61 protein-coding genes, 1 tRNA gene, 1 other RNA gene and 1 riboswitch (1 of these 64 only partly in view) are annotated in these 52,302 nt (G+C 70.8%); of the genes, 28 read left to right on the forward strand and 35 right to left on the reverse strand.

Going from position 1 to position 52,302, the window contains the following annotated elements; genetic code table 11:
• Positions 1–107: 107 nt before the first annotated feature.
• Positions 108–686: a nucleotide exchange factor GrpE gene (locus NRP21_RS24505; RefSeq protein ID WP_257718869.1), complete on the reverse strand. Its 579-nt coding sequence runs from the start codon at positions 684–686 to the stop codon at positions 108–110.
• A 174-nt stretch (positions 687–860) separates the two neighbouring features.
• Here NRP21_RS24505 and NRP21_RS24510 point away from each other — a divergent pair, with 174 nt between their 5' ends.
• Positions 861–1,286, forward strand: a complete 426-nt coding sequence (locus NRP21_RS24510) for a MarR family winged helix-turn-helix transcriptional regulator (protein ID WP_257718870.1) — start codon at positions 861–863, stop codon at positions 1,284–1,286.
• Positions 1,283–2,479, forward strand: coding sequence for a multidrug effflux MFS transporter (locus NRP21_RS24515; RefSeq protein WP_257718871.1), 1,197 nt, complete (start codon positions 1,283–1,285; stop codon positions 2,477–2,479). The genes NRP21_RS24510 and NRP21_RS24515 overlap by 4 nt, the downstream gene beginning before the upstream one ends.
• A 36-nt stretch (positions 2,480–2,515) precedes the next feature.
• Here NRP21_RS24515 and NRP21_RS24520 read toward each other — a convergent pair whose 3' ends face one another.
• The 3 genes from NRP21_RS24520 to NRP21_RS24530 all read right to left on the reverse strand — a co-directional run bounded on the left by NRP21_RS24520 (position 2,516) and on the right by NRP21_RS24530 (position 5,651).
• The gene (locus NRP21_RS24520) at positions 2,516–3,628 is read right to left on the reverse strand and encodes a 2-aminoethylphosphonate--pyruvate transaminase (RefSeq protein ID WP_257718872.1); all 1,113 of its coding nucleotides are present in this window, start codon (positions 3,626–3,628) and stop codon (positions 2,516–2,518) included.
• Positions 3,629–3,691: 63 nt separating this feature from the next.
• Positions 3,692–4,924 (reverse strand): YeeE/YedE family protein, encoded by a 1,233-nt coding sequence (locus tag NRP21_RS24525; protein ID WP_257718873.1) that lies wholly within the window; start codon positions 4,922–4,924, stop codon positions 3,692–3,694.
• 106 nt (positions 4,925–5,030) lie between these two features.
• On the reverse strand, positions 5,031–5,651 hold the full coding sequence (locus NRP21_RS24530) for a DUF1194 domain-containing protein (RefSeq protein ID WP_257718874.1): 621 nt from the start codon (positions 5,649–5,651) through the stop codon (positions 5,031–5,033).
• 187 nt (positions 5,652–5,838) lie between these two features.
• Between NRP21_RS24530 and NRP21_RS24535 the strand changes: the two genes are divergently transcribed.
• Complete coding sequence (locus tag NRP21_RS24535) at positions 5,839–6,486, forward strand: exopolysaccharide biosynthesis protein (RefSeq protein ID WP_257718875.1); 648 nt, start codon at positions 5,839–5,841, stop codon at positions 6,484–6,486.
• Here the strand turns inward: NRP21_RS24535 and NRP21_RS24540 are convergent.
• Positions 6,483–6,983, reverse strand: a complete 501-nt coding sequence (locus NRP21_RS24540; RefSeq protein WP_257718876.1) for a DUF3016 domain-containing protein — start codon at positions 6,981–6,983, stop codon at positions 6,483–6,485. The genes NRP21_RS24535 and NRP21_RS24540 overlap by 4 nt on opposite strands.
• 126 nt (positions 6,984–7,109) lie before the next feature.
• A riboswitch (cobalamin riboswitch) is annotated at positions 7,110–7,316 on the forward strand.
• A gap of 151 nt (positions 7,317–7,467) precedes the next feature.
• Between NRP21_RS24540 and NRP21_RS24545 the strand changes: the two genes are divergently transcribed.
• Positions 7,468–9,444 carry a TonB-dependent receptor plug domain-containing protein gene (locus NRP21_RS24545; protein WP_257718877.1) on the forward strand — a complete coding sequence of 659 codons (1,977 nt, stop codon included), beginning with the start codon at positions 7,468–7,470 and terminating at the stop codon, positions 9,442–9,444.
• A gap of 42 nt (positions 9,445–9,486) precedes the next feature.
• Here the strand turns inward: NRP21_RS24545 and NRP21_RS24550 are convergent, their stop codons facing one another.
• Together NRP21_RS24550 and NRP21_RS24555 are read right to left on the reverse strand one after the other, a co-directional pair.
• A complete protein-coding gene (locus NRP21_RS24550) occupies positions 9,487–10,077 on the reverse strand; it encodes an SH3 domain-containing protein (RefSeq protein ID WP_257718878.1) in 591 nt (196 codons plus the stop codon).
• 5 nt (positions 10,078–10,082) lie between these two features.
• Positions 10,083–10,607: a hypothetical protein gene (locus tag NRP21_RS24555; RefSeq protein ID WP_257718879.1), complete on the reverse strand. Its 525-nt coding sequence runs from the start codon at positions 10,605–10,607 to the stop codon at positions 10,083–10,085.
• 188 nt (positions 10,608–10,795) lie between these two features.
• On the opposite strand from NRP21_RS24555, the gene NRP21_RS24560 reads away from it, so the two are divergent.
• A complete protein-coding gene (locus tag NRP21_RS24560; protein ID WP_257718880.1) occupies positions 10,796–11,230 on the forward strand; it encodes a pyridoxamine 5'-phosphate oxidase family protein in 435 nt (144 codons plus the stop codon).
• A 53-nt stretch (positions 11,231–11,283) separates the two neighbouring features.
• Here NRP21_RS24560 and NRP21_RS24565 read toward each other — a convergent pair whose 3' ends face one another.
• Positions 11,284–12,426: a M20 family metallopeptidase gene (locus NRP21_RS24565; RefSeq protein ID WP_257718881.1), complete on the reverse strand. Its 1,143-nt coding sequence runs from the start codon at positions 12,424–12,426 to the stop codon at positions 11,284–11,286.
• A gap of 101 nt (positions 12,427–12,527) precedes the next feature.
• On the opposite strand from NRP21_RS24565, the gene NRP21_RS24570 reads away from it, so the two are divergent.
• The 3 genes from NRP21_RS24570 to ribF are packed head-to-tail and all read left to right on the forward strand — an operon-like array spanning position 12,528 to position 15,128.
• A complete protein-coding gene (locus NRP21_RS24570; protein ID WP_257718882.1) occupies positions 12,528–13,547 on the forward strand; it encodes a class I SAM-dependent methyltransferase in 1,020 nt (339 codons plus the stop codon).
• Positions 13,548–13,587: 40 nt separating this feature from the next.
• The gene (locus NRP21_RS24575; protein ID WP_257718883.1) at positions 13,588–14,172 is read left to right on the forward strand and encodes an LOG family protein; all 585 of its coding nucleotides are present in this window, start codon (positions 13,588–13,590) and stop codon (positions 14,170–14,172) included.
• A gap of 23 nt (positions 14,173–14,195) precedes the next feature.
• Complete coding sequence (gene ribF / locus NRP21_RS24580) at positions 14,196–15,128, forward strand: riboflavin biosynthesis protein RibF (RefSeq protein WP_257718884.1); 933 nt, start codon at positions 14,196–14,198, stop codon at positions 15,126–15,128.
• 67 nt (positions 15,129–15,195) lie between these two features.
• Here the strand turns inward: ribF and NRP21_RS24585 are convergent, their stop codons facing one another.
• Complete coding sequence (locus tag NRP21_RS24585) at positions 15,196–15,519, reverse strand: hypothetical protein (protein WP_257718885.1); 324 nt, start codon at positions 15,517–15,519, stop codon at positions 15,196–15,198.
• Between the two features lie 9 nt (positions 15,520–15,528).
• Positions 15,529–16,038 (reverse strand): hypothetical protein, encoded by a 510-nt coding sequence (locus NRP21_RS24590; RefSeq protein ID WP_257718886.1) that lies wholly within the window; start codon positions 16,036–16,038, stop codon positions 15,529–15,531.
• A 347-nt stretch (positions 16,039–16,385) separates the two neighbouring features.
• Here NRP21_RS24590 and NRP21_RS24595 point away from each other — a divergent pair, with 347 nt between their 5' ends.
• On the forward strand, positions 16,386–16,799 hold the full coding sequence (locus tag NRP21_RS24595; protein ID WP_257718887.1) for a hypothetical protein: 414 nt from the start codon (positions 16,386–16,388) through the stop codon (positions 16,797–16,799).
• A gap of 79 nt (positions 16,800–16,878) precedes the next feature.
• Here the strand turns inward: NRP21_RS24595 and rsmD are convergent, their stop codons facing one another.
• From rsmD to NRP21_RS24610, 3 genes are read right to left on the reverse strand one after another with little or no spacing between them, the layout of a single operon-like run.
• Positions 16,879–17,436, reverse strand: a complete 558-nt coding sequence (gene rsmD, locus NRP21_RS24600; RefSeq protein ID WP_257718888.1) for a 16S rRNA (guanine(966)-N(2))-methyltransferase RsmD — start codon at positions 17,434–17,436, stop codon at positions 16,879–16,881.
• A gap of 49 nt (positions 17,437–17,485) precedes the next feature.
• A complete protein-coding gene (locus tag NRP21_RS24605; RefSeq protein ID WP_257718889.1) occupies positions 17,486–18,385 on the reverse strand; it encodes a pseudouridine synthase in 900 nt (299 codons plus the stop codon).
• Positions 18,382–19,122: a gamma-glutamyl-gamma-aminobutyrate hydrolase family protein gene (locus NRP21_RS24610; protein ID WP_257718890.1), complete on the reverse strand. Its 741-nt coding sequence runs from the start codon at positions 19,120–19,122 to the stop codon at positions 18,382–18,384. Before NRP21_RS24610 ends, NRP21_RS24605 begins: the two co-directional genes overlap by 4 nt.
• Positions 19,123–19,180: 58 nt before the next feature.
• Between NRP21_RS24610 and NRP21_RS24615 the strand changes: the two genes are divergently transcribed.
• Positions 19,181–19,630 carry a nucleoside deaminase gene (locus tag NRP21_RS24615; protein WP_257718891.1) on the forward strand — a complete coding sequence of 150 codons (450 nt, stop codon included), beginning with the start codon at positions 19,181–19,183 and terminating at the stop codon, positions 19,628–19,630.
• Positions 19,631–19,664: 34 nt separating this feature from the next.
• Here NRP21_RS24615 and NRP21_RS24620 read toward each other — a convergent pair whose 3' ends face one another.
• The 5 genes from NRP21_RS24620 to nudC all read right to left on the reverse strand — a co-directional run bounded on the left by NRP21_RS24620 (position 19,665) and on the right by nudC (position 24,453).
• Positions 19,665–21,260: an ABC transporter substrate-binding protein gene (locus NRP21_RS24620; protein ID WP_257718892.1), complete on the reverse strand. Its 1,596-nt coding sequence runs from the start codon at positions 21,258–21,260 to the stop codon at positions 19,665–19,667.
• A complete protein-coding gene (locus tag NRP21_RS24625) occupies positions 21,257–22,606 on the reverse strand; it encodes a CapA family protein (protein ID WP_257718893.1) in 1,350 nt (449 codons plus the stop codon). The genes NRP21_RS24620 and NRP21_RS24625 overlap by 4 nt, the downstream gene beginning before the upstream one ends.
• 76 nt (positions 22,607–22,682) lie before the next feature.
• Complete coding sequence (locus tag NRP21_RS24630) at positions 22,683–23,231, reverse strand: hypothetical protein (protein WP_257718894.1); 549 nt, start codon at positions 23,229–23,231, stop codon at positions 22,683–22,685.
• A complete protein-coding gene (locus tag NRP21_RS24635; protein ID WP_257718895.1) occupies positions 23,231–23,527 on the reverse strand; it encodes a phosphoribosylamine--glycine ligase in 297 nt (98 codons plus the stop codon). The genes NRP21_RS24630 and NRP21_RS24635 overlap by 1 nt, the downstream gene beginning before the upstream one ends.
• Positions 23,524–24,453: an NAD(+) diphosphatase gene (gene nudC / locus NRP21_RS24640; protein ID WP_257718896.1), complete on the reverse strand. Its 930-nt coding sequence runs from the start codon at positions 24,451–24,453 to the stop codon at positions 23,524–23,526. Before nudC ends, NRP21_RS24635 begins: the two co-directional genes overlap by 4 nt.
• A 155-nt stretch (positions 24,454–24,608) precedes the next feature.
• Here nudC and NRP21_RS24645 point away from each other — a divergent pair, with 155 nt between their 5' ends.
• Positions 24,609–25,580 (forward strand): Bug family tripartite tricarboxylate transporter substrate binding protein, encoded by a 972-nt coding sequence (locus NRP21_RS24645; protein WP_257718897.1) that lies wholly within the window; start codon positions 24,609–24,611, stop codon positions 25,578–25,580.
• Positions 25,581–25,584: 4 nt separating this feature from the next.
• Here the strand turns inward: NRP21_RS24645 and NRP21_RS24650 are convergent, their stop codons facing one another.
• A complete protein-coding gene (locus NRP21_RS24650; protein ID WP_257718898.1) occupies positions 25,585–25,791 on the reverse strand; it encodes a hypothetical protein in 207 nt (68 codons plus the stop codon).
• A 118-nt stretch (positions 25,792–25,909) separates the two neighbouring features.
• Here NRP21_RS24650 and ffs point away from each other — a divergent pair.
• The 8 genes from ffs to NRP21_RS24690 all read left to right on the forward strand — a co-directional run bounded on the left by ffs (position 25,910) and on the right by NRP21_RS24690 (position 34,237).
• An RNA gene (ffs, locus tag NRP21_RS24655) (signal recognition particle sRNA small type) lies at positions 25,910–26,006 on the forward strand.
• 52 nt (positions 26,007–26,058) lie between these two features.
• Entirely contained in the window at positions 26,059–28,086 is a 2,028-nt protein-coding gene (locus NRP21_RS24660) for a DNA polymerase III subunit gamma/tau (RefSeq protein ID WP_257718899.1), read from the forward strand.
• 61 nt (positions 28,087–28,147) lie between these two features.
• Entirely contained in the window at positions 28,148–28,489 is a 342-nt protein-coding gene (locus NRP21_RS24665; RefSeq protein WP_257718900.1) for a YbaB/EbfC family nucleoid-associated protein, read from the forward strand.
• Between the two features lie 264 nt (positions 28,490–28,753).
• Positions 28,754–29,386, forward strand: a complete 633-nt coding sequence (gene recR, locus NRP21_RS24670; RefSeq protein WP_257718942.1) for a recombination mediator RecR — start codon at positions 28,754–28,756, stop codon at positions 29,384–29,386.
• A 142-nt stretch (positions 29,387–29,528) separates the two neighbouring features.
• On the forward strand, positions 29,529–30,809 hold the full coding sequence (locus NRP21_RS24675) for an FkbM family methyltransferase (protein WP_257718901.1): 1,281 nt from the start codon (positions 29,529–29,531) through the stop codon (positions 30,807–30,809).
• Positions 30,810–30,825: 16 nt separating this feature from the next.
• Entirely contained in the window at positions 30,826–31,863 is a 1,038-nt protein-coding gene (locus NRP21_RS24680) for a glycosyltransferase family 4 protein (protein WP_257718902.1), read from the forward strand.
• Positions 31,860–32,894, forward strand: a complete 1,035-nt coding sequence (locus NRP21_RS24685; RefSeq protein WP_257718903.1) for a glycosyltransferase family 4 protein — start codon at positions 31,860–31,862, stop codon at positions 32,892–32,894. Before NRP21_RS24680 ends, NRP21_RS24685 begins: the two co-directional genes overlap by 4 nt.
• A complete protein-coding gene (locus tag NRP21_RS24690; protein WP_257718904.1) occupies positions 32,891–34,237 on the forward strand; it encodes a glycosyltransferase in 1,347 nt (448 codons plus the stop codon). The genes NRP21_RS24685 and NRP21_RS24690 overlap by 4 nt, the downstream gene beginning before the upstream one ends.
• A gap of 79 nt (positions 34,238–34,316) precedes the next feature.
• Here NRP21_RS24690 and NRP21_RS24695 read toward each other — a convergent pair whose 3' ends face one another.
• The 7 genes from NRP21_RS24695 to NRP21_RS24725 all read right to left on the reverse strand — a co-directional run bounded on the left by NRP21_RS24695 (position 34,317) and on the right by NRP21_RS24725 (position 40,700).
• Positions 34,317–35,552, reverse strand: coding sequence for a NupC/NupG family nucleoside CNT transporter (locus NRP21_RS24695; protein ID WP_257718905.1), 1,236 nt, complete (start codon positions 35,550–35,552; stop codon positions 34,317–34,319).
• Entirely contained in the window at positions 35,552–35,947 is a 396-nt protein-coding gene (locus NRP21_RS24700; protein WP_257718906.1) for a DUF971 domain-containing protein, read from the reverse strand. Before NRP21_RS24700 ends, NRP21_RS24695 begins: the two co-directional genes overlap by 1 nt.
• A 20-nt stretch (positions 35,948–35,967) precedes the next feature.
• Positions 35,968–36,183: a Trm112 family protein gene (locus NRP21_RS24705; protein WP_257718907.1), complete on the reverse strand. Its 216-nt coding sequence runs from the start codon at positions 36,181–36,183 to the stop codon at positions 35,968–35,970.
• A gap of 38 nt (positions 36,184–36,221) precedes the next feature.
• Positions 36,222–36,884: an LON peptidase substrate-binding domain-containing protein gene (locus NRP21_RS24710; RefSeq protein WP_257718908.1), complete on the reverse strand. Its 663-nt coding sequence runs from the start codon at positions 36,882–36,884 to the stop codon at positions 36,222–36,224.
• Positions 36,885–36,949: 65 nt separating this feature from the next.
• Entirely contained in the window at positions 36,950–37,882 is a 933-nt protein-coding gene (locus NRP21_RS24715) for a thioredoxin family protein (RefSeq protein ID WP_257718909.1), read from the reverse strand.
• A gap of 240 nt (positions 37,883–38,122) precedes the next feature.
• Positions 38,123–39,514 carry a cytochrome P450 gene (locus NRP21_RS24720; protein ID WP_257718910.1) on the reverse strand — a complete coding sequence of 464 codons (1,392 nt, stop codon included), beginning with the start codon at positions 39,512–39,514 and terminating at the stop codon, positions 38,123–38,125.
• The gene (locus NRP21_RS24725) at positions 39,501–40,700 is read right to left on the reverse strand and encodes a hypothetical protein (RefSeq protein WP_257718911.1); all 1,200 of its coding nucleotides are present in this window, start codon (positions 40,698–40,700) and stop codon (positions 39,501–39,503) included. The genes NRP21_RS24720 and NRP21_RS24725 overlap by 14 nt, the downstream gene beginning before the upstream one ends.
• A 130-nt stretch (positions 40,701–40,830) precedes the next feature.
• On the opposite strand from NRP21_RS24725, the gene NRP21_RS24730 reads away from it, so the two are divergent.
• The 4 genes from NRP21_RS24730 to NRP21_RS24745 all read left to right on the forward strand — a co-directional run bounded on the left by NRP21_RS24730 (position 40,831) and on the right by NRP21_RS24745 (position 43,135).
• Positions 40,831–40,905, forward strand: a tRNA-Gly gene (locus tag NRP21_RS24730).
• A gap of 369 nt (positions 40,906–41,274) precedes the next feature.
• Positions 41,275–41,448 (forward strand): hypothetical protein, encoded by a 174-nt coding sequence (locus NRP21_RS24735; RefSeq protein ID WP_257718912.1) that lies wholly within the window; start codon positions 41,275–41,277, stop codon positions 41,446–41,448.
• A gap of 487 nt (positions 41,449–41,935) precedes the next feature.
• Positions 41,936–42,196, forward strand: coding sequence for a hypothetical protein (locus NRP21_RS24740; protein WP_257718913.1), 261 nt, complete (start codon positions 41,936–41,938; stop codon positions 42,194–42,196).
• 717 nt (positions 42,197–42,913) lie between these two features.
• Positions 42,914–43,135 (forward strand): hypothetical protein, encoded by a 222-nt coding sequence (locus NRP21_RS24745; protein ID WP_257718914.1) that lies wholly within the window; start codon positions 42,914–42,916, stop codon positions 43,133–43,135.
• A 341-nt stretch (positions 43,136–43,476) separates the two neighbouring features.
• On the opposite strand, the gene NRP21_RS24750 is transcribed toward NRP21_RS24745, so the two are convergent.
• Positions 43,477–43,677, reverse strand: a complete 201-nt coding sequence (locus NRP21_RS24750) for a hypothetical protein (protein ID WP_257718915.1) — start codon at positions 43,675–43,677, stop codon at positions 43,477–43,479.
• Between the two features lie 154 nt (positions 43,678–43,831).
• Complete coding sequence (locus NRP21_RS24755; protein ID WP_257718916.1) at positions 43,832–44,038, reverse strand: hypothetical protein; 207 nt, start codon at positions 44,036–44,038, stop codon at positions 43,832–43,834.
• A gap of 376 nt (positions 44,039–44,414) precedes the next feature.
• Here NRP21_RS24755 and NRP21_RS24760 point away from each other — a divergent pair, with 376 nt between their 5' ends.
• From NRP21_RS24760 to NRP21_RS24770, 3 genes are all read left to right on the forward strand, one after another.
• Positions 44,415–44,789 carry a hypothetical protein gene (locus NRP21_RS24760; RefSeq protein ID WP_257718917.1) on the forward strand — a complete coding sequence of 125 codons (375 nt, stop codon included), beginning with the start codon at positions 44,415–44,417 and terminating at the stop codon, positions 44,787–44,789.
• Entirely contained in the window at positions 44,786–45,346 is a 561-nt protein-coding gene (locus NRP21_RS24765; protein WP_257718918.1) for a glycoside hydrolase family 108 protein, read from the forward strand. Before NRP21_RS24760 ends, NRP21_RS24765 begins: the two co-directional genes overlap by 4 nt.
• Before the next feature lie 507 nt (positions 45,347–45,853).
• Entirely contained in the window at positions 45,854–46,285 is a 432-nt protein-coding gene (locus tag NRP21_RS24770; RefSeq protein ID WP_257718919.1) for an HD domain-containing protein, read from the forward strand.
• Between the two features lie 276 nt (positions 46,286–46,561).
• Here NRP21_RS24770 and NRP21_RS24775 read toward each other — a convergent pair whose 3' ends face one another.
• Positions 46,562–46,807 (reverse strand): hypothetical protein, encoded by a 246-nt coding sequence (locus NRP21_RS24775; protein ID WP_257718920.1) that lies wholly within the window; start codon positions 46,805–46,807, stop codon positions 46,562–46,564.
• Between the two features lie 58 nt (positions 46,808–46,865).
• A complete protein-coding gene (locus NRP21_RS24780) occupies positions 46,866–47,270 on the reverse strand; it encodes a type II toxin-antitoxin system HicB family antitoxin (protein ID WP_257718921.1) in 405 nt (134 codons plus the stop codon).
• Between the two features lie 467 nt (positions 47,271–47,737).
• Here NRP21_RS24780 and NRP21_RS24785 point away from each other — a divergent pair, with 467 nt between their 5' ends.
• Positions 47,738–48,313 carry a helix-turn-helix domain-containing protein gene (locus tag NRP21_RS24785; RefSeq protein WP_257718922.1) on the forward strand — a complete coding sequence of 192 codons (576 nt, stop codon included), beginning with the start codon at positions 47,738–47,740 and terminating at the stop codon, positions 48,311–48,313.
• 402 nt (positions 48,314–48,715) lie between these two features.
• A complete protein-coding gene (locus NRP21_RS24790) occupies positions 48,716–49,870 on the forward strand; it encodes a hypothetical protein (protein ID WP_257718923.1) in 1,155 nt (384 codons plus the stop codon).
• Between the two features lie 5 nt (positions 49,871–49,875).
• On the opposite strand, the gene NRP21_RS24795 is transcribed toward NRP21_RS24790, so the two are convergent.
• From NRP21_RS24795 to NRP21_RS24815, 5 genes are all read right to left on the reverse strand, one after another.
• On the reverse strand, positions 49,876–50,124 hold the full coding sequence (locus NRP21_RS24795; RefSeq protein ID WP_257718924.1) for a hypothetical protein: 249 nt from the start codon (positions 50,122–50,124) through the stop codon (positions 49,876–49,878).
• 241 nt (positions 50,125–50,365) lie between these two features.
• Positions 50,366–50,617 carry a hypothetical protein gene (locus NRP21_RS24800; RefSeq protein WP_257718925.1) on the reverse strand — a complete coding sequence of 84 codons (252 nt, stop codon included), beginning with the start codon at positions 50,615–50,617 and terminating at the stop codon, positions 50,366–50,368.
• Between the two features lie 17 nt (positions 50,618–50,634).
• A complete protein-coding gene (locus NRP21_RS24805) occupies positions 50,635–50,868 on the reverse strand; it encodes a hypothetical protein (RefSeq protein ID WP_257718926.1) in 234 nt (77 codons plus the stop codon).
• Between the two features lie 589 nt (positions 50,869–51,457).
• Positions 51,458–51,949: a hypothetical protein gene (locus tag NRP21_RS24810; protein WP_257718927.1), complete on the reverse strand. Its 492-nt coding sequence runs from the start codon at positions 51,947–51,949 to the stop codon at positions 51,458–51,460.
• A 71-nt stretch (positions 51,950–52,020) separates the two neighbouring features.
• A protein-coding gene (locus NRP21_RS24815) for a hypothetical protein (RefSeq protein ID WP_257718928.1) crosses the window boundary here: on the reverse strand, positions 52,021–52,302 show its 3' portion. 123 nt of this gene lie beyond the right edge of the window; 282 of the gene's 405 nt are visible here — the last part of the coding sequence; its start codon lies beyond the right edge, outside the window; the stop codon is at positions 52,021–52,023.

The following is a 52,302-nucleotide window of genomic DNA, read 5'->3' on the forward strand; positions in this document are numbered from 1 at the left end:
CCCCCCCCCCCGCCCCCCCCACCCCCCCCCCCCTCCCCCCCCCCCCCCCCCCCCCCCCCCCCCCCCCCCCCCCCCCCCCCCCCCCCCGACATCCCGTCAGCGAAGGATCAGCCCTTCCCCGCCACGACCACCATGGCGGGCTTCAGCAGGCGCCCGTTGATCGTCCAGGCCGGCGTCCAGGCCGTGATGACGGTTCCGGGTTCCACGCCCGGGGGGGCGGGCTGCTCGGCCATGGCCTGGTGCAGCTCCGGGTCGAAGGGCTTGCCGGAGGGGTTCTCGGACTTCACCCCGTGGCGCTCCAGCATGGCGAGGAAGGCGCGCTCCACGCCCTCGAAGCCGCCGCGCAGCTTGGCAATGGGGGAATCCTCGCCTTCCGCCACGGGGGGCAGGGCGTCCAGGCCGCGGCGCAAGTTCTCGGCGGCGTCCGCCACGTCGCGCGCGAACTTCGTCACGGCGTAGTTGCGGGCGTCCTCCAGCTCGCGCTTGTGGCGGTTGCGGAGGTTCTGCATCTCGGCCTCGGCGCGCAGCCACTTGTCGCGCATGGCCGAGAGCTCCGCCGCGGGGTCGGGGGTCTCGACGCTGGAGGTTCCGGGGGTTGCGCCGGGGTCAGGCGCATCCTGGGCGGCGCCATTGGGCTGGGCGCCCGGCTGGGCATCGACTTCGGAAGGATTCTGCGGATCGCTCATCGTATGGTCTGGTCTTTCCTGGCCCGCGGCGGGGCTCTTTCTCGGCGCTTCACCTAGGGTCCGGGGGGCGCCGGGGCAAGCATCGCAGGGCTGCCGGCAGCACAGGGCATGTTGCGTCGCACAAGATCGATGACATACCATCTATTGGTCATGCAAACGTCGCAACGGGCGGCCTTGCCCACCCTGATCGCCACCACGGCGCGCCACTGGCGGCGGGCCGTTGACCGCCGCCTTCAACCCTTCGGCCTTTCCGAGGCCACCTGGCTACCCCTGATCCGTCTGGCCCGCGCGCCGGCGCCGATGCGGCAGAAGGACTTGGCCCTCTCCCTCTCGCTGGACGGCTCCTCCGTCGTGCGGCTGCTGGATTCGCTGGAGGCGGGCGGCTGGGTGGAGCGGCGCGGCGAGGGCACGGACCGGCGTGCCAAGGCGATCGTGCTGACGGAGGCCGGGCGGACCCTGGCGGCGCGGGTGGAGGAGGTCTCCTCCGCGATGCGGGACGAGGCCATGGCGGGGCTCGCCGAAGGGGAGATCGCGATGGCGCACCACGTCCTCTCGCACATCATGGCGCGTCTGGCGGACCCGGAGGGGCAGGCGGCATGAGCGACGCGCCCTCTCCCCGGCCCCAGGTCCCGCTCTGGCTGCTGGCGCTCGTCACCTTCAGCGGCACGGTGGCGATGTACGTCTTCGTGCCCGCGCTGACGGATGCCAGCGCGGCGCTGGGGGCCAGCCAGGGCGTGCTGCAGCTCACCATCAGCCTCTACGTGCTGGGCCTCGCGCTCGGGCAGCCGATCTACGGGCCGCTGGCGGATCGCTTCGGGCGGCGCCCGGTGCTGATGGCCGGCCTCACCCTCTACACCCTGGCCGGCTTCGCCGCGCTGCTGGCCCCGAACGCGGAGACGCTGGTGGTCGCGCGGCTGTTCCAGGCGCTGGGCGGCTGCTCCGGCGTGGTGCTGGGCCGCGCCATCGTGCGCGACACCGCCGGCGCGAAGGAGGCGGCGCAGCGCCTGGCCCTGCTGAACCTCATGGTCACGGTCGGCCCGGGGCTGGCGCCGCTGCTGGGCAGCGCCGCGGTGGCCACGGCCGGCTGGCGCGCCGCGCTGCTGCTGATGTGCCTGCTGGGCGTGGCGAACCTGTTCTTCACCTGGCGGATGCTGCCGGAAACCGGCCAGCCCGCCGCCATCCCGACCTCGACCCTGGTGCGGGACTACCTGCGCCTCGCCTCCTCGCCGGTCTTCCTGGGCTATGCGGTCTGCGGGGGCTGCGTGACGACGGCGGGCTACGCCTTCTTCAGCGCCGCCCCCTTCATCTTCCACGAGCTGGGCCGGCCGGCGCATGAGGCGGGCATTGCCCTCAGCATCCTCGTCGTCGGCATCTCCATCGGCAACTGGCTGGCCAGCCGGCTGATGCGGCGCGGCGCGCTGGACCGCGTGCTGGCCCGCGCCAGCCTCGTCGGGGCGGCCGCCTCGCTCACCCTGCTCGTCGTCGTGCTGACGGGGCATCTGAACGTGGTCTCGGCGATGGTGCCGATGTTCGTCTTCACCCTCTCCGTCGGTGTCGCCGGCCCGGCGGCGCTGACGCAGGGCATCAGCCTCAACCCGCGCGTCACGGGCTCCGCCTCCGGCCTCTACGGCTTCATCCAGATGGCGGTCGGCTCGCTCTGCTCCGCCCTGGCCGGGCTGGGATCGGACCCGGCCCTTGCCGCGGCGATCGTGCTGACGGGGGCCGGGATCGTCGGGCAGATCGCCTTCCGCACGGCCCTTCGCGGCAAGAAGGGGATGATAGCGGCCGAGTAGGGGGGCGGCGCCGGAAGGTGCGGGCAGCCCGCGCCCTCAGGCCGCCTGCCGCTGCACCCCCATCTCGCCCAGCGCCCCTTCCATCGCCTCCACAGCGCGCCGCATGTCGTCCGGCGTCACCGCGCCGATGCAGCCGATGCGGATGCTGGGGGTGGGCGTGTTGTAGAAGTTGCTGATGAGCACGCCGCGCCGCTTCAGCGCGTCCACGAAGCCCTGCAGGGTGAAGCCCGGCGCGTCGGGCTGGTGCAGGGTCAGGATGATCGGGCCCTGGTGCTCGGCGTCCAGGTAGGGGCGCAGGCCCAGCCGCTCCGCGCCCGCGCGCAGCACGCGCATGTTCTCGGTGTAGCGGGCCAGCCGCGCCTCGCGCCCGCCCTCGGCCTCGTAGAGGTCCAGCGCGACGCCGAAGGCGTGCAGCGCCTGCACGGCGGGGGTGAAGCGGAAGGAGCCCCAGCCCGCCGTCTCCGCGGTGCGGAGCACGTCGCCCAGGTCGAAGCACCAGGATCCCGCCAGCCCCGCCCGCTCCCGCGCGCGCTCCATCGGGCAGACGGCGAAGCCGATGCCGGGCATCCCCTCCAGGCACTTGTTGGAGGTGAAGAGCACGGCGTCGCATTCCGGCTGGGCGGAGAGGTCGAAGGGCAGCACGCCGAAGGCGGAGACGGCGTCCACGATCATGCGCCGCCCCAGGGCGCGCGCCGCCTCGCCCACCGGGCGAGGGTCGTTGATCACGCCGCTGCCCGTCTCGGAATAGACGAGGGAGACGTGAGAGATCTCCGGGTCCGCCTCCAGCGCGGCGGCCACCTCATCGGCCCGCACGCCGCGCGTGTCCGGCACCTCCAGCACCACGGGCACCCGCCCCGCCTCCCGCGCCAGGCGGATCATGCGGTCGGCATAGGTGCCGTTGCGGGGGATCAGCACCTTGCCCGCGGGGGGCACGAAGGTGCGGATCGCGGCCTCCACCAGGAAATGCCCGGCGCCCTGGATGGGCAGGGTGGCGTGGACGCCCTCCTTCCCGCCCGCGAGGTCGCGCACCCGCTCCCGGATGCGCGCGTATTCCTGGCGGAAGTCCATGTCCCAGGGCGCGATGTCCACGGCCATGGCCGCCCGCGTCTCCGGGCGGGTCTGGACGGGGCCGGGGATGAGCAGGAGCATGGTTGAACCTTCGGGTCAGGGGCGCAGGAAACTGCACCCCTGGCCCGCAAGGGACAACCGGGCTCAGCAGCCGGTCTGCCGGGGAACCCTCTCCACCTCCAGCCCGAAGAGCGGGCGGAGGCGCGTGCCCAGCACGTTCCCGAAGAAGGCCGCGATCATCCACACCCAGCCGTGCAGGCTGCCGGAGGCGATGCCGGAGAAATACGCCCCGATGTTGCAGCCATAGGCCAGCCGCGCCCCGTAGCCGAGGACCAGCCCGCCCACCACCGCCGCCAGGGCGGAGCGCAGCGGGACGTGGAGCTTCGGCGCGTAGCGCCCGGCCAGGGCCGCCGCCAGCAGCGCGCCCACGATGATGCCGAAATCCATCACGGAGGTGACGTCGGCCAGCACGCTGCCCTCCAACGCCGCCTTCTGCGCGGGGGCGGACCAGAAGGGCCAGGAGGCCGCGTCGATCCCCAGAGCCATTGCCGCCTTGGAGCCCCAGAGCGCGAAGGCCGAAGTGATGCCCCAGGGCCGGCCGGAGAGCGCGAGCGTCACGAAGTTCAGCAGCGCCAGCCCCACGGCGCCCGCCAGCACCGGCCAGGGCCCGCGCAGGAAGCGCCCCAGTCCGTGCCGCACGGGCGGGCCGGCATGCACCAGCCGGCCGTGCCGCCGCCGCTCCAGCACCACCGTGATGCCGGCGATCGCTGCGAAGACCGCCAAGTTGGCCGCGAGCGCCGCCCAGGGCCCCCAGAGCGCGACGAGGGAGATCGGCGGCAGGGAGGGCAGCGCGGCCCACCAGTGCAGGTGCGCCGCCCCGAAGGTGGAGCCGACGATGAAGGCGGCCAGCGTCAGCACCATCCGCACGGAGCCGCCGCCGGCCGTGTAGAGCGTTCCGGAGGCGCAGCCCCCGCCCAGCTGCATGCCGATGCCGAAGAGGAAGGCCCCGAAGACCACGGAGACCCCCACGGGCGAGACCAGCCCCCGCACGGGTTCCCCGAAGAGCGTGCCCTGCGCGAGCACGGGGAAGAACAGCAGCGCGGCGAGCGCGAGCATCAGCATCTGCGCCCGCAGCCCCTCGCCTCGCCGGTCCGCGATGAAGACCCGCCAGGCCGAGGTGAAGCCGAAGGAGGCGTGGTAGAGCACCATGCCCAGCGCCGCGCCCAGCAGATACAGCGCGGCCTGCCGCCCGCTGACGGCCTGGGACAGCCAGGCCATGCCGACCACCAGCAGCGCGGCCGCGGCCAGCGCCGCCATCGCCTGCACGCCCGGCGGGCGCGGCAGGGATGGTGAATCGGTGATGGTGGTGGCGGACATCGGGCGTGCTCCAGCGCAGAACGGCCCCCCGATATAGGCCCCGCCTCCATTCAACGGCATGTCCTTCGTTAATGCCTGCAATTCACAGCACGGCGGCGTGCTTACGTCAGGCCGTCAGCGCCCCGCGCAGCTCCCGCACCAGCTTGCGGCGGATCGCCTCGGCGAAGGCGGCATAGTCCGCGCACTCCATCACGAAGGCCCCGGGGCCGCCGATCACCTCCGCCGCGTAGTGGGCGGGCAGGTCCGGTTCCTCGTTCACCACGGCAAGGCCGTTGATCGTCACCCCCGCCCCCACCGCCAAGTCGCGCACGGGGGCGGAGGGAATGCCCGCATTTCCCGCCCCGTCGCCGGAGACGTCCACCACCTGCCGGGAGGCCTGCCCAGGGAATTCCCCCAGCAGCCGCAGGGCCGCCGTCAGCCCCTCCCCCAGCGCCGTCGCGCCGGCAGCCACCAGGCGGGGGGCGGAATCCACCGCATCGGCCAGGGCGGCCGCGCTCTCCTCCCCCTCCACCACGCTCCAGGGCACGGCGACATCCTGCGCCCCCGGCCCGGACCACAGGATCGCCGCCACCGCCGCCGCCCCGCGCGGCCCGCCCGTGGCGGCCGCCAGCACCTCCGGATCCCGGAAGGCCGCGGCCAGCCCGCCCATCATCAATCCGAACTCGCCGTGATCGACCGAGGAGGAGGCGTCCACCGCCAGGCACAGTGCGATGTCCACGTCCCGCATACCCGGGCAGTTGGGCCTGGCCGGCGCGCCGGGAAAGAAGCTGGGCCGGGATTCTACGCCTCCTCCCGGTTTTCACCTTGAGTTCTCCTTGGGACGGGCGCCCGCTGCACTAGATTGTGAGGCCTTGGGACCAGGGACCGGCGCGAAGCCCCCTCCAACGCCCGCCGAGGGGAGCAGGACGCAACCGATGGACGGCACCACCACGATCCCCCTGCCCGTGTCCGGCGGAACCCCGCACGAGGACACCGCCCCCATCTCCCGCATCGTGGCCGAGGTGGCTGCCACCTTTCCGGGGGAGCGCATCACCCTCGGCGAAATGGCCGAGGCTTTCGGGGACCGCGCCTTCGGCCTGCTGATCCTCCTGCTTCTGCTCCCCTCTCTCCTGCCTGGCATGGCCAGCGTCTTCGGCCTGCCGATGCTGCTGCTGGGGGCGCAGATGGGCCTGGGGCGCCGCGTGCCGCGCCTGCCCGCCTTCATGGCCCGCCGCTCCATCAAACGGACCGACCTGCTGCGGCTGGCCGGTGCCTCCTCCAAGTGGCTCCGGAAGCTGGAGCGGCATGTCCGCCCGCGCCCCGGCCCCTTCACCACGCCCTTCGGCGACCGGCTCTTCGGCTGGCTGACCGTCTATGTCGCGATCATGCTCATCCTGCCCGGGCCGGGCACCAACGGGCCGCCCGCCTTCGGCAACATCGTCATGGCGCTCGGCCTCGTGGAGCACGACAGCCGCACCATGGGCTGGGGCATCGCGCTGACGGTGGCGGGTTGCGTCTTCGCCACCGTCGTCCTCGGCCTGCTGTGCTGGCTGGGGATGGAAGCCCTCAACTTCGTCTTCTAGCCGGCCCGGAATCGCTGCTGGAACCAGTCGTCCAGCATCGCCTTCTCCGAGAAGAGCCGGTCGCCGGACTGGATCCGGCCCGGCCGCATGTCGAAGGCCGGGTCGCTCACCAGTTCCTCCCCGCTACGGATCGTGCGGTCCCCCTCGTGGAGGCGGTAGCGCAGCTTGATGCGGGGCCAGGTGGCGCCGGTCACCACGCGCAGGTCGGGGTTCTGGATGCGCCAGGGCTCGATCTGCCCGGTGAGGTCCACATCCGTCACCTCCACGTCCAGCGTCTGGCCCGCCGGCAGGCCGCCCTGCGCCAGCCGCCCGATATGCACCGCCAGTTCGCGCAGCGCCGGGGCATTGGCGTCCACGGAGCGCCGGCCATTCAGGCTGGCATCGGTGAAGCGCTCCGGCGCCACGAAGCTCACCCGCGCCTCCCCGGCCAGCGCATACGGAGAACCCGCGAGCAGCACGGCGAGTCCCGCGCCGGCAAGAATGGCCGTGAACCGCATGCCGTCCTCCTCCGCTATCGCGTCCGGCACCCCCGGGAAGGAGGGGGCGTGGCGCCGGAAGCACAACGCCCGCGGCATCGCGCCGGGCGCCGCGCTGCCCCCTCCCCCCCGGGTCACGCCTGCGTTACAGGCCCGGGATGCGCCGGTGGCCCGCAAGGGCTGAAACGGGAATGCGCGACGTGTCGAGAGACACCCATCCGCAGCTGCCCTCGCAACTGTAGGCGGCCGATCCGCCCCCTGGATGCCATTGCGGCGCCCCTGCCATCTGGGGGCCGCGAGAAGGCGGGGGACGGGGCCGCGAGCCAGGAGACCGGCCGGCGCAGAGCTGTCTCGCGCGTGCCGGGCGAGGTGCACCGGCGCAACGGACCTTTGGACAGGGGGCAACGACGCCCCTTCCGCAGGCGAGAACCGCGTCCACCCGTCGCGTGGCCCTCAACCGGCGCCGCGCGGCAGACCGTGACCGCTCGGCTGGAAGTCTTTCCCGATGCGACGCCTCCTTCTCCTCTCCTTCACCGCGCTCGGCACCACCGCCGCGATCGCCCAGACCAATCCCGGCACCCCGCCGATCAACCAGCCCAGCGCCGCGGTCGCCGAGACCGTGGTCACCGCCACCCGCGTGCCGACGCCGATCGAGCGGGTGCCGGGCGGCGTGACCGTGATCGACCGCCAGACCATCGAGGAGCGCGGCTACCAGACGCTCGCCGAGGCGCTGGTGAGCGTGCCCGGCCTCTCCCTCATCCAGTCCGGCGGCATCGGCCAGCCGGCCTCCGCCTTCATCCGCGGCACCGCATCGCGCCATGCCCTGGTGCTGCTGGACGGCGTGCCGATCAACGACGCCTCCGAGCCCAACGGCGCCTTCAACTTCGGCAACGACCTGCTGGGGCTGGACGTGGAGCGGATCGAGGTGCTGCGCGGCCCCGCCTCCTCGCTCTACGGCTCGGGCGCCATCGGCGGCGTGGTGAACATCGTCACGCGCCGTGCCCCGAAGGACAAGGCGATCGAGGCCTTCGGCGAGATCGCGGGCGGCAGCAACCGCACGCTGCGCGCCGGCGGCGGCGTGGCCGGCACGGTCGGGCAGTTCGACTACCTGCTCTCGCTCCGCAGCCTCTCGACCCGCGGCACGGATGCCACCCCCTCCCGCTTCACCTCCGACACGCGGGAGCGCGACGGCTTCCGCAGCGTCGGTGCTACCGCGCGCCTGGGCTGGACGCCGAGCGACCGCTTCCGCCTGGAAGGCCTCGCCAACTGGCGGGAGAACCATGGCGGCCTGGACAACGTGCCGTTCGACGACCCGAACTACTCCTTCGAGGACCGCCGCTACACCGGCCAGATCCGCGCGGAGGGCAAGCCCTTCGAGGTCTGGACCACCGGCTTCCGCATCGCCCAGACCGTGGATCGCCGCCGCTACACCAACCTGGCGGACAGCCTCTCCGCCGCCACAACCAACGACCTGTTCCGCGGCCAGCGCACGGTGTTCGACTGGGGCAACCAGATCCGCACGCCGGATTACGGCATCCTGGACCAGGGGCAGCTCTCCTTCGGCATCACGCATGAGCGGGAGGCGGTGGACCAGGGCTCCGGCAGCGCCTTCTTCCGCACCACCACTAATGCCAGCGCCCTCAGCACCGCGGGCCATGCCGGCTACCAGATCCGGCTGTTCCAGCGCCTCGACCTCTCCGCCGGCTTCCGCCAGGATTCGGCCGAGGACTACGGTACGCACAGCACCTACCGCCTCGGCGCCGTGCTCGCGGTGCCGGAGATCAGCGCCCGGATCCGCGGGGCCTACGGCACAGCCTTCAAGGCGCCCTCGCTCTACCAGCGCTTCGGCGTGATCACCGGCTTCTTCCAGGGCAACCCGGACCTGCGCCCCGAACTCTCCGAGGGCTGGGAGGCCGGGATCGAGTTCGACATCCCCCTGGCCGCGCAGCGCGACTTCGCGACGGTGGGCGCCACCTACTTCGAGAACCGCATCCGCGACCTGATCAACTTCAACGCTGCCTTCACCACGCTGGAGAACGTGGAGCGCGCCCGCATCAAGGGCGGCGAGTTCACCGCCACGCTCCGCCCCTTCCGCTGGCTGAACGTCTCCGCCGCCTACACCGTGACGGATGCGCGCGACGTGGCGACCGGCGAGCGCCTGGCCCGCCGGCCGGAGCAGCAGCTCGCCCTCAACGCCGCCTTCCGGCCGCTGGACAACGTGACGATCGCGCCGGAGGCGGTGTTCTACGGCCGCTCGCTGGAGGGCGCCTTCGCCTCCTACCGGGACGACGGCACGAGCTACACCGTGGCGCGGGACAACAAGGTGGGGACGATCTTCAACCTCACCGCCAGCTGGCAGGTGATGGAGCCGATCACCCTCTTCGTGGAGGGCCGCAACCTGATGGATAGCAAGTTCGAGCCGGCCAACGGCTTCGTCATCGCCGGACGCACGGTGCTGGCGGGCACGCGGTTCCGGTTCTGAGCCGGGCCCGGGAGGGGGAGGCACCTCCCCCTCCCTCCTTCATCAAGGCCGGTCCGGCGCCAGTTCCGCCGCGCGCAGCCAGCCCGTCACGGGGCGTTGCCCGGCGACGTAGCGCGCCCGCACCCATTCCCCCTGTCGCTCCAGCACCGCCACCGCGTTGCCCTCCACCACATAAGGGGTGCGCGGGGCCGGCGCGCCCGGCGAGGGGCGGAAGGCCGCCCGCCGCGCGGTGACGAGGCCCACCCCGATCCATCCCTCCCCCGGCCGGTCCAGCCCGGCGCGGTAGGGTTCCCGCACCATGTCCCCCGTGGTCATGAGGCAGCCGCCATGATTCTCCCGCAGCATGAGGGAGGCCTTCCCGCCCTCGAAGGAGAGGTTGCCGGGGATGGGCTCCTCCCCGGGGTACCAGGTCTGGACGATGCCCCGGCCGTTCTCCAGCCGGCCGCGCAGCAGGAACCAGCAGCTGAACTGCGGCGCAGCCCCCGATCCGTCGCCCCCGCGCGCCTCCGAGAAGACGCCGCTGACCTCGTTCCCTGTGACGGCAAGGCTGAGGCCGCCATAGAGCCCGGAGGCGGGCGTGTCCGCCGCCTGGGCGGGCACCGCGAGGAGAAGAAGCAGAAGAAGACGCTTCATGGCGGCTAGGGCGCCGTCGCGCCGGTGGCCACGGCCATGAACTCGGCCCGCCGCGCCTCAAACCCCGCCCGCTCCCCCACGCAGACGGTGGAGGTCCGGCCCCGCGGCGTCTCCTGGATGACGAAGAGGGTCCTGATCTCGCGGGCCCGCGGCGGCAGCCCCTCGCCGTGGAAATCCCCGGTCATGGTGAAGCCCGTACGCCCCTTGGTCTCGAAGGTCCCGGCGTCTTGGATGTCGTAGAGGGTGGAAACCGCCTTCCGCGCCATCTCCTGCCACTCGGCCCCGCGCATGGTCCGGTCCAGCTGGGCCTGGGTGAAGCGGTTGTTCTGCGGCGCCGGGGTGAAGGCCACCTGGCAGCCCGTATCGGTGTCGGAGGGTGTCTTCACCTCGAAGCGCGCGGCCTGCCCCTGGCGCGGCGCCAAGGCGCGGGCCGCGTAGCCGGGCGGCGGCGCCACGGCCAGCCCGCTCGCCGCGTCCCGCGCGGGCGACTGGGCCGAGGCGGCAGCAGGGACACAGAGCGAGACAAGCATAGCGGCTATCAATGGGTTACCGGTCCTGGGCACTGGGTTCTCCGTCCGATGCGCCAGGGGAACGCCGGGATCTGCCGGGGGTTCGCGCCTGGCTCGCGCCCCGGTTCAGCCCCCGTTACGCCGCAGCCCGTCGTCCGGAACGACGGCCGCCCTCCCGCGTTCAGCCAGCGCAACCGAAGGAGGCCTTCATGGCCCAGAAGACCCTGGCCGACCTGTCCAAGGACATGGCGAAGATCGACTACGCCATGCTCATGACCCGCGCCGAGAACGGCCACATCGCCGGCCGGCCGATGAGCAACAACGGCGAGGTGGAGTACAAGGGCGACTCCTACTTCTTCGCCCTGGACAGCACGCACACGGTCGGCGAGATCGCCCGCGACCCGAAGGTGGCCCTGGCCTTCGCGGGGCGCGAGGGCATCGTCGGCCAGCGCCCGGTCTTCATCAACGTGGAGGGCCAGGCCGAGCTGATCCGCGACAAGGGCCAGTTCCAGGCGCACTGGACCACGGACCTGGACCGCTGGTTCGAGAAGGGCATCGACACGCCCGGCCTGGTGATGATCAAGGTCCATGCCAGCCGCATCCACTACTGGGCCGGCGAGGAAGAGGGCGAGCTGTCGGTCTGACCCGCCGGCGTGGGAATTGGCGGGCCGCGCCGGCCCGCCAATCCCCGCCCCCGTCAGAGCGTCTCCAGCAGCCCCGCGATCACCTGCCCGCGCGGCGCGAGATCCCGCCACAGGATGTGCTCGAAGGGCGCGTGGGCGCCGGCGCCGGTGCAGCCCAGCCCGTCCAGGGTGGGGATGCCCATGGCGGCGGTGAAGTTGCCGTCCGAGCCGCCGCCGCGGTGCTGCTTCGGCAGCTCGTACCCCGCCTCCCGCGCGAGCGTCCGGGCGCGCTCGTAGAGGTTCAGGATGTCCGGGTTCTCCGCGAAGGAGGGGCGGTTCATCCCGCCCTCGATCGTGATCGTAATCCCGTCCTCGGTCCCGGCCAGCGCCAGGATCTCCTTCTCCATCCGCTCGCCGTCCGCCACCGTCGCCACGCGCAGGTCGATCTCGCAGCCGGCCTCCGGCGGGATCACGTTGGGGCGCGTGCCGCCCCAGACCGGGGCGACATTGGTGGTGGTGCCCGCCGCCAGGTCCACCATGGCGTGGACCTTCTGGATCAGCCCGGCCAGCGCCACCACGGCGCTGCGCCCCTCCGTCCAGTTGCCGCCGGCGTGGGCCGAGACGCCCTCGATCCTCACGGTGAAGCGCCCCACGCCCTTGCGCGCGGTGACGCAGGCGCCGCCCGGGTTGCCCGCGGGCTCGGGGATCAGCACCGCGCTGGCCCCGGCCGCCTCGCGCTCGATGATGTCGCGGGAGGTGGGGCTGCCCACCTCCTCGTCCGGCGTCAGCAGCAGGGTGACCGGGCTCTTCGTCTGCACGCCCTGGCGCAGGATCTCCCGCAGCGCGTGGAAGGCCAGGAACGATCCCGCCTTCATGTCGTAGATCCCCGGCCCGAAGGCCTTCTCCCCCTCCAACTTCCACGGCATGGAGGTGGCGAGCGTCCCGTTGTCCCACACCGTGTCCAGGTGGCCGGCGATGAGCACGGGGCGGCGGTTGCCATGGGCGGGGCTGGCGGGGGTGCGGGCGATAAGGGTGTCGCCGTAGCCGTCGCGGCCGGGGATGCGCTCCACCACCGCACCGGCGGCCCGCAGCTCGGCCTCGGCCTTGTCCGCCAGGGCGTTCACTGCCGCCGGGTCGGTGGTCGGCGTCTCCTGCAGCACCCAGCCGCGCAGCTCCTCCAGCAGGGCTTCGCTGGTGCCGATCCGGGTGGCGGGCATGGCGGGTCCTTATCCGATGACGCGGCGCCGGTTCTCGCGCCGGGGGCGGGGCCTGTCCATGGGGGGACGTTCAGGGCCGCGCGATCATGGTAAGGGGGGGCATGGCGACCCGCGAAGACGTCCTGGCCTGCTACCGCTACATCTTCGGCCGCGAGCCGGAGTCGGAGACGGCGCTGAACGCGCATGTCTTCGACGGCGAGAGCCTGGACCAGCTGCGCGCCCGGTTCTTCGGCTCGGAGGAGTTCCTCCAGAAGACCCGGATCAGCATGCACCGGCCGCCGCGGCCGCTGCCCTACGTGGTGCCGCCGCTGAAGGTGGAGGACCGGGCCTCGCCGGAGGTGCTGCGGCGCCTGATGGAAAAGACCGCCGCCTACTGGACCGCGATCGGCGTCCAGGCGCCCCACTGGTCCGTGCTGACGAGCGAGATCTACCGCCCGGAGCGGATCGAGGGGACAAAGGAGCACTTCTACAACACCGGCCGGGACGACCTGAACCTCATCCGCGCCTGCCTGCGCCGCGCCCGGGTGCCGCTGGACAGCGTGGGGACGGTGCTGGAGTACGGCTGCGGCGTGGGGCGGGTGACGCTGCACCTGGCCCGCAAGTTCCCCCGGGTGATCGCCTGCGACATCTCCCGCCCGCATCTCGACCTCGCCGCCGCCCATCTGACAGAGGTCGGCGCGCCGGCGGCGCAGTACGAGCATCTCGGGCCGGACCGGCTGCACCCGGATGTCCGCTGCGACCTCTGGTTCTCCCGCATCGTGCTGCAGCACAACCCGCCGCCCGTGATCGCCGCGATCCTGCAGCGCGCCTTCGCCTCGCTGAACCCCGGCGGGACGGCGGTGTTCCAGGTGCCGACCTACCGGGTGGACTACGCCTTCCGGACGGAGGAGTACCTGGCCGGCCCCCTGGGCCAGCACATGGAGATGCACGTCCTGCCCCAGCCCGCCATCTTCGCCCTGGCCGATGCCGGGGGGTGCCGGCCGGTGGAAGTGCGGGAGGACACGCGGGTGGTGAGCGGGGACGTGGACAAGTGGCTCTCCAACCTCTTCGTGTTCCGCAAGGCGGGCACCCCCGTCCCTCGCCCCGTCTCTGGCCCCCTCTCTGGCCCCGTCTCTGGATAGTGGCGTGCTGCAATGCCACATTCGGCCCATGAGCATTGAGATGAAGAAGGTCTGCGTCTTTTGCGGCGCGAACCCTGGCACCGATCCCGCCTTCGCCGACGCCGCCCGCAGCCTGGGCCACGCCATCGCGGAGCGGGGCCTCGGCCTGGTCTATGGCGGGGGCAAGGTGGGGCTGATGGGCGTGGTGGCCGACGCCGCGCTGGAGGCCGGGGCGGAGGTGGACGGGGTGATCCCGGAGCACCTGATGCAGCGCGAGCTCGGCCACGGCTCCGTCACGCGGCTGCACGTCGTCGCCTCCATGCACGAGCGCAAGGCGATGATGGCGAAGCTGTCGGACGGCTTCGTGGTGCTGCCCGGCGGCTTCGGCACGCTGGAGGAGGCCTTCGAGGTCCTCACCTGGTCCCAGCTCGGCCTGCACCGCAAGGGCACGGTCTTCCTGGACGTGAACGGCTACTGGGGCCGGCTGAATGCGATGCTGGACGGCATGGTGGAGGCCGGCTTCGTGCGGGCCGAGCACCGGCAGCTCTCCCTGACGGCGGAGACGCCCGACGAGGCGCTGGACATGCTGGCCGACTTCCGCCCGCCGGAGGTGACGCGCTGGATCGAGCGCGCCTCCCAGGCTTGACGTCTCCCCCGGTGCCTTCCGTCATGGCCTGCGAGATCTGGACGGACCCGCGCAGCCTGCCGCCGGGCGCGCGCGGCGGCACCGTGGCGCTGGGCAACCTGGACGGGGTGCATCGCGGCCACCGCGCCGTGCTCGCCGCCGCCCACGGGGCCCGCCCGGACCTGCCCCTGCAGGCCATGACGCTGGAGCCGCACCCCCGGGAGTATTTCCGCCCGCAGGACCCGCCCTTCCGGCTGACCCTGCTGCCCGCCAAGGCCGCCGCGCTGGGGGAGGCGGGCTGCACCGGCCTGCACGCCATCCCCTTCGACGCGGCGCTTGCCGCCATGGAGGCGGAGGCCTTCTGCGAGACGATCCTGCACGAGGCCCTGGGCGCGCGGCACCTGGCCTGCGGGGCCGACTTCGCCTTCGGCCACCGGCGCGGCGGCGACGTGGAGTTCCTGGCCCGCTGGGCGGAGCGGCGGGGGATCGGGCTCTCCGTCGTGCCGCCGGTCTCCGACGCCGCGGGCCCGGTGAGCAGCACCCGCATCCGCCGCGCCCTGCAGGACGGCTACCCCGAGCGCGCCGCCGCCCTGCTGGGGCGGGACTGGGAGGTGCGCGGCGTGGTGTTCCACGGAGACCGGCTGGGCCGGGAGCTGGGCTGGCCCACGGCGAACATCTGGATGGGCCGCCACCTGGAGCCGGCGCGGGGCGTCTACGCCGTGCGGGCGGTTCTGCCGGACGGGAGCCTCGTGCCGGGGGTGGCGAATATCGGGCGCCGGCCGACCCTGGGCGGGGATCCGGAGACGCGGCTGGAGACGCACCTCTTCGACTGGTCCGGCGACCTGTACGACAAGGAGATCGGGGTCCGGCTGGTGCGCTTCCTGCGGGAGGACATGACCTTCGGCGGGCTGGACGAGCTGAAGGCCGCCATCGCGGCGGATGCGGCGGAGGCAAGGGCGGTGCTGGGGGCGGGGTGAGGCACGGGGGCGCCCCATGCGGGCGGACCAAACTCTGATGGCCGGTGGCGGCGCGGCGCCGGAGGGGTCAGATGAAGGCAACGCCCGCCGCGGCCCTGAGCGCCTCCGCGACGACCTCCCAGGCAGCCTCCGCGGCCTGCTGCGCGGCGACGATGCCGATCCCCTCGAAGGCCTTGAAGACACCCTCCGTCGCCCGAATTTGGATCCGTTGGATCATCTCGTACTCCTCGGCGGTCATTGTTTCCTTGTTCTCCTCGATGAATCTCCCGTTGGAGACCATGGCCGCGGTCTGGGTTTCGACCGTGTGCAGGAGTAGCGGCAGGTTGGAGTTCAGGCGCGCGAGCGCCGCCTGCCGCGCCGTTGAGAAGACCCCGTCCCAATCGACGGCCATCGCTCCCTCCTACCTGGCTGGCTGCTTGCCGGACCTGACAAGGAGCATGTAGGTCATGATCGCGTGGTACTGCCGGTTGATCTCGCGCCGTGCCGCGATCAACACCGCGGAGCCGAGCCTGTCCTGGCTCTCATGCGTGCGCCTGAGATCGTCGAGGTTGTCCTGGATCGCCTGGAAGGAGGCGTCGATCTGCGCCGGGGTCGCGGGATCGGCCGTCACCCGCAGCCGCGCCGCGTTCAGCGCCGTGTCGGCGGCGTCGTACCAGGATTGGTTGGCCGCGAACGCCACCCGGGCCCCGGCCTCGTTCAGCACGGATGTCGGCGGGAGCGGCGTTCGGGCCCGCAGGGCCTCGGCCCGCCGGGCGGCGCTGATCAGCGCGACGGCTCCTTCGTCGAAGCGCATCTGCGCCACCGAGACCAGCCTATCCGCGACTTCGTCATAGGCCGGCGCGCAGGCCGACATCAGCAGGCCGATGACGAAGGCGACCAGGCGCCACCGCAATGCAGCACGATCCCGCACGGGATCTCTCCCTGACACGAGGCGGATCACCGCCCGCTGCGCTTCAGAACGATGCACTATGGTTATGAACCGCGCAACCGGTCCGTGCCCCTGCCGCAGGGCGGACGAGGCCAGCATCGCCCCCCGCCTGCGGAAGGCTGCGACCTCTGCAGGCCCGGACGAGCTGATGGCCGCCATCGCGGCGGGGTGCGGGTGGCGCCGGGAATCGGCAGGAGCGTTTCCATCCCCGGAAACGGAACGTGCCGCGCCATCGCTTCCACCGGCCCGCGATGATGCGGTCATTCCTCGCGGGGCGCGTTGAACAGCCACTGTCCATCTTGGAAACCATCTTGGGAAACGAGGAGTGCATGGAGCAGCCCGAAGAACGACCCCTGCTGTCGCTGGACCAATCCTCCGTCGGGGATCTCAACGCGGCACTGCGCCTCTACCGGCGGCTCCCGCTGGAACTGCTGGGCTTCCTCGTCCTCCTCTTCGCCGCGATGATCGGCCTGTCCCGGCTGAGCACCGCCCTGTCGCCCCCCTATGGCGTCTACATCCTCGGCCAGGGCCTGGTGACCTGGGGGCTTCTCGTCGTGCTTGCCCTACTGTTCGGGTTCCTTTGGTGGCGGGGCCGGCAACTCGGGCACCTGCTGAACGACCCGTCCCTCATCGCCTCGCCGATCATGGCCCTGCCATCCGGGATCAGCGTCATCGCCGAGCGGGCGAACGCGATGGGCATGGCGTGGAGCGGCTTCTTCGGGCCCCTGCGGCCCCGGAGATGAGCGCGGGGGCGGTGCCGGCCAGGGCCGCTCCGCAGAGCACCCGTGCCCCGCGTAGCCCGCCCCGGCCCCTGGCGGCGCGTCAGCCCTGGCGCAGCACCATCACGCGCGCGGCGCCGTGCTCGCGCTCGGCCAGCACCTCCCAGCCGTCCAGGGCCGGCAGCGCCTCGGTCCGCCCGATCTCCAGGCAGGCCAGGGCGCCGGGCGCGATCCACCCCGCACCGTGCAGCGCCGCCAGCGCCGCCGGCCCCAGGTCCTTCCCATAGGGGGGATCGAGGAAGACCAGCCCGCACGCCGCCTCCGCCCGCGGCGGGCGCAGCGCGTCCCCCGGCAGCACCCGCGCGACCCCCTCCGCCTTCAGGGCCGCCACGTTCGCCCGCAGCGCCGCCAGCGCGATCCGGTCCTTCTCCAGGAAGAAGCCCCGCGCCGCGCCGCGCGAGAGCGCCTCCAGCCCCAGCGCGCCCGTGCCCGCGAAGGCATCCAGCACGGCCACGCCTTCCACCGCCGCGCGCCCCGCCCAGGGCGCGTGCCAGAGGCTGTCGAAAAGGGCCTGGCGGACACGGTCCACCGTGGGGCGGGTCGTGTCCCCGGGCGGCGCCTGCAACGCGCGGCCGCGCCACCGCCCGGCGACGATCCTCATGCTCCCCTCCGTGGCAGGCCGCGCCCGCCTGCCGAGGTGTCCAGGGCCGTCATTCCGTGCGCGGCTTCGCCCCCCAGGGTGTCCTGTGCGGATCGCCGGCCCGGCGGGCGCGGGGCGGGCGCTTGCGGGGCGGTGTGGCCTCGGCGGGGGGCAGGGGCTCGCGCTCCACGCCGCGCTGGATGCGGGGCGCGGCGGCGGCCACGCCCAGCTGCTCGCGCATCGTGCGGGCGTTCACCTCCTCCACCGCGCCCGGTGGCAGGGCGCCGAGCTGGAAGGGGCCGTAGGCCACGCGGATCAGGCGGGTGACGTGCAGGCCGAGGTGCTCCATCACGCGGCGGATCTCGCGGTTCCGGCCCTCCTGCAGGGTGACGGTGAGCCAGGAATTCGTGCCCTGGCGGCTGTCCAACCCGGCCTGGATGGGGCCGTACTTCACGCCCTCCACGGTGATGCCGTTGGCCAGCCAGGCCAGCGCGCCCTCATGCACCTTGCCGTGCACGCGCACGCGGTAGCGGCGGGACCAGCCGTTGGAGGGCAGCTCCAGCCGCCGGGCCAGGGCGCCGTCATTCGTCAGCAGCAGCAGGCCCTCGCTCGTCAGGTCCAGCCGGCCGACGGAGACGAGGCGGGGCAGCCCGGCGGGCAGGCGCTCGAAGACGGTGGGGCGGCCCTGCGGGTCCTTGTGGGTCGTCACCAGCCCGTCCGGCTTGTGGTAGCGGAAGAGCCGGGTGGCCTCCGCCGCGCCCACGCGCTGGCCGCGGACGAGGACGGCGTCGCCCTCGGCCACGAAGGTGGCGGGGGTCTCAACCACCTTGCCGTTCAGCGTGACCAGGCGCTCGGCGATCAGCGCCTCGGCGTCGCGGCGGCTGGCCACGCCGGCGCGGGCGAGCCACTTGGCGATGCGCTCGCCCCGGGCAGGATCATGCGCGGGGTTGTCGTGGGTGTCCTCGCTCATGCGGCGCGTCGGCCCGTGGCGGCGCCGCGCGCGGCCTCCACGAAGGCGTCCAGGATGGCCTGGTCGCGTGCGTCCACGGCGTATTCCGGGTGCCACTGCACGCCGAGGCAGAAGCGGTAGCCCGGGTGCTCCAGCCCCTCCACCACGCCGTCCGGGGCGCGGGCGTTCACGATCGCCCCCTCCCCCGGCCGGTCCACCGCCTGGTGGTGCGCGGAGTTCACGGCCATGGAGGGCGCGCCGACGATGCGGGAGAGAAGGGTGCCGGGGGTCAGCGCCACCTCGTGCCCCGGCTCCGTGCGGGGGTTGGGCTGCTCATGCGCCAGGGCGTCCTGCACGGCATCGGGGATGTGCTGGATCAGGGTGCCGCCCAGGGCCACGGCCAGGAGCTGCTCGCCCCCGCAGATGCCGAGCACGGGCATGTCGCGCCGCAGCGCGCCGCGCAGGATCTCGATCTCGAAGGCCGTGCGGCCCTCCTTCAGCACCACCGTCTCGTGCCGCTCCCCGCCGCCGTAGAGGGCGGGGTCCACGTCGAAGGCGCCGCCCGTGACCAGCAGGCCGTCCAGCTGGTCCAGGTAGGCATCCGCCAGGGCAGGCTCGTGCGGCAGGGCCACGGGCAGGCCGCCGGCGGCGGCCACGGCGCCGAAGTAGTTCCGCCGCAGCGCGTACCAGGGCAGCTTGGAGTATCCGCCGGGTTCCTCGGCATCGAGGGTCAGGCCGATCAGGGGTCGTGCGGTCATGCAGGGGTTGGTAGAGCGTGCGCCCCCTGATCCACAAGCGGCGCATGAAGGAAACGACATGACGGAGGGCGCGCCCATGGCGCTGGCGCTGGAGGAAGCCCGCGCCGCCGCCGCCCGGGGCGAGGTGCCGGTGGGCGCCGTGGTGACGGATGCCGCGGGCCGGGTGATGGCCCGGGCGGGGAACGAGGTGGAGGCGCGCCACGACCCCTCCGCCCACGCGGAGATGCTGGCGCTGCGCGCCGCCGCGGCCGGGCGGGGCGCGAAATGGCTGGCCGACGCCACGCTATGGGTAACGCTGGAGCCCTGCCCGATGTGCGCCCAGGCCAGCTCCCTCTTCCGGGTGCGGCGCGTGGTCTTCGGCGCCTACGACCCCAAGGGGGGCGGGGTGGAGCACGGCGCGCGGGTCCTGGCCGCCTCCTCCTGCCACCACGTGCCGGAGGTGGTGGGCGGCGTGCGGGAGAGCGAGGCGGCGGCGCTGCTGCGGGGGTTCTTCGCGGCGCGGCGGTAAGGGAGGGGAGAGTCCCTTCTCCCCTCCCCCGGGGCTACCCGCGCCGCACCCCGTAGAACAGCGGCGCCCCCGGCGGGAAGCCGGAGAGGTCGTTCTTGTGCGCCGTCAGGGTGCGGTACTCGCCGAGCGGGATGTAGGGCACGTCCTGGAAGGCCTGGCGCTGCATCTCCGCGCAGAGGGCGGCCTGGGCCGCCGGGTCCGGGGCGGTGATCCAGTCCTGGCGCAGGGATTCCAGCTTCGGGCTGTCCGGCCAGCCGAACCAGGCGCGGGCGCCGTTGGCGCGCAGGCCGAGGTGTCCGCCCGGGTCGATGGTGTTGCCGAGGCCGGTGACGAAGACGCTCCAGCCGCCCTTGTCCAGCGGGCCGCGATTGGCGCGGCGGGTGCTGATGGTGCCCCAGTCGCCGTTCTGCACCTCCACGTTCATGCCGACCTGCTTCAGCAGGTCCGCCGCGACCTCGGCCAGGCCCTTGAGGGAGGGATAGTCGTCGGCCTGGAGGACGACGACCCTCTCCCCCGCGTAGCCGGCGGCCTGCAGGTCGCGCTTCACCTTCGCCAGGTCGCGCCGGCTCGTCAGCGCCTCCAGCCCGACCTTGCTGGCCATGGGGGAGTCGGAGGTGAAGTAGCCGACGTTGATCTCCCACGCCGCCGGGTCGGTGCCGTAGGCGGCGGTCATGAAATCCTCCTGGTTCACGGCGCCCAGGATGGCGCGGCGGATCGCCGGCTTGTCGAAGGGCGGCTGCAGCCAGTTGAAGCGCATGATCGTGCTGAACAGGTCATCGACCACATGGACATTCAGGTTGCGGTTGCGCTTCAGCAGCGGGGCGAGGTCGTTGTTCGTCACCTCCAGCCAGTCCACCTCACCCGCCAGCAGCGCGGAGGCGGCGGTGGCCTGGTCGGGGATGATCGTCCACTCCACGCGGTCGAAATGCGCGACCTTGGGGCCGGCGGCGCGGCTGGCCGTGCCGTCGGGGCGGGGGACGTAGCCCTCGAAGCGGGCATAGGCGGCACGGGCGCCGGCCATCCGCTCATCCGCCAGGAAGCGGTAGGGGCCGCTGCCCACCATCTCCGTCACCTGCTTCGTCGCCTCCGTGGCGGCCAGGCGCTCCGGCATCATCGGGCAGACGGAGGCGCCGTTCTTGCCCAGCGCGGCGTGCAGGCCGGGGAAGGGCTTCTTCAGGCGGAAGCGGATGGTGCGGTCGTCGGGCGCGCTGATCTCGTCGGCGCGGGCGATCACCTCCTGCCCGTACATGTCGCGCGATCCCCAGCGGCGGATGCTCGCCACGCAGTCGCGGGCGCGCACGGGCTCGCCGTCGTGGAATCTCAGCCCCTCGCGCAGGGTCATGGTCCAGGTCAGGCCGTCATTCTCGACCGTGTGGCCGGCGACCATCTGCGGGTGCGGGCGGAACTTCGCGTCCAGGCCATAGAGGTAGTCGAAGACCATCGCCGAGTGGTTGGTGGTGACGGCGGCGGTGGTGAAGACGGGATCGAGCACCGCAAGATCGGCTTGCGGCACGAATTTCAGCACGCGCTGCCCCTGCGCGGCGGATAGGCGCGGCGCGGCAAGGAGCGCGGCGCCGGAGGCGAGCCCCGAGGCCAGCGTTGCGCGGCGGGTGATGATCGGGCCGCTCATGCGGGCTCCTCCTGACGGATGGGGGCGGCTGCCGGGGCGAGGTCCAGGAAGGCGCGTTCGCCTTCCAGGCGCAGGCGCGTGCCGAAGGGTTCGGAAAGGGCCGCGAAGCGCCCGAGGATGCTGCGGGCCTGCGCGCCCTCCGCCAGGCGCGGGCGGCCGCGCAGGTGGCGCGCCTCGCCGAGGCCGAGCGAGACGGGCACGATCTCCAGCCCGGTCATCCGCCCCTCCTCGAAGGTGAGGAAGGGCACCACCGTCTCCCAGTAGCGGCCGTCCGAGGGGAAGCCGCCCTCGTCATTCCGCGTGCGCTGGCTATAGACCATGCCGGGCGTGAGACTGGGATCCGCGCGGAAGCGCTCGTAGGAGTCCGAGGGCAGGCGCGGCACCAGCTCGTTCTGCCCGATGAAGTTGCCGAGCGAGTAGAAGATCGGGCGGCCCTTGTAGACCTCCATCCCGCGCAGCAGGTGCGGGCCGTGGCCCACCACGAGATCCGCGCCCTCGTCGATCATCCGGCGCGCGAAGACGGGCAGGAACTCGGCGGGCTGCTCCTTCGTCGCGGCGAAATCGTGCTCGTGGGCGTGGAAGGAGACGAGCACGACGTCCGAGGTCAGCCGGGCCTCGCGCACCCAGCGGGCAATGCCGTCCATGTCCGCCGCCTTCGCGGTCTGGCGCTGGGCGACCTTCTCCGCTTCGCGGAAGTTCAGCGGGCCGAAGGGGAAGACCCCCTCCTCCGGCGGGAAGCCGAAGCCGAGCTTCACGATCATCTGGCGGAAGGCTTCCAGCCCAAGCCCGTCCGCCATCTCGCGCAGCGCCCGCATGTGCTCGGGCCGCACCTCGTGCACCGTGTCGTAGCGCAGCGGGTTCAGCCCCGGGCGGCCCGGCATGTCCGGCCGCTGGGCGCTCGCCTCCTGCCCCTTCGCGAAGGTAGCGGAGCAGGCGAGCATCGCCACTGTGCCGTTGGGGTGGCCGTGGAAGACCGGCCGCCGCGCCTCCTCCAGGTTGCGCCCAAGGCCGGCATGGGACAGGCCGCGCGCGTCCAGCGCCTCCAGCGTGTGCAGCAGGCCGGAGACGCCGTAGTCCAGCGCGTGGTTCGTGGCGGTGGCGAAGAGGGAGAAGCCGCCTTCGGCCAGCTCGTCCAGCACCCAGGCCGGGGCGCCGAAATGCGATCCGCCGGATTCCAGCGCCGGGTCGCCGCGGAAGTCGTTGGCGAGGGTCTCGAAGTTCGTGAAGGCCACGTCCGCGCCGCGGATCATGTCGAAGAGCGGGCGGAGGACGGGATCGGTGCGCGAGAGAAGGCGCCGCTGGAGGATGCTGTCGCCTGTCAGGGCGAGGCGGAGCGGAAGGGGCAAGGCGGCATCTCCGGGATGAACCGCGGCAATCCTGGCATGGGCTGTGCCAGACCGCGCCCGGAAATCGTGCGGGCCTTCAGCCGCAACCCAGCCAGGCGGTGAAGGCCGGGTGGCTGGGCGCGATGGCGCGGGCCACCACGCCCTGGCGGCGCGCCCAGTTGCAGTGGAAGGCCCGGATCAGCGCGGCCCCGGCCTCGTCGGGCGGGGCGGCGAGAAGGGCGGCCACCTCCGCCTCGCGCCCGATCAGGCGCGTCTCCTCGGCCCCCAGTGGGCGGACGCCCTGGATGCCGAGCGGGGAGAGATCGGCGGCAAGCCGGATGATCCGCGCCGGGGCGCCCGGATGTGTGTCGGCCGCGGCCCAGGGCGCGGCGATCTCCACGCCATCGGCCAGGCCCGGGCGCTGCCGGTAGGCGAAGGCGTAGCGGCGCAGGGCGGCCGTGCCGTCGGGCGGCCAGGCCAGGGGGAAGGCGGGGGAGACGAGAAGGGACCAGCCCCGGGCGGCGGGGCCGAGCGCGGCCCAGGCCGCCTCGATCTCCGGCCCTGGCGGCACTGCCCCGGCGCGCGCGGCGGGGGCAAGGGCCAGGAGCAGGGCGGCGAGGTGCCGCCGGCCCGGCCCCGGCGCCATCACTGCGGCGGGCGGACCGGCTGCACGCCGCCCGGCGCCGCAAGGCCCTTCAGGCGCATGCAGCGCAGGTAGGCCTCGCGCTCCGCCAGGCCGATCTCGCCCATCACGCGCTGGCGCTGGGTGACGTTCTGCAGGTTGATCCGCTCGTAGCCCCTGTCCACGGCGGTGGAGTCCTGCGCCTCCTTCCGGCAGGCCTCCTCCGCCGCGTTGGCCGGGGGCGGCAGGGGGTCGTTGGCACGGCAGGCCGCCAGGACCAGCAACGGGAGCAGCGGGGCGAGGAGGAGGGCGCGGGTCATGGCGTGTGCTCCAGCCAGTCCTCGATCAGGCGGCGGGCGATGGAATCGGCCCGCGGCAGGGAGAAGCCGGCGCGTTCGGGGTTGCGGATCTCCTCCCGCGTGAACCAGCGGGCGTCGCGCAGCTCGGCGGGGTCGATGGTGACTTCCCGGCTCAGCGCCTCCGCGTGGAAGCCGAGCATGATGGAGGCGGGGAAAGGCCAGGGCTGGGAGGAGTGGTAGTGGGCGGCGCCGACGATCACGCCCGTCTCCTCCTTCACCTCCCGCCGCACCGCCTCCTCCAGGCTCTCCCCCGGTTCCACGAAGCCGGCGAGGGTGGAGTACATGGTGCTGTTCGGGAAGCGCGTCGAATGGCCGAGCAGGCACTCGTCCCCGTTCACCACGAGCATGATCACGGCCGGGTCGGTGCGCGGGAAGTGCTGGGCACCGCAGTTGGTGCAGGCCATGGCGTTGCCGGCGCTGCGCGGCTCGCAGGTGCTGCCGCAGACGCCGCAGAAGCGGTGCCGGGTGCGCCAGTGCATCAGGCCCCGCGCGTGGGCGAGCACCGAGGCCTCGCCGGGCGGGAGAAGGCCGGCGACGGCGCGCAGGTCGTGGAAATCGCCGTAGCCCTCGGGCAGCAGAGGCAGGGGGTCCTCCGCCGCGCTGCAATCCACGGCGAAGACGGGGGTGCCCTGGTCGAGCCCGAGCAGGGCCCAGGGGCCGCCGGCCATCAGCACGGCCTCTGCCGCCTCCCGCGTCAGCAGCACCGCCTCCGGCGCGCCCGCCTCGACGCCGCGCATGAGGCTCTTCGAGCGCCAGACGGGGACGATGAGGCTCTCCTTCGCGGCCAGGGCGGCCGCGACGAAGTCGGCGTCCTCCCGCCGGTCCGAGACCCGGTCGAGCGGAGAGCCGGTGTAGGCGTTGGGGCGGCTGGCGGGGATGGTGAGCATGGAGGGGCGGAATCTGCCATGCCCCGGGGGGTGCGGTCCATCCGGCGGGTCGCCGGTTCCTCCCTCCGCGCGGGGTCCGGCCTTCGAGGCCCCGCCCTTGCGCGGCCCCTTCCGCCCCCACAACGTGGGGGCAGGAAACGTCCGGAGGCAGAACCATGCCCGCACCCACGCGCCGCCGGCTGCTCGCCGCCGCGGCCGCTCTTCCCGCCCTGCCCCTGGCGGCGCATGCCCAGGTCTGGCCCGCCAGGCCCATCCGGGTGATCGCCTCCTACGCGCCGGGGGGCGGGGTGGACGTTCCCACGCGCCTCGTCGCGGAGCCGATGGGGGCGATCCTCGGCCAGCCGGTCGCGGTGGAGAACCGGGCCGGGGCCACCGGCTCCATCGGGGCGGCCGCCGTCGCCGCCGCGGCGCCGGACGGCTACACGATCCTCTCGGACGCTTCCGGCCAGGCGCTCAACCCCGCGCTGCTGACGAACCTCTCCTTCGACTACGAGAAGGCCTTCGCCCCGATCGGCCACCTCTGCACCCTGCCGCAGGTGCTGGTGGTGCTCGCCTCCGGCCCGGAGAGCCTGCCGGCGCTGATGGAGGCCGCGCGGAAGAGGCGCGGCATGACCTACGCCTCCTCCGGCATCGCCTCCGGCCCGCACCTGGCCGGCGCCGTCCTCTCGCGCCGCGCGGATCTCGGCCTGACCCATGTCGCCTATCGCGGATCGGCGCCGGCCATGCAGGACGTGCTGGCCGGCGCCGTGGACATGGCCTTCTCCACCACCCCCCAGGCCGTGCCGCTGATCCGGGAGGGGCGGCTGCGCCCGCTGGCCGTCACCACGGCGCAGCGCCTGCCCTTCCTGCCCGATGTCCCCACCGTGGCCGAGCAGGGCTTCCCGGGCTTCGACGTGAACGACTGGGTGGCGATGTGGGCGCCCGCCGGCACCCCGGCCCCGGTGCTGGACCGGCTGAACGATGCCCTGAACAGGTCCCTGGCCGACCCAGCCCGGCAGGACCGCCTGCTGAACGGCATCGGCGTGCTGCCCACCGGCGGCAGCCGGGAGGAACTGGCCCGCTTCGTCGCCGCTCAGCGCGTCGCGATGCGGGAGGTGGTGCGGGCGGAGAACATCAGGGTGGAGTGAGGGGTCAGCGTCCCAGCTGCTCCGGCCCGTCCGTCTCCGCCTGGCCCTGGGGCTGGCCGCGCTCGACCGGCTTGCCGCCGCCGAGCTGCTCCAGCTTCCGCTTCACCTTGCGGTCCTCCTCCGTCAGGGGCACCGGGCTCACCGGTGCCACGCCCGGCGGGACCGAATCGCCGGGATCATGGCCCGGATCGTCACTGCCTTCCTGGGCCATGTCGCCTCCCCGCCCCAACTTGTCCGATCGGGGAAAGCGCCGGGCGGACCGGGCGGTTGCACCATCGCGGCCTTCCCCCGGTTGCCCCCGGGGCGCTCACCCCTCATATACCGCCGCGGAAGGCCGGTCGCGGACGGGCGCCCTGTCGACCTGGTCAGGTCCGGAAGGAAGCAGCCAAGGCGGGTTACCGCCCGGGTCGCGGTCCGGTCTTCCACCCTCTCTCCCACTTGATGCCTGGCGGCCCAGGCCGCGTATCATGCGGCCCGGATGACCAGCGACACCGACCTCTCGACCGAAGCGCCGGACGACCTGCCCGAGCCCCCGATGGAGGGGCCCGGCCTGTTCGGGGAACCTGCGCCCGCCGCGCCCCCTGCCCCTGTGGCCGCCCCCCCGGCACCCGCCCCTGGCCCGGCCGAGCCCGCCCAGCCCTACCGGGTGCTGGCGCGCAAGTACCGCCCGAAGAGCTTCGCGGACCTGATCGGGCAGGACACGCTGGTGCGGACCCTGCGGAACGCCTTCGCGCAGAACCGCGTGGCGCATGCCTTCATGCTCACCGGCGTGCGCGGGGTGGGGAAGACCACCACGGCCCGCATCATCGCCCGCGCGCTGAACTGCATCGGGCCGGACGGGAATGGCGGGCCGACGGCGGATCCCTGCGGCGTGTGCCCGGAGTGCCGCGCCATCCTGGCGGACCGCCACCCGGACGTGGTGGAGCTGGACGCCGCCTCCAACAACAGCGTGGACAACGTGCGGGAGATCCGGGAGGCGGTGCGCTTCCGGCCGAGCCAGGGGCGCTTCAAGGTCTATATCCTGGACGAGGTTCACATGCTCTCCGGCGCGGCCTTCAACGCGCTGCTGAAGACGCTGGAGGAACCGCCGCCGCAGGTGAAGTTCCTCTTCGCCACCACGGAGATCCGGAAGGTCCCGGCCACCATCCTCTCCCGCTGCCAGCGCTTCGACCTGAAGCGCGTGCCGCAGGAGACGCTGCGCGCCCATTTCGCCCGCATCGCGGAGGCGGAAGGGGCGGCGGTGGAGCCGGAGGCGGTCGCCATGATCGCGCGCGCGGCCGATGGATCGGTGCGCGACGGCCTCTCCCTACTCGACCAGGCCATCGCCATGCCGGCCGAGGACGGGCGCGGCGTGACGGCCGAGGCGGTGCGGGAGATGCTGGGCCTGGCGGACCGCGCCCTGGTGCTGGACTTGATGGAGGCCGCCATGAAGGGCGACCTTCCCGCCGTGCTGGCCGCCATGGACCGCGCGCATGAGCGCGGGGCCGACCCGGGCGTGGTGCTGGCCGACATGGCGGAGCTGACCCACACCCTCACCCGCTTCCGGGCTGTGCCCGCACTGAAGAACGATCCCTCCGTGCCCGAGGCGGAGCGCACCCGTGGCGCGGCGCTGGCGGAGACGCTGACCATCCCCGTGCTCGGCCGCGCCTGGCAGGTGCTGCTGAAGGGCATCAACGAGGTGGCGGACAGCCCGGACCGGCGCGCGGCGGCGGAGATGGTGCTGATCCGCCTGGCGCACCTGGCCGAGATGCCCACGCCCGGCGACATCGTGCGCCGCCTCTCCGGCGCTAGCCCGCCGCCGCGCGGTGGGGGCGGCGGCGCACCGGCCGGCGGCCCGGGCGGTGGTGCGGGCGGTGGTGCGGAGGCGGTGGGCGCCCCCCTGGCAGCCGCGGGCCCGCCCGGCGGGTTCCGCGCCATCGCGGGTGGCGGGGGCGGCACCGTGATGGCCGTGGCGGCCCAGCCGGAGGTGGAGGCGGTTCCCCTCGCCCGCCCGACGACCTTCCGCGAGGTGGCGGCGCTGGCTTCCGGCCGCCGGCCGAAGCTGCACGCGCACCTTGTCCACACCGTCCATCTCGTCCGCTTCGAGGCGCGGCCGGAGGGCGGGCGGATCGAGTTGCGGATGCTGCCGGACGCGCCGCGCGACCTGCCCGGCCAGCTCTCCGCCCTGTTGCAGGAGATGACGGGCGTGCGCTGGACCGTCTCCCTCTCCAACGCCGAGGGCGAGCCGACGCTCGCCTCCCAGCGCCGGGCGGCCGACGAGGCGCGGCTGGAGGTGGCGCGCAGCCACCCGCTGGTCCTGGCCGTGATGGAGGCCTTCCCCGGCGCCCAGATTCGCGACGTGCGCGATTCCAACCTGGACGATTACGGCCTGCCCCCGCCCGAGGCCGCCCCGGCGGAGGAGCCGGAGGTGGTGCTGGCGGACGACGTGAACTTCGCCCCGGTCGATGACGACGATTTCGCCTTCGCGCCGCTGGACGCCGAGCCCGCGGGGATGGACAGGCCCTGAAGCCTGGTCCATCCGCCTGGGCCATCGCCCTTCCCCGAATACCTGGATTGAGGACCGCCGCATGAAGAACCTCGGCAACATGCTGAAGCAGGCTCAGCAGATGCAGTCGAAGATGCAGGAGATGCAGGCGAAGCTGGAGGCCGCCACCATGGAGGGCCAGGCCGGCGCCGGCATGGTGAAGGTGACCCTCTCCGGCAAGGGCGACCTGAAGGGCCTGTCCATCGACCCCTCCCTCATGGCCGCGGAGGAGCGCGAGGTGCTGGAGGACCTGATCGTCGCCGCCCACGCCGATGCGAAGCAAAAGGTGGAGGCGATGATGGCCGAGGAGATGTCCAAGGCCACCTCCGGCCTGAACATCCCGGGTATGGGCGGCGGGCTGGGCGGCTTCAAGCTGCCGTTCTGATCGGTTCGGCCCAGGGGGCGCCGCCCCCTGAACCCTCATCTGGCGGCCGCCGCGCCGGCCTGACATGGGGCCTCCGGGGAAGGGTGCCGTTCCTGCCCTCGCAGTCGCCTCGGCTCATCGAGCCGAGGCGCACCGTCAGCCGGGTGGTTCCAACCCGAAGAAGATGATGGTGAGGGGTCCGGGGAGAGGAAGAATCCCTTTCCTCTCCCTGGCCCGCAAGCGCCGTCCGATGCGCCGGAAGGGGATCATCACCATATGCAACGGATGCCCTTCGACCCCTCCACGATGCGCCCGGATCCGGTTCCGCCGAATGATCCGGTGGAGCAGCTGGTCGCCCTTCTGGCGAGGATCCCCGGCCTCGGGCGGCGTTCCGCCCGGCGCGCGGCGCTGAGGATGCTGCAGGACCCAGAGCGGCTGATGCGCCCGCTTTCCCGCGCGCTGGACGCCGCGGCGGAGGCGGTGAAGCCCTGTCGGGTCTGCGGCAACCTCGATTCGCGCGAGCCCTGCGGCATCTGCCGCGATCCCCGGAGGGAGCGCGGGCTGGTCTGCGTGGTGGAGGGTGTTTCCGACCTCTGGGCGCTGGAGCGCGCGGGGGCGCATCGCGGCCTGTACCACGTGCTGGGCGGCACGCTCTCGGCGCTCGGCGGCGTCTCGCCGGAGGACCTGGCAATCCAGCCGCTGGTGCAGCGCGTGGCTGCCGGGGAGGTGGAAGAGGTAATCCTTGCCCTGCCCGCGACGGTGGAGGGCGCTTCCACCGGCCACTATCTTGCGGACCGGCTGCGGCCGCTCTCCGTACCCGTCACCCGGCTCGCGCAGGGCGTGCCGATGGGCGGCGCGCTGGACGTGCTGGATGACGGCACGCTGGCCGCGGCTTTGCGGGCACGCCGCCCGGCGTGACGCGGGCACGCCGACCGGCGTGACGCAGGCACGCCGATCGGTCCGGGCTGCCCCTCCCCCGCTTGCCGCCCCCGGGCAGATCGTTATGAAGGCGCGGCGGCGCCCGGCGCCGATCATTCAAGTTTGGTCCAGGGGGCCGCGCGTGTCAGACATTGAGCCCTCCCGTCCGATCCTCCGGCGTGCCGGCCGGGTGGCGTTGCGCGGGCTGCGTCCGCTTGCCCTGCCCTTCCTGCATCGCATCCAGCTACGGGTGCGGCAGGCCGCGGAGAGCGCCGCACAGGTACTGCTGGGCCGGCTGGACGACCTCTCGGCGCGGGTCGAGCGCGTGGAGGCGCACCTGCGGTCCGAAGCGGCCGCCTCGGAGCGGGCGACCGACCGGCTGACCCTTCGCATCCAGGCGCTGCAACTCGGCATCGACGCGCTCCGGCTCGAGCAAGGAACACGGCAGGAAGCGATCACCAGGGCCGTTACGGCGACCGAGGAGCGGCTGGAAAAGGAGATCACGGCGGTTGAGGGGCGTCTGGCGGAACTGACGTCCGACAGGGCGGCCGCGATCCAGGCTCTGGTGCAGGGCCGGACGGACATCATTCACGGCTTCGTCCGGGAGCGGACGGAGCCGCTGCTGGCGCGGGCAGCCCTGCCGGTCGGTGACGCCCTGCTCATGCGCCTCCCCGAGGGCTTCCTCCTCATCCCCGCCGAGGACGCGTCGCTGATCGTCGCCATCTACGAGAGCGGCGGGCGGCTGGAGCCGGGCACGGTGGCGGTGATCCAGGCCGTGCTGCGCGAGGGCGACACCGTGCTGGACGTGGGCGCGAATGTCGGGCTGACGGTGCTGCCCGCCGCGCGGCGCGTCGGGCCCGCCGGGCGGGTGATCGCGGTGGAGCCCACCGCGCGCCTGGCCGAGCTGCTGCGCCGCAGCCTGGTCACGAATGGGTTGGACGGGATCGTGGCGCTGCACCGCTGCGCCGCCGGGGCGGCACCGGGTACGGCGGAGCTGAATATTGGCGTCACCTCCGGCCACTCCTCCCTGCTCGCCCTGCCGGGCTCGGAGCGGAGCGAGACGGTGGAGGTGCGGACATTGGACGATCTGGTGCCGCCCGGCACGCGCATCCACCTTGCCAAGATCGACGTGGAAGGGTTCGAGCCCGACGTGTGGCGGGGCATGAGGCGCATTCTCGCGGAAAATCCGGGAATGGCGGTGCTGGTGGAGTTCGGGCCGGAGCACCTGCGCCGCGCCGGTATTCAGCCCGGAGACTGGATGGCGATGTTCACGGGCGCCGGTTTCACGCCCTACGAGGTGGACGAGGCGACGGGCGCGGTGCGGCCGGCGCGGCCGCTTCCGGCCCTGGCGGCCGTGCAGTCGGCCAACCTGCTGATGCTGCGCCAGCCGGTCGAGGTCTATCCCGCGTTGCGGGTAGCATGAGCCGGGAGCCGGGCGCGTGAGGATCGGCATCGTCTCCTCCGCCATGCCACTGGTGAACGGCGGCGGGCGCTTCATCGTGGATTGGCTGAAGGAGAAGCTCGTCGAGCGCGGGCACAGGGTGGAGACTGTCCTGCTGCCCTTCGTCGAGCGGCCCGAGGAGATCCTGTCCCAGACCGCGGCCTTCCGCATGATCCGGCTGGACGACTACTTCGAGCACGTCATCACCATCCGCCCACCGGCCCATGCGGTGCGACACCGCCGCAAGGCGGTGTGGTTCATCCACCATATCCGCGGCTTCTACGACATGTGGGATACGGCCTATCGGCCGATCCCCGACCACGCTGCCGGCCTCGCGCTGCGCGATTCCATCATCGCGGCCGACAGCGAGTGCCTATCCGAGGCGCGCCGCATCTTCACCAACTCCCGCGTGGTGGGGGACCGGCTGCGGCGCTTCAACGCGCTGGAGAGCGAGATCCTCTACCCGCCCATCCTGCGGCCAGAGATGTTCGTGGCCGGCGCCTATGGCGACGAGATCGTCAGCGTCTGCCGCATGGAGCACCACAAGCGCCAGCACCTGATGGTGGAGGCGATGGGGCACGCGCGCACGGCCGTGCGGCTCCGGCTCTGCGGCCTCTCCACCAACCCGGCCTATGTGAAGGGGCTGCGCCAGCGGGCGCGGGAGCTGGGCGTGGCGGATCGCGTGACGATCGAGGAGCGATGGATCACGGAGGAGGAGAAGGCGGACCGGCTGGAGAACGCCCTCGCTTCCGCCTACCTGCCCTTCGACGAGGACAGCTACGGCTACCCGACGATCGAGGCTGCCCACGCCGCGCGCTGCACCGTGACCGTCTCCGATTCCGGCGGCGTCGCGGAATTCGTGCAGGACGGCATCACCGGGCTGATGACGGGGCCGGACCCCGCTGCGGTCGGCGCCGCCTTCGACCGGCTCTACGCCGACCGCGCCCTGGCCGCCCGGATGGGCGCCGCCTCCCGCGAGCATGTGGCGGAGCTGGGCATCGACTGGGACACGACGATCGAAAGGCTGCTGGCATGAGGGTGCTCGTGCTCAGCACCATGGTGCCCTTCGTGCACGGGGGCGCCGAGGAGCTGTTCGACCATCTCGTGCTCAACCTGCGCCGCCAGGGCCACGACGCGGAGGGGATGCGCCTTCCCTTCACATGGGACCCGGCCGAGGGGTTGATCGAGGAGATGCTGATCGCCCGGCAGATCCGCCTGACCAACATCGACCGCCTGATCGCCCTGAAGTTCCCGGCCTACATGGTGCCATGGCACGACAAGGTGCTGTGGGTGCTGCACCAGTACCGCCAGGCCTACGACCTGCTGGATGTCGGGGGGAGCAACATCCCGGACACCCCGCGCGGGCGGCAGATCCTGGCGGCGATCCGCGCCGGCGACGCGCAGGCCTTCCGCGAGTCGAAGCGCATCCATACCAACGCGCCCATCACCTCGCGCCGGATGAAGCAGTACAACGGCTTCGACAGCAGCGTGCTGCGGCCGCCGCTGAACGACCCGGAGCTGTTCACGGGCGGCGAGGCGGAGGGCTACATCCTCGCCACTGGCCGGGTGAACGCGGGCAAGCGGCAATCCCTGCTGGTGCGGGCGCTGCGCCACGCGCCGGGCGTGCGGCTGGTGGTGGCGGGCCCGCCCGACACCCCGGCGGACGCCGAGGCGCTGCGCCGCCTTGCCGTGGAGGAGGGGGTGGAGGACCGGGTGACGCTGGACCTGCGCTTCGTGCCCCGCACGGATCTGGCGCGGATGGTGAACGGCGCCCTGGCCGTGGCCTACCTGCCCTACGACGAGGACAGCCTGGGCTACTGCACCATGGAAGCCTTCCAGGCCGCGAAGCCCGTGATCACCAGCACGGATTCCGGCGGCGTGCTGGACATCGTGCGCGACCGCGACAACGGGCGCGTCGTGCCGCCCGAGCCGGCGGAGCTGGGGGCGGCCATGGCCGGCCTGGCGGCGGATGCGGCCCGGGCGGCGCGGATGGGCAGGGCTGGCCGAGACGCCATGGAGGCCGAGGGGCTGGACTGGCCCACCACGGTCGAGAGGCTCGTCGCATGAGGCCCCTTCGCATTGCCTGGGCCGGCCCCTGGAACGACCGCTCCGCCATCGCCGCCTTCGGCGAGGGCATGGCGGCGGAGCTGGCCGCACGTGGGCACGAGGTGACGGTGCTGCGGACGGAGGTGGGCGAATTCGCTGACCTGCCCCCGCGCCCCGCGCCGGGGGAGGTGCATCCGATGGATGCGCTAGGCGACAACACGATCGAGTACCGCTTCGACGTGCTGGTCGCGCAGATCGGGGACAACTACAACTTCCACGGCGCCCTGCTGCGCCGGATCAGCCCGATGATGACGGTGGGCGTGTTTCACGACGCCTTCATCGCCAACCTCTTTCACGGCCACGTCCACTGGAGCGGCCAGCCGGAGCTGCTGAGCACCGTGCCCCGGGAGCTCTATGGGCCGGAGAGCATGGCCGAGGGCGAGCCCTTCTGGACCGGGATGGAGGAGATGGCCCGGCGCCGCCCCATGCTGGAGTGGCTGGCCCGCCGCTGCGCCGGGGCCGTGGCCCATGCCGGGCACTACGCGCCGCGCCTGGCGGCCGCCTGCCCAGGCCCCGTGGCCACCATCCCGCTGGCTTTCGAGGTGCCGGACCTGCCGCCGCTGCCGCGGCCCTGGAACCGGATGACGGTGGCGGCCATCGGCTACGCCAACCCGAACCGGCAGCTGGACCAGGTGATCACTGCCATCGGCGCTTCCGGCACCCTGCGCGGGCACTGCCGGCTGCGGGTGATCGGCGCGGCGGAGGAGGCGGAGCGGGCGCGGCTGACGGCCCTGGCGGAGCTTCTCGGCGTGGCCCCGCCGGAATTCACGGGCTGGGTCAGCGACGAGGACCTGCGCTGGCAGCTGCGCGACGTGGACGCCATCACCTGCCTTCGCAACCCCGTGCTGGAGGGGGCCTCGGCCTCCGTCATCCTCGCCCTCGCCTCCGGGCGGCCGACGCTGGTGACGAACCACGGCTGCTACGCCGAGTTGCCCGGCGACACCGTGCTCGCCTGCCGGCCGGAAGCGGAGGCGCTGGACGCCATGCGGCACCTGGAATGGGTGCAGGCGAACCCCGCGGAGGCGGCTGCCCTCGGAGCACGCGGCCAGGCCGTGGCGCTGACCCGCCACTCCTTCCACACCTACGCCGACGCGCTGCTGCCGCTGCTGGAAGAGGTAACGAGGGACCGCCCGCGGCGCGAGGCGCGGGTGCGGCTGGCCTCCCTCCTCGAAGGGTTCGGGCTGGGACCGGACGACCCGGCCACGCGGCGCGCCGGGGCTGTGGTGGACGCCATGGGGCTAGATCCAGCGAAGGTGGAGCAGGCCCGGCGGATCGCCGCGCCGGCCTTCCGGGAGACGGCCTGAGCAGGGAGACGGCCTGAGCAGGGACTTGTCCTGCGGGCCCGGTGCTTGCGGCCCCTGAGGGCCACAAGCGATGCCGGACCTAAGGCGAAAGCAGCCCCACCGTCGCCCCGGTCATGCAGCAGGCGATGGTGGCGGCGAGGAGCGAGGGCAGGCCGAGGCGGACGATCTCCGCCCGCCGCTCCGGGCAGAGGGCGCCCATGCCGGACACCATGATCCCGACGCTGGCGAAGTTCGCGAAGCCGCAGAGGGCCCAGGAGAGGATCAACTTCGTGCGGGGCGCCAGCGCCGCGCCGTTGGGGCCGGCCATGTCGAGGTAGGCGACAAACTCGTTCACCACGCCGCGGATGCCCAGCAGGCGCGCGGCGGCGGAGGCGTCCTCCGGCGCGATACCCATGGCCCAGGCCAGGGGCCAGAGCAGCACCCCGGCGATCGCTTCCAGGGTGAGGCCGGTGAGGGGCTGGAGGATCATGTTCGCCAGCGCCACCAGGGCCACGAAGACGATCAGCCCCGCCATGATGTTCAGCAACAGCGAGAGGCCGTCCGAGGTGCCGCGGGTGAGGGCGTCCATGCTGCTGTCGTAGAGGCGGGGCGCCTCGATATCGGCGGCCTCGGGCGCGGCGGCCTCCGGCAGCATTAGGCGGGCGGCGAGGATGGCGGCCGGGGCGGAGACGAGGCTGGCGGCGAGGAGTTGGCCCGCGGCGTCCGGCACGGCCCCGGCAAGCATCGCGGAGTACACCACCAGCATGTTGCCGGAGATGGTGGCCAGGCCCGCCGTCATCACCACCAGCAGCTCGGAGCGCGAGAGGGTGCCGAGCCAGGGGCGGATGAAGAGGGTGGCCTCCACCATGCCGGTGAAGACGTTGGCGGCGACCGAGACGCCGCAGGCGCCGGAGACGCCGAAGGCGGCACGGAGCGCGCGGGACATGAGGCGCACCAGGGCCGGCAGCACCCGCCAGTGGTAGAGCAGCGCCGAGAGGGCGCCGACCAGGAGCACGATGGGCAGGGCCTGGAAGAAGAGGATGAAGGAGCCGCCGGGCTGCGTCTCCGCGAAAGGCGGCGGCGCGCCGCCGAGATAGCCGAAGACAAGGCTTGTGCCGGCACGGGTGGCCCGCGCCAGGGCGTCCACCGCATCCCCCACCAGCGCGAAGCCGGCGCGGAGCGGCGGGATGTGCAGCAGGGCGGCGGCCAGCGCCACCTGCAGGGCGATGCCGGCGAGGACGGCCCGCCAGGGCAGCGGGCGCCGGAAGCCGCCGCAGGCCCAGGCCAGGGCCAGCAGCCCGGCCAGCCCCAGCGCGGATTGGAGTTGCGGCGGCACTAGGGCGCGGTCTTGGGGGTGGCCCCCGGGGCAGCACGGCCGCGCAGGTCGCGTGACAGGCCCTTTTCCTCCAGCGCCGCCAGGTAGGCGGGCCAGAGGGTGCCGTAGTCCCGGCCCAGGCGGTGCAGCGTCTCCCAGCTGTAGATGCCGGTGTCGTGCAGGTCGTCGAAGGTCAGGCGGACGGCGTAGTTCCCCACCGGCTCGATCCCGATGATCGCGACGAGACGCTTGCCGTGGACGAGCACCTTCTCCCCGGGGCCGTGGCCCTGCACCTCGGCAGAGGGGCTCTCCACGCGCAGGTACTCGGCGGGAAGCTCGAAGCGGCTGCCGTCGTCGAAGGCCACGTCCAGCCGGCGCTCGGCGCGGTTCAGCCGGATCTCGGTGGGGGTGGGCACGCCCTTTCCCACTTCCAACCCTAGAGGCGGCGGGCCTCGTCGGGCAGCATGATGGGGATGCCGTCGCGGATGGGATAGGCGAGGCCCGCGCCCTCGCTCACCAGCTCGCCGGCCGCGCGGTCGTAGCGCAGCGGGCCCTTGGTGACGGGGCAGACGAGGATCTCCAGCAGGCGGGGATCGACCGTGGCCTGGCCGGCGGTGGTGGCATCGCCGGCGGGCGGCGTGGTCTGGCTCATCGCGAAGTCCTCGGCTCGGGCGGCCCGGTTTGGGCGCCTCAACTCGGGCGCATGTCTTGGCCTGGACCGGGCAGGCTGTCCATCCGCAGCATGGCCGCCAGCGCCTCGGCCCGGGCGGTCGTGTCGGCGGCTTCCAGCAGGGCCTGCTTCTCCACCGGGTCGAAGGGGCAGACCATGGCGAGGGTGGCGACCAGGGGGCCGTCCTCCAGCCGCTCGATCGCCTCCCAGTTCGCATCAATCCCCTTAGCGCGGAAATAGCCGCGCAGAAGGTCCAGCAGCGCCGCGCGGTCCAGCACGGGCGGCGCGGCAGGGCGGTCCAGGTCGGCGGCGAAGGGGGCATAGTCCGGGCGCACCCGGCGGTAGCCATCCCGCATCGGCAGTTCCTCCGCCACATGGAAGCGGATGAGGCCGGTGAGGCTGATCAGCATGCGGCCATCCTCCGTCTCCGCGAAGGAGGAGAGACGGCCGAGGCAGCCCACGCGGTAGAGGGCGGGGCCCGTGGGCCCGGCGGGGGCGCCGGGGTCCGGCTGGATCATGCCAAAGCAGCGGCGGTTGGCGAGGCTCGCCTCCACCAACGCCAGGTAGCGCGGCTCGAAGATGTTCAGGGGCAACCGCCCGCCCGGCAGCATGAGGGCGCCGGGCAGCGGGAAGATGGCGATCTCCGCCGGAAGGGCATCAAGGTCCCGGGGATGGAAGGGCATGTCCGGGGAACCTCTCGTGGCGGTTGGGGAGAGGGGGAAGGCGGGCGCCCTCCCCCGGCCCCGCTTCAGCTGAACAGCAGGGAGGAGAGCTTGCGGCGGCCGGCCTTGGTGGCCGGGTCCTCGAAGCCCCAGGCCTCGAAGAACTTCAGGAGCTGCTTGCGGGCGGCCCCATCGTTCCAGGCGCGGTCGCGGCGGAAGGACTCCAGCAGGGCGTCGGCCGCCGCCACCCGATCGTTCGCGGCATTGAGGGCGACGGCGAGGTCGATCCGGGCCTCATGGTCGTTCGGGTCCGCGGCCAGCCGGGCCTCGTACTCCGCCAGCTTGCCGCGGGCCTCGCGCCCGGCCTTCGCCAGCTCCAGCGCGGAGCGGACGGCGGACACCTCCGCATGGTCGGCCACCTTCGGCGGCAGGCTTTCCAGCACCTGCGCGGCCTGATCCTCCTCGCCCAGCTCCATCAGGCAGCGGGCGACGCCGGCCATGGCGGCGGGGTTCTCCGGTTCCTGCTGGGCAAGGGCCCCGTAGAGCTCCAGCGCCCCCTGGAAGTCGCCCTCCTCCGCGGCCTGCTTCGCCTCGGCCAGGAGATCGGCCGAGGGCATCTGGCCGCCGGCCATCTTCAGCAGATTCTCGACGAACTTCTTCACCTCGCTCTCGGGCAGCGCGCCCTGGAAGAGGTCGGCGATCTGGCCCTGCCAGAAGGCGGCGACCGTGGGCACGGATTGCAGCGGCAGGCCGAGCTGGGCGAGCTGCTGCACCAGGGCGCGGTTCTGGTCGATGTCGATCTTCACCAGCCGCACCCGGCCGCCCGCGGCGCGGACCACCTTCTCCAGCGTGGGAGTGAGCTGCTTGCAAGGGCCGCACCAAGTCGCCCAGAAGTCCACGAGCACGGGCACCTGGCGGCTGGCGGCCACCACGTCCTGCATGAAGCTCTTCTGGTCGCTGTCCTTAATGATGTCTTCGGCGGCCGTGCCGCCCGGGGCGGGGTTGAGAACGGAATCCATGGTTACTGACGCCTGTCCGGGGTGATTTACCCCTAGATGCGGTTCATGTGGCGCTTGGGCAAGTCGTGCACGAGAGAGCCTTGATCTTGCTGTGCCCTCAAGTTGAACCGCCCGGGCTTCAGCGGGCGGCGCCTGTTGGGCCTACCGGGCAAACTCGGAGCGCCCCCGGCCATGAGGCTGGTGAAACCCCCTTAGGGCCGCCGCGGAACCGACCGGAGCTTCCGCCCCACGCCCGGCCCGTCACCCGCGTGGCCGGGCCCGGCAAAGGACGGTGCCGTTGGGCCGGATGGTCAGCCGGGCGGTGGGCTGGATCCTGGCCGGGGCGGTGGGGGCGATGTCGAAGTGCTGCAGCAGGCGGGCGAGGAGCAGCGTGCTCTCCACCGTGGCGAAGGCGGCGCCGGGGCAGACCCGTGGGCCGAGGCCGAAGGGGATGTAGGAATCCTTCGTGATTCCGGATGCCCGCTCCGGCAGGAAGCGGTCGGGGTCGAAGATGTCGGGGTCCTTCCAGAAGACCCGGTGGCGGTGGATCACCCAGGGGGAGACGACGACGATGTCCCGGGGCTGCAGCGTCCACCGCCGCACCTTGTCCGGCGCCAGGGGGGAGCGGACGAGGAAGCCGACGGGCGGGTAGAGGCGCAGCACCTCGCGCAGGACGCGCTTCGTGTAGGGCAGGCCGGCCTGGATGGCGTCCAGGCCTGGCGTCCCCTCCCCCAGCTCCTCCGCCTCGGCCCGGATGCGCTCCGCGGCCTCCGGCAGGTTGGCGAGGATGACGAAGGCCCAGGTGAGCATGCTGGCCGTCGTCTCGTGGCCGGCGAGGAAGAAGACGGCGATCTGGTCCACCAGCTCCTCCCGCGTGAAGCCGCGGCCGGTGTCCGGATCTGCGGCGGCGATCAGGGCGTCGGCGATGTCGCGCCCCGCCGGGCTGCCCGCGGCCAGGCGACGGTCCACCATGCGGCCGAGCGTGCCGCGGATGGCGGCGCAGGCGGCGCGGAAGCCCGCGGCCTGGGGCGGGGCGGCGTGCTTGCGGGAGTAGAGGAGCTTCCACGGGGCGAGCTGGTCCGACAGGGCCTGGAAGCGGGTGAAGGCCTCGAAGACCGTCGCGGCCTCTCCTGCCTCGATCGGCTCGGAGAAGATCGTGCGGAAAACGACGTCGGCGGTGACGTGGCTGAGTTCCGCGTCGAGCGCGAAGGGCTTTCCGGCGCGCGCGTGGGCGGCCACGCGGGCGACGCAGTCCGCCACCGCCGCGCCCATGTGGGGATAGGCCTTGGAGAGCGCCATCTGGGACATGGCCGGGCGGATCAGGTCCCGCTGGCGGCGCCAGCTGCGCCCGTTGGCGACGAAGACGCCGTCCCCCACCAGGGGGGAGAGCGCGTCCACGAAGACGGCGGCCTTGGGGTAGTTCTCCGCGCGCTCCACCATCACCTCGCGCGCCGTCTCCGGGTGGTTAATGAGGTAGAGGCGGCGGTCGCCCATCGCGCGCTCGCCCATGAACATGTCGTAGGCGCGGCGCGGCAGGGCGGTGAGGAGGTTCGCGTCCCGGCTCAGCAGCACCTTCAGGAAGGTGCCGAGATTGCCCGAGGGGATGGGGGCCGGCGGGCGGTAGCGGGGGAGCGGGCTCTCAGCCACGGTCACGCGTCACGGACTCCAGGGGCTCGGGGCCGGCCAGGAAACGGTAGAACTCGTACTCGCCGGGCCTGTCATTGGCGCGCAGGAACTGGAAGTGCAGTTCGTAGAAGCGATAGGCCAGCTCCGCGTAGCGTTCGGCGGAGAAGATTTCCTTGAACCGGGCGGAGCGCACGGAGGGGTTGCGGCGAGGTCTTCCGCCAAGGTCCAGGCGAAAGGCGCGGACCGGGTCCAGCCAGGGGAAGTTCAGCACGTCCTGCGGGGCGAAGTAGTCCACCCAGAGCATCCCTTCGTCCGTGACCAGGGCCTGCATGGCCTTGCGGGTGGGGCTTGGCAGCCCGCCCGCGACCGCGATGGGGGTGTTGCCGCCGATGGTCATCAGGGAGAGGCAGGGGCCTTCGCCGCCAGTCGCACCCATCAGGCGGCGGGCGCGTTCCACGATCGAGATGGCGACGAAGCTGCCGGAGCTGTGGCCGATGACCAGGACTTCGTCCAGGGCGGGATCCCTTGCGGCCTCGGCGACACGGTGAGCGAAGGCCTCGAACCGGGCATCCGCCTCCGGGTCCCGGCTGGTGCGGTGGCGCCAGGTGAAGATCCAGTCGTTGATGAGGTACCAGACGTAGAAGCGGCGATCGAGGTACTCAGTGACCCGAAGCAGGCCGAAGAGGAGGGGGGCGGCCGGAGCCAGCCCTGCCAGGCGCGGAAACCCCAGCGCCCCGGCCAGCGCCAGGCAGCCGGCGACGAGGCCGAGCGCCACCAGGGCGTAGAGGAGCGCCATGGCCCAGGGGTAGAGGGAGAAGACGCCGAACTTCCAATTCAGCCGGAGCATCTGCGCCACCGTGCCGGATATCAGCGCTTCCCAGACCACGCGCAGGCTGAGCAGGGCGACGCGCCACTTCGGCACGGCGAAGTCGCGCACGGCGATCTCGTGCCAGGAGAGGCAGTCCACCACCGTCTCGACCGGGCCTTCGGGCCAGTCCGCCGCGATGTGCCAGCGTGCGGTGCCTTCTTCCTTCGCGGCGCGCATCCGGGCGGCGATGCCGTGGAGGGCGGCGAATTTTCTGAGCTCGCGCGAGAAGAGGAGGAAGTAGGTGCGCGGGCTGCGGGGATCGTAGCCCGGGACGTAGAAGACGTGGCGACGGCGGACCCTGGCGGGCGGCTCGCTGGCCTCGGCGCGGCCTTCGTCAAAAATCATAGGGCGAGACTACATGCCCTGGCGGGGAAAGGGCCAGGGCGGGGCCCGCCCGCCGGTTGCTGCCGGAACGATCAGGAAGGGGGGTTGCAAGCCCAGACGCCCCGTGTCATACGGCCGCCACACACGGAGCGCGGGCGTAGCTCAGGGGTAGAGCACGACCTTGCCAAGGTCGGGGTCGAGGGTTCGAATCCCTTCGCCCGCTCCAATCTCTCTCAGACAAAGCTTTCTCTGGTGAGGTTGGGATCGCGCTTCTCCGTGTGTTTTCCCTACATTTGCGGCGCGCACCTTGATACTTCGAAGGTGGAACGAGCGCTGTTTTCTCTCTCCGGAGAGGCAGTTGTCTCCGAAGCTTGGGACTGGGATGATTCAGTCTACAAGGTTTAGTGTCTTGTAATCGCGCAATGTTTTCCGGCCACTCTCATCCAGAGTTGGTGTTTCTTCGCCCCGGGCGGTCGAACTCTTCGTCCAATCACGCGCTAAACGCCCGAGCTTTGGCTGTGCCCATCGTGGGCGTGGCGATGCCGTGTCGTTCGACCAGCTACGCCGATCTTTCTTCACATGACGAGGCATTCCCATGGCCAACCTCCCTCCCCTTCCGCCTGCTGGTCGCGCGCCCCAGGGCGGCAAGAACGCCACCGGCGGCAAGGGCAATCCCAAGGACGCACGAGCAGGCGCAGTTAGCAGCGGCGGCAAGCAGGGCGGCGTGAGCAGCGCGACCCAGAGCAACCGCAAGACGGGGGACCGCTGAGCGATGCGGCGCCAACGCAGCGAGCCCGGCCCAGCCGTTAGCTGAGCGCCAGCTTCCTGAGACAGCTGTCGAACGCGTGGAAGGCTGTCGCGACCTCCCGCAACTCCCGGCTGGTATGGGACCAGTACAGCGCCATTATGCCGAGTCCATTCTGCGGCGGAGTATAGCCAGTAGCGGCATGGCCGTTATCGACCTTGGAGTACTTCGAACCGGACAAGAGGCGTCTGCAGCTTGGCGATCAGCGTCCGCGGCAGGGTCAACCGGCGTAGTCACCGCGAGTTAGAGGCCGCCAGGCACGACGGTAGCCGGACGCACCAGGCGGGGCGGAATATTGCAAGCATCTGCGTGGGCGCGATGCGCCTGGCCCCGTTCTCGCCCATAATCACTCTGCTGCTCGCGCTCACGACGATCGCGGGCATCCTCTCGAGGAGGTTGTGGCGCCGATCTGCCTAGCCTGACCGCAGAGCAGGTCGTCGCCATCGGCTCCATGTTCTTCGCCGGCCTCGCCGGGTTGCTCACCGCCGGCGGCGCCATCCGCTCGCGGCGGGACGTCCTCAACAAGGAGGATGAGGAGGAACTGGAGATGGCGCTGGCTATGGCCCGGCGCAAATTGGCGCACGCCCATGCCTTCATCAGCGTCCTAACCCTGGCGGCCGTGAAGATCCGGCACGTCGCGGCCGAGCGGCTCATCCTTGCAGGCGAAGATCGGCTCCTGCCCGAGGTGCCGGTGTTCAAGGATATTGATTAGCCCGCGCCCGGAGGCTCAGCAGATTGGGAGAGGAACCAGGGTCTTGCTGCGGTAGAACGCGTCGAGCGCAAGCTCATTCGCGCGGTCGGCAGAGACGAACACCACCTCGTATCGGTCGGTGGTCTTGATCACCACTGCGACCTTTCTGACCCCGTCTGAGGGGTCCAGCATCTCTTCGATGCTGACAATCAGGGCATAGCCTGCCGGCGGAACCCTCAGCGCCTCTCCCTCCAGCCGCAGCTGACAGGCTTAACTCGTCATCACGCGGCCGGTTCCGACAGCCGCGCCCGGCCGGCTAGCAAACCGCGACCCTAATCTGACTTGCGCAGCGGTACCGCTTCCAGCCGTACGGTCTCCCGCCATCGCTCCCGCCACTGAGCAACGCGCCTCTCCGCTTCGCCGGGAGGCGCCAGCTCCCGAATGAGCACCGCACCAACGTCCCGTAGCAAGGCTCTCGATAGTTCCCGCTTATTGAAGAGAGCGATCAGGTCGTCCAGCAGCACATCCAGATCGCCGCGAGAGTGGCGAGGGTTGGGGCAGATGTGCGTCGCCATGTCGGACTTTTGGATGCAGCCGCCGAGCGAGAGTGGGGATCACCCCCGAGGGTAGCTTGGTTTGGGATCAAACCTTATTGGGTAACATCCCGCAATAAACCCGAGGTTGAGAATGGCCTGCGGATAGACAACGCGCCCGGCCGGTCAGCCGGATACATCAGAAGTGGAAACGACGAAGAAAGAAGCGTGGGCTGCCCGCATGGAAGCGGGCGCTGAAGCGGTACTGACTGCCCTCTCAAAGGTGGGTATCGGCGATGATCCGGCGGTCTTGGCCGGCGTGCTGGGAGGCGTCGTTGGGCGTCTCGCGGCCGTGACAGACGATCTAGCCGCGATCCTGGCAATCATCACCGCATGGCTAAGGTCATCATTAGCGGCGACCTGCTGAACCGGCCCTGAACACGCTGGGCGCCATAAGCAAAGCAGCGCGCAGCGCTGCGGGCCGGATTCGACACCGACTGCACTTCGGGGCTGCAGCACCGGTTAGTGATCTGCCATCCGTCGTGCCTCTGCTGAGGCGGGTCCTTCCCCGCTGCCGCAGCGCCGCGCCCCACATGGAGGTCGGAACCGATCCGTCAACTTCGTGGCACAATCAAAGCTATCTTCAGGACGGCGTCTTGAGCGTCTTCATTTCGTCTTCCAGAATTCCTCAAAATTGAGGACCGGCGTCCGTAAAGTTCGGGATACGCCGAGCTTGGGTGGTAGCAGGTTACCGCCGCTCCCGGCCGGTCAGTTGGAGCTGTCCTCGAAATCAGATATTGGGATGAAGCGTCCGTCCTGCATGGCCTCGAAGAGGCCCAGTTCCTGCGCTCGCCAGAGCGGCATGTGGACCAGGCGTGTTTCCTCCTCGGTCATGTAGGCGACAACTACGACGATGAGGTTGAGCCCGAGCGGCACCTCGACGGTCTCCAGGTCTAGGAGGCGCGCCATGTCCCTTGGCCACCGACCTCCCACGCCACGGCTCCTGTTCAGAGAGCCGCAGCCGTACCGCCGCCGGACGGCTTCCGGCACCCCAGAAAAATGGAACGCTCATGTCCGACGCCCTCGCGCCGGCTACCGGTCCCGTGGGTTTCCGACGTAACTGTTAGGACAGTGCGGCGCGCCAGAGCTCATGAGCGAGGTTGCCATGGATACGTGTCATCTCGGCAAGTTCCTCGACGGCTGCCAGAAGCAGATCATCCCGTCCTGCTCGCTCCAACTCGGCGATCAGTTCCCTCTGGCGCTTGATTTTTAACTCGCTCGCATGTGCGCGCTGAAGAGCTTTTTCGAAGCGCGTCGGCTCTGGCGTCAACCTGTAGGTCCAGCAGCGATATATGGACCTCTAGCCTCTCGCGCTCAGATCGGCATTCACAGGCGATATCCATTTTGCCTGGTCAGCCGAGCTTGGGCGGGCTCTGTTCGACCAGCTTGGTCCGCTGCTTCCCACAGCGTCGGCAGATCATGAAGTTGTACCTCGTGCCCAAGCCGTAAGGCATTGGACGCCAGCCTGCGCTCTTCCACTGGTGGCCCAAGCACTGGCAGGCGGCTGACTGCAGCAGCCCACGCACAAGACGCCCTGCTCCTGCGACAAAGCTCATCCTGCGACGGCACCTGACACTTGTTCGGCGAGCCGTCTAGCATCCCGCGCCCGGCCGGTCAGCCGGGCACCCCTAGCCATAACGGTGACGATGATGGACGACTGGACGCAAGTCCTGGCGGCCCTCGGCGTGCCCGCGATTTACGCGGTGCCGTTGGTGCTGCTGGCTCGGGCCGCTTGGCCCACTGTCGTGCACGCCTTCCGCGTGTGGATGATGGATCGCGGCTTGTGCCGTGCCGCCGGCTTTATGCCTAGCCTGCGGGCGCCTAGTGGAGGCGCGGCCGCGCCCCTAGACGACGTGGAACTGCAGCGTTTGGTGACCCGCGGCGCCACCTACATGACCAACCGGCTCGGCGGGACGATCAAGGCCCTGGGCGTCCCGGCGGCGGACCTGCGGGACATGGTGCAGGGGCAGTACGGTGAGCTGCTGGCCAGGCTGGCAGTGCCGGCCGAGATGCGGGCATGACCCCCGCCCGCATCGTCGCCCTGACGAATGAGATGATTGGCCGCGAGGACCGCTACTCGAACCACCCCTCCGACAAAGGCGGGGAGACCATCTGGGGTATCACCGTCGCCCGGGCCCGCGCGGCCGGCTACATGGGGCCGATGATCGCTATGCCGCGGAAGACTGCGGTGGACATCTACGCCCTGTTCTACATCCGCCAGCCCGGCTTCGACCTGATCGATGACGTGCTGCCGGACCTCGGCGCCAAGCTGATCGACATCGGCGTGAACACGGGCACCGCCGTTGCCGGCCGATTCCTCCGGCGCGCGCTGAACCACCTTAACGGCCGAGCCAGCCTCTACGGCGACTTGGTGGTGGATGGGGCGTGCGGGGCCATGACCCGGGCAGCGCTTAACTCGCTGATCCAGCGGTGCGGGAAAGCGGACGCCAGCCGGGTGCTGGTGGCCATGGCCACTGCCCAGCAGTCGGTCCGATACGTGGAGATCGCGGAGGCTAACCCGACCCAGGAGGATTTCGCCTGGGGCTGGCAGCTGAACCGGGTAACAGAGGCGCTCTGATGCCTTGCGGCAACTCAGCCGGCCAGCCTCCCGTTCATCCTAACACTCCACGAGGGTGCTCGTGGGGAAGTAGGCTCCGGAGGCTCGCGCCTTCTTCTCCCAGGATTGAAGTGTCGCGGCCGGTGGGGAGACCTCGCCGGCCGTTCACATAACCTCGGTGGGCTTTGCTGAACGGAACCGCGGCGCTGCTTAGTCTAGCGACGAGACCCTGCGCTGCTGGTGGGCGACCCAGCGATCTTTCATCTCGTCCCACTCCGATTGCGTGTCGCAGGCGATGCGGAGAAGGTCCTGCGGTCCCGCTTCGGCATCTGGGTCCTGGCCCCACCGCTGCCGGAGCGATTGCTTCAGCCAGATTTCGAAAGGGTCACGATAGGGTGTGGTCGGTCTAGTGCTCTGCAGGGCCATGCCGCCACCTCCCTGCCGTTGTTAGCTCCCTCGCGCCATAATTGCCGCATGATGGTCGCCTAGAGTTGCGACCTCGACGTAGACCACGAGCCACCGCTTCTGATGGGCGCCCTGCTGTTCATGACCTTTTCCGCTGCAAGTCTCTCTGCCCGCCTGCACGCCGGACATCTGAACCAACAAGGTGAGCCCTACCTGGACCACGTCACAGCCGTGGTGACGCTCCTCCGGGAACGCTGGCCCGATGCCCCGGACCACGCCATCGAGGCCGCATGGCTGCACGACGCCATGGGCCGCAAGGGAGTGACCCCGGCCAGTTTGCTGAGAGCGGGTATCAGCCCGGAAGCCGTGCGGCTGATCGGGATGTTAACGAGATTGACCGCCGTGGATGAGCTGGAATGGGCCGAGGCCCTGGCCGCCTCGGGCGACCTCTGGGCCATTCGCATCAAGCTGGCGGACTTCGCCCACAACTCCCCGCCGGCTCGGGCGCGCCTTGAAGCGGCGGAGCGGACTCTGCGCGGGATTGGGCTACGCTGATCCGGGCCGGGCACTGCGGAGGGGCGCTGGAGGCTGTAGCGGGACAGATGGCCGAGGGGGACCGGCACTCACGCGCCGGTCCAGGCCAGTGTTGCAGTTGGCAAAGCCGATGGAGAAGTGCAGCCCTCTCAGCGGAGGCCTAGCTGTGGAACCCTGGGCCGCCAACCGCAAGCCTCATACGGCGCATGGTCCGGAGACAAGCGGAAAGTGCTGCCCGGGCAGGCGGTGCGCCGGGCAGCGGAGCGGGCGTTGTGCGAGACGAGAATTCCGATCGCCTCAAGCTTTTGGGGGTGATTGATATGGCACGGACTGCTTGCGTGCATCAGCTTCCACAAGCTGCGCCATGTCACGGAGAGACTTGGCCAACGTGTGGAGCTCTTCGGGGAAAACTTCCTCCATGAGGAATGTGAAGTCCCGCACAGCCATTTTTACTCCAGCCTCCATCAGGTGGGAATCATCGCCTGCCTCTTCCTTAACAGTATGGACAAATACTTCTGCAGCAGCTTCGATTTCTGCTCTCATCCCTTCGCCTTCTGAGCACACCCGCGAGACGGCGCAATCCACATCTCGATTATCCAGTTCATGCTGCGCGCGCCCCCTGCATGGCGGCCCGGGCGGCATCCGCCAGAGATGCCAACCGAGTCTTCCCCTGCTGCTTAGCGAAGGTGTCCACCGCCGCAAGCAAGCCTTCCTCCATGGTGATGTTGGCGCGCACCGCGCGGCCGGGCAACTCGGCACGCACGAGGATACGAGCAAACTCCTCCGCTTCGGGGTCACGCTCGACGCTCTCCAGCAGGGTGGGGTCGGGGATAGCGTTGCCATCCTCGATCCGGCCGCGGATATGCAGGGCGAGGGCCTGCTCGGCCTCACGCGCGGCATGTTCGGTGCTGGTGCCGTCGGATACGCAGCCCGGGAAGTCGGGGAAGAAGACGCTGAACCCGGCGGGCGCCTGTTCCAGAATGGCGGGATAGTACCGCGTCGGCATGGTGCCTAGTGCTCCTCTTTTCGTTGGGGGCTGCTCCCCGGCGTGGCTGATTGGGAGGGCGGAAGCCCGCACGCAATGCTACCATCGTCTCAACGTAGGGTTACAATCCGCAACGCGAGAGCTTGAAGTGCGCAGTGATCTCCACATTCAAAACAATTCGCATTTTTCGAGATCAACTTCCTTCTTAGCAACGAACCCCAGCTACGGCCGCCCGCTTCGGTGAACCAAAATCATGAGAACGTGATAAGCGTTCGGTCACATTCTACATTGAACGCTCCGCACTAAGTTATTCAAACTACTAAATTTATACTGATTGCTGCGTGTGTTTCGTCCCAGAAATCCAGAGTTGATGTTTGGATTGAGTGTTTGCGTTCTGTGCTCGCCCGGCGTACTAGTTCGAGGCTAAAATAAAAGACATCAACCCGACTTTGTGACCAGTCCAGGTCTGGTTGGGAGGAGTAACAGTCATGACCACCAACTTCGTCCAGCACGCCTATACCTTCGCGAAAGATGGTGTGGAGCTGCCTGCTCCCTCTGGAACTGGGATCCTGGCGCGGATAGCTGAGCAGCAGGCCCATGCCGGTAAGTTGTCCCGTCACCTTGAGGTGCAGAATGCGCGTGATCTGCCGGGTGGCAACCAGCGTTCGCCGATGTCGTCCGACTTGGCCGTGGGGCGTGAGATCCGGGAACTCCGCCGCGCCCAGGGACGGACGCAGAAGGAGCTGGCGAGAATGGTGGGCGTGACGGGCGCTCAGCTGCATCGCTACGAGACGGGAACCACGCGCATCGCGGCCAGCCGGCTGATCACGATTGCCAACGCGCTGGACATCCGGCCGGACGTGCTGATCGCGGCTGGCTCAACTCAGGATGTCACGCCGCCACTCCCACTGGCTTTCCAGTCTACTCCCGGCGACGACATTGCCGAGTTGATCCAGGCTTTCGCCGCGCTCTCCGACCCGAAGCACCGTGCCGCGCTCGTCGCCGTGGCGAAGTTGATGGCTGTCCAGTACGGGCACACTCCTCGAACCAGCCAGACGGACTGACTGCCTGGCCTGATCAGTAGCGCGCTGCCCTCGACCCCGGCCTTTGCCGACCAGGACCGCGCGCCCGAGGACGCTACTGCCTCCGGCCACTGGCCGCCGACAGCCGCACCCCGCTTGCCGGCAACGCCGCGGTTAGCCTGGAGCAGTCCGGCGCCACGGGCGGTGGCGGCTAGCACTCCCAACCAGCCGCGTCAGCATAGCCCAGGCGCTTGTCCTGAAGCCTGGACCTTGATGGCCCGAAAAGCGGGGGGCGGGGACGCCCTCGGATCCACTTCCGGAAGACATCCCGACCTGCGCGAAGCAGCGTGATCGTAAGACCAAGCACTGTCAGGCCTCGGAGCGATGGCAGTGGTGCCCGTTGCGGAATATCATTACTGCTCGTGGCGTGCCCTGGAGTGTCTGATGTTCGCCTTCAAGCCGGAAGAGCCGATGGTGATGATCCAATCGGCCGATCCCGAGCGGTACTTTGACATGCTCCGCATCACCTCGCGTCCGAACCGCGAGTACTGCCTGCGCCACGGTATCCGTTATGCATCAGTCTCGGCCGTCCTGCGCGGCTTCTATCCTTGGCACGCTTGCTTCAACCGCATTCTGTTCCTCAACCAACTTCTTGATCTCGGATATGAGGGCTGGTTTCTGCACATCGATGCGGATGCTTACGTCCATGATCGAGAGTTTGATCTCGGTGCCTACCTCTCGGCCCGGACGCAGCACTCCCTGATCCTCGCCTCCGGTGGCTCCGACGTTTACTGGAACGTCAACGACGGCATCTTCTTCGCCAACTGCGGCCACCCCACCATGCGCGAGATTGCCCGGCGCTGGCAGGCGGCGCTGGACACGTACACGCCCGAGCGGCTGCGCGGCGCGCCGAACTTCGACGACATCCCCTGCGATCAGGCTCTGTTGCAGTGGGTTCTGCGCGAGAACCCCAGCCTGGCTGATGAGATGCTCATCGAGAGCCACAAGTTCATCAACTCCCCTGTGGCGAGCTTCGCGCGACAGGTGCTCCGAGTAGCGGAGAGCACCTTCGCCCAGCGCGTGCGGCGGATCGCCCTTGATGTCGAGAGCTCCCTCGCTGCAGGCGGCGCCGCGCCGGAGAGCGTAGACGTCCTGGCCCCCGGATTGGCCCGCGCCCTGGGTGTGCCGTTGCCGGGCCGAGCCGACCTGGATATGGCTGCGGATGACCCCGTACACTTGGCAAACCTCCTGCGCCTTTGCACGGAGCAGTTCGACGCCGCGGCAGCCGGTCAGAGCAGCTCGCGGCTCACTCCGCAGGTCCTCAGGTTGCTGAGTGCCATATCCCAGTCATTGGGTATCCCGCGCCCCGATGGGGGCAATCTCGATGCGGAAGCCTCTCCACAGAATGCCGATCCGGAGGTGCTGGCGCTCCTGGCGCTGATCACGAAACGCAAGAAGTCCGCGAACGTGGCTCGTGCTGCCGGTGTTCCGATAGCAGAGCCCGATCGGCACATCGCCGCTCTGCGAGCCCTGGTGTCGGCGCGGCGGGATACCCTTGTTGAGGCGCGGCATGCTAGGTCGGTGCCTGCGGCAAGCTGAGGCGTTCAGCCCCAGGTCTGCGGCTGTCCCCGGTGGGCGAGCAGGCCGTCGACATCGAGATAGATCCGCAGCCAACGGGCCTCCTCCTTCTTGTCACCCTTCAGGATGGCGGCTTGCACCATATCATGCGCATGACGCCGAGCATCTGTGCCGCGCTCAGTGACAAGTTCGTAGGCGACTAGGTCCTCTCGCTGTCCGTCTTCTGTTCGCGGCTTAGACATCGTCACTGAGTACCCATGATGCAGGATCGCCAAGTGCTACTCCCATACGGTGATCCTCCCGCATGGCACCGGGCCAGAAGGGCCGCGGCCGCATCATTCCGTCCAGAGACCGCGACGAGCAAGCGGAAGAGCTCCTCATCGTTCAGAGGTCGCGTCGGTACGCCTTCGGCTGAGAGGGGCAAATCTTCTGGCAGGGGCGGGGCGGCTGCCACGCCGTCAAGGGGCGATACCGAGGCCAGCGAGGCACAAACAAGCAGAAGCAGAGCTACAGAGGTCACTCGGTCTCGTTCCGGACCATCTCCCGCGCCATGATGAGAAGCATCTGCCGCTTGTCGCCGGGCAGCTGGTCCCAGTGCCGAAGCAACTCCATGCGGCCGATGGTCCCCGGACTGGGCGGGCCCTTCAGAGCTTCATCGATCCAGGCCGACACCTTCCCGTAGGCCGGATGCTGGATCGCTTCCATGGGCCGGATGTCGGCGGTGAGTGGATCAGGGCTGTTGCCGAAAGGATCAGGGAGCTTGGGCATTGCGATCCGTGGGAGCTTCAGCTCAGGCGGTCGTCGGGATGGGGCGAACGCTGCATTTCGTCGATCGCGAAGGCAACGTCGACCCAAGCTGCCGCGCGCTCCTCATTCCCCTCGGCAAGGAATGCCTCCATGCGCCGCTTGGCGTGCCCGCTTGCCTCCTCCCCGAATTGATCAACGAGCTTCTTGGCAGAGCGATAGCTGTCAGCACTGACCTCGTACCGCGCGAGGCGGACAGCGTGCTCCCTGATCATGCGTCACGTCCCTTGCCTTACGGTGGTGTGGGCTGGCGCGGCTTGCTGGGGGGCGCACGCCAGCCCTGTCCGGCTGGAGGGAAGGGGGTTTCCATCCATCGACACCACATTCTAGAACGCTCACGGTTCCGTGAGAAGGTGATATGAAGGTCTCGGCCCAGAGCTTTTATGGAAGCGATCTGACAGCTGCCCTATGCAGGGAAGCGAGAGCCTCGCTTGGATGGACGCAAGGCGATTTGGCCATGGCCGCCTTGTGCTCAAGCTCGACAGTAAAGAAGTTCGAACTAGGCCAGTACCGCTCCTCGCGGGCCACCCGCTCTGCTCTCTATGCTGCCTTCGTCCGAGCAGGGCTTGTGTTCGCAGACGGCTGCTATGATGACGCGGGTGTCCAGACCGACAGGCCAATCGCATTCCTTATCGGGACGTGAAGATTAGGGCACATCTGGCAACGTGCTGCCCGCGCCGGGCAAGCACCGAGCCGCGCAGCGGGTCGTGCGCGAGATGGGGCAATCCTAAACTGGGCTGAACGCTGGTAGGGCGGCGATGAAGGCCGCCCGATTAAGCCTACTAGAATAGCTCGCTGCGTCGCTTATATGGCGCTCGTCACGGCGGCCTCGTTATGGCGACGAGCCGCACCGGCCGCGGACGGACCGGCGAGTTGCGATCGCGAGGTCACAGGCCGCACGTTGCCCGCCAGCTTCCAGGCCCCTCGGAAGATCGAGACGGCTCCCAATCCCATCTTGGCAACCCTCGCTGTCGCGCGCATGCTCTCAGCCGTCTCGGGCGTCGTCAGATCGACCAGAAGATCCAGCGGGATTTTGTTGGCCGATGACTTCGGACGATCGCTCGCGGCCGCCTGCCGATTGAGGATCAGCGCCCCAACCGTCCGGGCTGCCTCATGCTCCGCGAGTAGCATGGGCCAGCTTGGGTGGTGACCTGCGAAGACGGACACCGCCTCCTGCCAGGCCTGCACCTTGGATACTCCACGCTCCACCAGGATCCGGTATCGTTGCTCAGCCGATCGTGCCGCCAGCACGTCAAGATCAGGGGGAGGAGCGTTGGTGTCATGAAGGTGGCTCATAGGCCTAGCTTAGACCGAGTTAGAACAGAACAGGAACACGATTTGGAGGTCCAGCCGGTGGTAAGTGATCTCTACGGGCGGGAGAAGGTGACGATTTGTTCATTCCATATCACTGGCCAGGGTGCCATCAGTTGCGGAAGACTCGGGACAGACCCGGCCCGATCCAGCACAGCCTCCACAATCTCCGGCGCCAGTAGCGTCAGCTGCAGCAATCGCCCCATGTACCCGCGGTCCAGGCGCTCAGCCTCGGCCATCTCGGTGATGGACGCGTACTGGCCCTCGTCGAGCATGCGTTGATACCGGAATGCCCGGGCCAGTGCCTTCACGAGCGCCGGGTCACCATGCGTCTGGGT

Source organism: Roseomonas populi (assembly GCF_024594815.1).
GTDB lineage: Bacteria > Pseudomonadota > Alphaproteobacteria > Acetobacterales > Acetobacteraceae > Roseomonas > Roseomonas populi.

Coding starts and splice junctions, on each gene's coding strand:
- NRP21_RS24750 (WP_257718915.1), bottom strand. CDS start 43,677: ATGGCGCGCCTCCTAGACCTGGAGACCGTCGAGGTGCCGCTCGGGCTC.
- NRP21_RS24635 (WP_257718895.1), bottom strand. CDS start 23,527: ATGACCCGCGCCCTCCTCCTCGCCCCGCTGCTCCCGTTGCTGGTCCTG.
- NRP21_RS24740 (WP_257718913.1), top strand. CDS start 41,936: ATGTTCTTCGCCGGCCTCGCCGGGTTGCTCACCGCCGGCGGCGCCATC.
- NRP21_RS24810 (WP_257718927.1), bottom strand. CDS start 51,949: ATGAGCCACCTTCATGACACCAACGCTCCTCCCCCTGATCTTGACGTG.
- NRP21_RS24540 (WP_257718876.1), bottom strand. CDS start 6,983: ATGCGGTTCACGGCCATTCTTGCCGGCGCGGGACTCGCCGTGCTGCTC.
- NRP21_RS24530 (WP_257718874.1), bottom strand. CDS start 5,651: ATGCGGGACGTGGACATCGCACTGTGCCTGGCGGTGGACGCCTCCTCC.
- NRP21_RS24610 (WP_257718890.1), bottom strand. CDS start 19,122: ATGACCGCACGACCCCTGATCGGCCTGACCCTCGATGCCGAGGAACCC.
- rsmD (WP_257718888.1), bottom strand. CDS start 17,436: ATGAGGATCGTCGCCGGGCGGTGGCGCGGCCGCGCGTTGCAGGCGCCG.
- NRP21_RS24705 (WP_257718907.1), bottom strand. CDS start 36,183: ATGAGCCAGACCACGCCGCCCGCCGGCGATGCCACCACCGCCGGCCAG.
- NRP21_RS24780 (WP_257718921.1), bottom strand. CDS start 47,270: ATGCCGACGCGGTACTATCCCGCCATTCTGGAACAGGCGCCCGCCGGG.
- nudC (WP_257718896.1), bottom strand. CDS start 24,453: ATGCTCACCATCCCCGCCAGCCGCCCCAACGCCTACACCGGCTCTCCG.
- NRP21_RS24775 (WP_257718920.1), bottom strand. CDS start 46,807: ATGAGAGCAGAAATCGAAGCTGCTGCAGAAGTATTTGTCCATACTGTT.
- NRP21_RS24555 (WP_257718879.1), bottom strand. CDS start 10,607: ATGCTTGTCTCGCTCTGTGTCCCTGCTGCCGCCTCGGCCCAGTCGCCC.
- ribF (WP_257718884.1), top strand. CDS start 14,196: ATGGCCTGCGAGATCTGGACGGACCCGCGCAGCCTGCCGCCGGGCGCG.
- NRP21_RS24605 (WP_257718889.1), bottom strand. CDS start 18,385: ATGAGCGAGGACACCCACGACAACCCCGCGCATGATCCTGCCCGGGGC.
- NRP21_RS24575 (WP_257718883.1), top strand. CDS start 13,588: ATGAAGAAGGTCTGCGTCTTTTGCGGCGCGAACCCTGGCACCGATCCC.
- NRP21_RS24515 (WP_257718871.1), top strand. CDS start 1,283: ATGAGCGACGCGCCCTCTCCCCGGCCCCAGGTCCCGCTCTGGCTGCTG.
- NRP21_RS24690 (WP_257718904.1), top strand. CDS start 32,891: ATGAGGCCCCTTCGCATTGCCTGGGCCGGCCCCTGGAACGACCGCTCC.
- NRP21_RS24785 (WP_257718922.1), top strand. CDS start 47,738: ATGACCACCAACTTCGTCCAGCACGCCTATACCTTCGCGAAAGATGGT.
- NRP21_RS24725 (WP_257718911.1), bottom strand. CDS start 40,700: ATGATTTTTGACGAAGGCCGCGCCGAGGCCAGCGAGCCGCCCGCCAGG.
- NRP21_RS24585 (WP_257718885.1), bottom strand. CDS start 15,519: ATGGCCGTCGATTGGGACGGGGTCTTCTCAACGGCGCGGCAGGCGGCG.
- NRP21_RS24620 (WP_257718892.1), bottom strand. CDS start 21,260: ATGAGCGGCCCGATCATCACCCGCCGCGCAACGCTGGCCTCGGGGCTC.
- NRP21_RS24735 (WP_257718912.1), top strand. CDS start 41,275: ATGGCCAACCTCCCTCCCCTTCCGCCTGCTGGTCGCGCGCCCCAGGGC.
- NRP21_RS24790 (WP_257718923.1), top strand. CDS start 48,716: ATGTTCGCCTTCAAGCCGGAAGAGCCGATGGTGATGATCCAATCGGCC.
- NRP21_RS24645 (WP_257718897.1), top strand. CDS start 24,609: ATGCCCGCACCCACGCGCCGCCGGCTGCTCGCCGCCGCGGCCGCTCTT.
- NRP21_RS24800 (WP_257718925.1), bottom strand. CDS start 50,617: ATGCCCAAGCTCCCTGATCCTTTCGGCAACAGCCCTGATCCACTCACC.
- NRP21_RS24565 (WP_257718881.1), bottom strand. CDS start 12,426: ATGCCCGCCACCCGGATCGGCACCAGCGAAGCCCTGCTGGAGGAGCTG.
- NRP21_RS24765 (WP_257718918.1), top strand. CDS start 44,786: ATGACCCCCGCCCGCATCGTCGCCCTGACGAATGAGATGATTGGCCGC.
- NRP21_RS24520 (WP_257718872.1), bottom strand. CDS start 3,628: ATGCTCCTGCTCATCCCCGGCCCCGTCCAGACCCGCCCGGAGACGCGG.
- NRP21_RS24805 (WP_257718926.1), bottom strand. CDS start 50,868: ATGATCAGGGAGCACGCTGTCCGCCTCGCGCGGTACGAGGTCAGTGCT.
- NRP21_RS24545 (WP_257718877.1), top strand. CDS start 7,468: ATGCGACGCCTCCTTCTCCTCTCCTTCACCGCGCTCGGCACCACCGCC.
- NRP21_RS24760 (WP_257718917.1), top strand. CDS start 44,415: ATGATGGACGACTGGACGCAAGTCCTGGCGGCCCTCGGCGTGCCCGCG.
- NRP21_RS24505 (WP_257718869.1), bottom strand. CDS start 686: ATGAGCGATCCGCAGAATCCTTCCGAAGTCGATGCCCAGCCGGGCGCC.
- NRP21_RS24535 (WP_257718875.1), top strand. CDS start 5,839: ATGGACGGCACCACCACGATCCCCCTGCCCGTGTCCGGCGGAACCCCG.
- NRP21_RS24665 (WP_257718900.1), top strand. CDS start 28,148: ATGAAGAACCTCGGCAACATGCTGAAGCAGGCTCAGCAGATGCAGTCG.
- NRP21_RS24770 (WP_257718919.1), top strand. CDS start 45,854: ATGGGCGCCCTGCTGTTCATGACCTTTTCCGCTGCAAGTCTCTCTGCC.
- NRP21_RS24685 (WP_257718903.1), top strand. CDS start 31,860: ATGAGGGTGCTCGTGCTCAGCACCATGGTGCCCTTCGTGCACGGGGGC.
- NRP21_RS24650 (WP_257718898.1), bottom strand. CDS start 25,791: ATGGCCCAGGAAGGCAGTGACGATCCGGGCCATGATCCCGGCGATTCG.
- NRP21_RS24560 (WP_257718880.1), top strand. CDS start 10,796: ATGGCCCAGAAGACCCTGGCCGACCTGTCCAAGGACATGGCGAAGATC.
- NRP21_RS24570 (WP_257718882.1), top strand. CDS start 12,528: ATGGCGACCCGCGAAGACGTCCTGGCCTGCTACCGCTACATCTTCGGC.
- NRP21_RS24550 (WP_257718878.1), bottom strand. CDS start 10,077: ATGAAGCGTCTTCTTCTGCTTCTTCTCCTCGCGGTGCCCGCCCAGGCG.
- recR (WP_257718942.1), top strand. CDS start 28,754: ATGCCCTTCGACCCCTCCACGATGCGCCCGGATCCGGTTCCGCCGAAT.
- NRP21_RS24660 (WP_257718899.1), top strand. CDS start 26,059: ATGACCAGCGACACCGACCTCTCGACCGAAGCGCCGGACGACCTGCCC.
- NRP21_RS24630 (WP_257718894.1), bottom strand. CDS start 23,231: ATGGCGCCGGGGCCGGGCCGGCGGCACCTCGCCGCCCTGCTCCTGGCC.
- NRP21_RS24710 (WP_257718908.1), bottom strand. CDS start 36,884: ATGCCCTTCCATCCCCGGGACCTTGATGCCCTTCCGGCGGAGATCGCC.
- NRP21_RS24525 (WP_257718873.1), bottom strand. CDS start 4,924: ATGTCCGCCACCACCATCACCGATTCACCATCCCTGCCGCGCCCGCCG.
- NRP21_RS24595 (WP_257718887.1), top strand. CDS start 16,386: ATGGAGCAGCCCGAAGAACGACCCCTGCTGTCGCTGGACCAATCCTCC.
- NRP21_RS24615 (WP_257718891.1), top strand. CDS start 19,181: ATGACGGAGGGCGCGCCCATGGCGCTGGCGCTGGAGGAAGCCCGCGCC.
- NRP21_RS24715 (WP_257718909.1), bottom strand. CDS start 37,882: ATGGATTCCGTTCTCAACCCCGCCCCGGGCGGCACGGCCGCCGAAGAC.